We start from the raw sequence: 57,671 nt of genomic DNA on the forward strand, positions 1-57,671 counted from the left end.
CCTCGCAGATCGCCTCGGCATCGGCGAAGTCGTTTTTGTTGCTTTTGACGTATGGACGTACGAGATGAGGTGCGATGAGCTTGGGCGTATGCCCCAGCTTGGCGGCCTCCTGCGCCATGAAGTGGGCGCCTCCGCGGGCTTCCATCACGACGGTGCAAGATTCTAGGTTGGCCAGATACCGAATGAGCGACACCCGATTGAATTTTTTGCGGCAAAGCTCATGACCGCGATCATCTTGCGCATGCAGGTGAAAGGAGTGTTTTCCCAAGTCGATGGCGGCAATAGCTACTTTGTTCATGGCAACAGTCTCCGATGAGCCCCCGGTGAAAGCTTAGTGGGCGATCACAGGGGGCGGCGGGGGTAGCCATTTCATTAGGGTATGTGTCGGTGCTGCATTGCTTAACCGACCGGTATTCGGGATATATACCCGCCGGCCCGTACGAGTCGCTGCGCCATTGTGCGGATGGCAGAATTGTTGGACCTGAGTGTGTTGGAGGCTTTGTTGGCGACTTCGCTGATGGTTGGCTAGGATGGTTGGCGTTTCGAGGCATTGCCGGTCGGGCCAGAGGGAGATGTGATTAATGAGTTCATTTAGAGTTCGCGAGCTGAAAAGTACGGATACTGAAGCGTTGCTGGCATTCGAAATCCATAACCGTGAATGGTTCGAGTCGCATATTGATGCGCGCGACCCTTCCTTTTACTCATTGCAGGGTGTCGCCGAGCATATTGAAAGCTATTTAGCCGATTTCGCGACCGGCGCCTGGCACCCGTTTGTTATCGAAGACGCCAGTGAAAGAATAGTGGGGCGGGCAAATCTGAAAAACATAAACTCGCCGGAGCGGTTTGCGGAAGTGGGCTATCGGATTGATCAAGGCGTTTGCGGGCAGGGACTGGCGACGCTGGCGCTGAGGCATCTAATCCAGGAGGCACAGATACGCTGGGAACTTACGCTGCTAGTTGCTTATGTCTATAAGGAAAATGTGGGCTCTAGAAAAGTGCTTGATCGGTGCGGATTCTTGCTTGAACAACCCTCTTGCAACGACGAGACGGGGGGCGAAAGCCGATTTGTCCTTACGATCTAGATAAATGCTTTTCATCGATTCTGAGTACAATTGCGTCGCAACAATCAGGCGTCGCTCGCTCTGATGCCAAAGGTGTCGGGCATTCGTGGTGAAAAGGAACTGCAGTTGAACCAACACACATTGTCCATGCGCCTGGAGCGCGTGGCGGCGCATGTGCCCGCCGGTGCGCGCCTGGCCGATATCGGCTCGGATCACGGCTACCTGCCGGTGGCATTGATGCGACGTAACGCCATCGTCGCGGCGGTGGCTGGCGAGGTGGCATTGACGCCGTTCCGCTCGGCTGAACGCACTGTGCGCGAGAACGGTTTGGACGAGCGGATCACCGTGCGCCTGGCCAGTGGCCTGGCGGCGATTGAGCCGGGAGACGGGATCACGGCGATCAGCATCTGCGGCATGGGCGGCGAGACGATCCGCGACATCCTCGACAGCGGCAAGGCGCGTCTGAGCGGCCACGAGCGCCTGATCCTGCAGCCCAACGGCGGCGAGCAACCGCTGCGCCACTGGCTGATGGAAAATGGCTACCGCATCCTCTGCGAGGAATTGCTGCGGGAAAACCGTTTCGACTACGAAATTATTGTCGCCGAGCGCGCCGATCCGGTGATGTACACCGCCGAGGAACTGTACTTCGGCCCGCTGCAGATGCAGGCTCGCAGCCCGGCGTTCCTGGTCAAGTGGCAGCGCATACTGCGCGAGAAGCAGAAGACCCTGAGCAACTTCGCCCAGGCGCGGCAGGCCGTGCCCGAGGAGAAGGTGCAAGACGTCGCCCGGCAGGCACGGTGGATCACCGCGCTGCTGGCTTGAATTCAATCATGTCTTAACCTCGTGCCGAAAGCAGCCGGCTCAAAAACCGGCTGCTTTCGACGTATTACTCACATCCGCGCCAGCGCCTGGGCCAGGTCCGCGCGCAGGTCTTCGACATCCTCGACACCCACTGACAAACGCACCAGCGCGTCGCCGATGCCGAGTTGCGCGCGGGTTTCGGCGGGGATGGTGGCGTGGGTCATGATCGCCGGGTGCTCGATCAGGCTTTCCACCCCGCCCAGGCTCTCGGCCAGGGCGAAGATCTGCACACTCTCAAGGAAACGCTTGGCGCCGGCCAGGTCGCTGTTGAGGTCGAGGGAGATCATCCCGCCGAAACCGCGCATCTGCTGCCGCGCCAGTTCGTGCTGCGGGTGCGAGGGCAGGCCCGGATAATAGACGCGGGCCACCTGCGGTTGACGCTCCAGCCATTGCGCCAGTTCCAGTGCGTTGCTGCAGTGGCGTTCCATGCGCAGCGCCAGGGTTTTCACGCCACGCAGGGTGAGGAACGCGTCGAACGGCCCGGCGATAGCGCCCACTGCGTTTTGCAGGAAGCCCAGGCGTTCGGCCAGTTCGGCGTTCTGCCCGACCACCGCAATGCCGCCGATCACGTCCGAGTGACCATTCAGGTACTTGGTCGTCGAGTGCACCACGATATCGAAGCCCAGTTCCAGCGGACGCTGTATCCATGGGCTGGCAAAGGTATTGTCGGCCACGCAGATGATGCCGCGTGAACGACAAATGCGCGCAATGGCGGCCAGGTCAGTCAGGCGCAGCAACGGATTGCTCGGCGTCTCGACACAGACCATCCGCGTATCGTTCTGCAACGCGGCTTCGAAGGCTGTGAGGTCGGTCAGGTCGACGAAGCTGAAGCGATGCCCGGCGCTGCGCCGGCGCACCTTGTCGAACAGGCGGAAAGTACCGCCGTACAAATCGTTGCCGGAGACGATGTGCGAATCAGCGTCGAGCAGTTCCAGAATGGTCGAGATCGCCGCCAGCCCGGAGGCGAAAGCGAAGGCCTGGGTGCCGCTTTCGAGGTCGGCGACGCAGCGTTCCAGGGCAAAGCGCGTGGGGTTGTGCGAGCGCCCGTAGTCGAAGCCTTTGTGCACCCCGGGGCTCTGTTGCAAATAGGTGGAGTTGGCGTAAATCGGCGGCATCAGCGCCCCGGTGGTCGGGTCCGGCGCCTGTCCGGCGTGGATCACGCGAGTGGCGAAGGCGCGGGGTGCGCCCGTTTCATCGTGCTGACTCATGCAAGGGATCTCCGTAAGTGATTGAGCAGGTCGACGCGGGTAATCAGGCCGTGGAAGCCCGAGGCGTCGGCGATGATGGCCACCAGTCCGCGGTCGAGTTCCGTTTGCAGTTCAGCCAGACTGGCCCCCGGAGGCAGGGTTTGCAACTTGTCGGTCATGACGCTGGCCACGGTCATATGAAAGTGCGAAGCGTCCTGATGCACACCCAGCAGAATATCGGACTCATCGATCACGCCGACCAGCCGTTGCTTGTCTACCAACACCGGCAGTTGCGACACATCGGCCAGGCGCATGCGCTGGAACGCGGTGAGCAGCGTGTCGTCCGGGCCCACGCTGATGACTCGGCCATCTTCGAAACGCCGGGCGATCAGGTCGCGCAGATCGCCGTAGCGCTTGTACTGCAACAGGCCCTGATCGTTCATCCACTGGTCGTTGTAGACCTTCGACAGGTAACGGGTGCCGGTATCGCAGACGAAGCTGACCACCCGTTTCGGCTCGGTTTGCTCGCGGCAGTAACGCAGGGCCGCTGCCAGCAAGGTGCCAGTCGACGAACCGCCGAGAATGCCTTCGGCGCGCAGCAATTGACGGGCATGATCGAAGCTTTCCTCGTCACTGATCGAATAGGCGTGCTGCACGCTGGACAGGTCGGCAATCGACGGAATGAAGTCTTCGCCAATGCCTTCGACCGCCCAGGAACCGGGCTTGCCGAGGGTGCCGCTGCGGCTGTACTCGGCCATCACCGAGCCGACCGGATCGGCCAGCACCATGACCAGGTCAGGTTGCACGCGGCGAAAGAAGCGTGTCAGCCCGGTCAGCGTACCGGCCGAGCCGACACCGACGACGATGGCGTCCACATCATGCTGAGTTTGCGCCCAGATCTCCGGCGCGGTGCTGCATTCGTGGGCCAGCGGGTTGGCCGGGTTGTTGAACTGATCGGCGAAAAACGCGTCGGGAATCTCCTGCGCCAGCCGCGCCGCAACGTCCTGATAGTAATCGGGATGGCCCTTGCCGACGTCGGAGCGGGTAATGTGCACCTCGGCGCCCATTGCTTTGAGGTGCAGGACTTTCTCGGTGGACATCTTGTCTGGCACCACCAGCACCACCCGGTAACCCTTGGCACGACCGACCAGCGCCAGGCCAAGGCCGGTGTTGCCGGCGGTGGCCTCGACGCTGGTGCCGCCGGGTCGCAGGCGGCCATCGCGCTCGGCGGCGTCGATCATCGCCAGGCCGATGCGGTCCTTGATTGAACCGCCGGGGTTTTGCGATTCAAGCTTGAGAAACAGGGTGCACGGGCCGGTATCGAAACGGCTGACGCGCACCAGCGGCGTATTGCCAATCAGTTCGAGTACGGCGGGGCGGGAGTCGTTCGGCATGTCGTCACCTCGCTGGGGGAATCTGCACTGGATGGGCAGTAACCTGCGACCAGTCATCGCGTGCCAGTTGCAGGCAATGCTTCGCTTGGAACATAGGCTGCGATTGAGCAGCCCGCAACTTTCCACGGCCAGCCGGTAGCGTCACTGTCGAAACGACAACAGCTGTTTTCGAGTCGATTCTGCTAGTCTGCCGGGCCCGACAGTCAACCAAACCAGGCTCAATCTATGTTCGACATCCGTGTCATGACCATGGCCGATTACGATGCGGTCATCGACCTCATGAAGGGTACTCCAGGCGTCTCTTTGCGAGATGCAGACTCTCGTGAATCGACCTCGAAGTACTTGGAGCGAAACCCTGGATTGAGCTTCGTTGCTGAAGACGGAGGCGTTCTCTGCGGGTGCATCATGTCGGGGCACGACGGCCGCCGAGGCTATTTGCAGCACTTGGTCGTGCTGCCTCGATATCGGCGTCAGGGCATTGCGAATGCGCTGGTGGAGCGTTGTCTTTCGAGCCTTGAAAAACTCGGGATACTCAAATGCCATCTCGACGTTTTCAAGACCAATACGGCGGCGGCCAACTATTGGCACAGTCAGGGTTGGCAGCTCAGGACTGATATCGATCGGTACTCGTTTACCCGATCAAATAACGAAAACGCATAACTTGTAGCAGCTGGCGAAGCCTGCGTTCGGCTGCGCAGCAGTCGTAAAACCAGGCAACGCGGTGTATCAGGACAACCGCGTGTTCAGGGTTTACGACTGCTGCGCAGCCGAACGCAGGCTTCGCCAGCTGCTACATTGACGGGTGGTACGGGCGCTATTCGTTCCGTACACCAATCCCCTGTAGGAGCTGGCTTGCCAGCGAAAAACGTCAACGATGACGCGTTTTAACAGGATAACCACCGCGCATTCGAGACCTTCGCTGGCAAGCCAGCTCCTACATTGACGGGTGGTGCGGGCGCTATTCGTTCCGTACACCAATCCCCTGTAGGAGCTGGCTTGCCAGCGAAAAACGTCAACGATGACGCGTTTTAACAGGATAACCATCGCGCATTCGAGACCTTCGCTGGCAAGCCAGCTCCTACATTGACGGGTGGTGCGGGCGCTATTCGTTCCGTACACCAATCCCCTGTAGGAGCTGGCTTGCCAGCGAAAAACGTCAACGATGACGCGTTTTAACAGGATAACCATCGCGCATTCGAGACCTTCGCTGGCAAGCCAGCTCCTACAAGGATCGAGTAGCGGCTGACATTCTTGCTTAATAGACCTGAGGCACGATCAGCTCTGGTGGCGTCGGGCTGCGGGAATAGTCCTCCTGCCGCACGCGTTCCGGCAGTTCGATCACCGGCAGCTCCACCTCTTCATAAGGCATTTGCCCGAGCAAGTGGTTGATGCAATTGAGTCGGGCTTTTTTCTTGTCATCGGCTTGCACCACCCACCACGGTGCTTCGGCGATGTGGGTGCGTTCCAGCATGATTTCCTTGGCCTTGGTGTAGGCTTCCCAGCGCCGACGGGACTCCAGGTCCATGGGGCTGAGCTTCCATTGCTTGAGCGGGTCGTGGATGCGGCTGAGAAAGCGCAGGTTTTGTTCCTGGTCGGAAATCGAGAACCAGTATTTGATCAGCTGAATACCGGAACGGGCGAGCATCCGCTCAAACTCTGGCACCGTACGGAAAAATTCTTCGTACTGATCGTCATTGCAAAACCCCATGACCTTTTCGACCCCGGCACGGTTGTACCAGCTACGGTCGAACAACACGATTTCGCCCGCGGCCGGCAGGTGCGAAACATAGCGCTGGAAATACCATTGGGTACGTTCGCGGTCATTGGGGGCGGGCAGGGCGGCGACTCGGCAGACCCGAGGATTGAGCCGCTGGGTAATGCGCTTGATCACGCCACCTTTGCCGGCGGCATCGCGTCCTTCGAAAAGAATCACTACTTTGTGCCCGGTCTTGACCACCCAGCTTTGCAGCTTCACCAGTTCGCCTTGCAGGCGAAACAGTTCGCTGAAATAGCGTCTTCTTGCTTCCTTCTCACTGCCATCATCGACGTGCTCATCGAACAGCGCGTCAAGGTCGTGCCCGTCCTCCAGTAATTCCAGCTCCAGTTCTTCGTCACTGTGGTCGAGCAGCTCGCGATGGATGCGTTGTATCAGGGTGTCGTTGGTTAAAAGCATGGTCAGTACTCCCGACGAAGGTGGAAGTGCCCATGCTAGGCCGCAGGGTGTGACGAAGTGGTGACGACCAACAGTCGTGCAAATGTTCGGGGTGTCATCTTGGTGTCACCTAGGCATGGCAACATCCTTGCAAACCGTTTTGACCGCTCAGCGGAACTCCGTCCGCGGGCCGATACATCTGCAAGGAATCCCCCCATGAAAGGAGACACCTCCCTGTTTGCGGCCATTGACCTGGGGTCCAATGCGTTTCGCATGATGATCGGACAGTCGGTCAAACGAAACCGCCAGTTCGTGATTCAGGAAGTGAAAACCCTGCGTGAGCCCGTCCGTTTGGCCGAGGGATTCCAGGGTGGGGCGCTGGACGAAATGGCGCTGGATCGAGGCTGGCAAGCGCTGGCGCGATTTGGCAAGAAACTGCGTGGCTTTGAAGCGGGTCGAGTACGGGCGGTGGCGACCAGCGCAGTGCGCGAAGCTGACAATGCGCAACTGTTTCTGGCCAGTGCGGAGCAACACCTGGGTTTCCGCATTGATGTCATTACCGGGCATGAAGAAGCCCGTCTGGTGTACGCCGGTGTTGCCCATACGATACCTGGCCCAGAGAGCCTGCGACTGGTCGTGGATATCGGCGGCGGCTCCACCGAATTGATCCTCGGGCGGGGCGCCAAGCCGCTGGTCACCGAGAGCATTGCCATTGGCAGTGGCACCTTTGGCGCGCGTTACTTTCACGGGGGCAGTATCACCGCGCAGGCACTCCTGGAGGCTGAGCGTGTGGCCACTGTGCAGTTTGAAAAAGTGGCGCGTCGTTATCGGGCACTGGGTTGGCAGCAAACGATCGGCTCTTCAGGGACGGCACGGATGCTGGCTAAAGTGCTCCAGGCCAACGGGCTGAACGACTTTGGCCAAACCGGCATCACCTACAGTGGCCTGTTGCGCTTGTCGTTGCGTCTGCTGGAAGTGGGGCATGTCAAAAAACTTCGACTGACGGGCTTGCAAGCCCATCGCCTAAGCATCCTGCCGGGTGGTCTGGTGCTGATGCTGGCGGCGTTCAAGGTGTTTGGCATCTCGCAAATGACGCCGTCCGAACCGGGGCTGAGGTTCGGGGTTCTGCATGGCTTGATGTCTAATCACTGACGCAATGAGTGACAGGCGGATGCACGCTCTCATCCGCCTGTCATGCCATTACACGGCTCTGCGAATGGTCTCGATGATTCGCTTCGCGATGTAGTCCACATGGGTCTCCAGTGCGAAGTGTCCAGTGTCCAGCAACTCAACAACCGCATTCGGATTATCACGCTTGAACGCTTCTGCGCCGGGTGGAATGAAGAACGGGTCATTTCTGCCCCAGATCACCAGTGTAGGAAGGCTCGTCTCGCGCAAGAAACGCTGGAATTCCGGGTAGCGTTTGAGGTTGTTCGCATAGTCCAGGAACAGGTCGAGCTGGATCTCCTTGTTCCCCGGCCGCTCCATTAGCAGCGCATCGAGCGTGTATGACTCTGGCGCGATTTTGTCTGGCGTGCTGACACCGTGTTCGTACTGCCAGCGCGTACCTTCCAGATGCAGAACCGCATCAGCGATCGCCTGTCGGTTCGCTGCCGAAGGTTCTGCCCAATAGGCCCTGATGGGCGCCCAGGCGTCGCCGAGTCCTTCCAGATACGCATTGCCGTTTTGCGAAATCAGTGCGGTCATCCGTTCAGGATGCTTCACCGCCAGCCTCAAGCCAGTCGGCGCGCCGTAATCGAACACATACATCGCGTACTGCTTCAGTCCTAAAGCCTCGACGAAGTTGCCCAAGGTCTCAGCCAGCGCGTCGAACGTGTAAACGTATTCACGCTCGGCAGGCACCTCGGTGAATCCAAAGCCAGGCAGGTCCGGAGCGACGATATGGAAGTGTTCCGCGAGCAACGGAATGAGCTGCCGGAACTGATGTGATGAACTTGGAAAACCATGGAGCAACAGCAGGGTCGGGTTGCTTCGCTCCCCGGCCTCTCGGTAGAAGACACGAACGCCGTCGACCTCGGCAAACGTGTAGCTGATCGGTGCAGCGCTGTGAGTCGTGCTAGTCATGATGGAAGCCCTCGTAACCGCTTAAGTGCGTTTTAGCCGGTTGGCAAGACTGACTTTTGCACGAAAGAAGTAACCCGTCAAAATAATTTTAAGCGGTTACGGTTTTCGGCCCTTAGACGCCTCGCTTCAAGGTGCGAGGTTTTTTTGCCGCTCGCGATGGGCTGCCGCTTTCGCTCTGTTTCCGCAGACAGCCATGCTGCACCAGCGACGTTTCCTGCCCCGGGTGTGGTCGACAAACATCAGGGTGCAACTGGGTCCTTCACAGCACTTCACATTGGAAAAGTCTTCGTTGCTGACGAATTGCGCAAGCACTTCACCCAGCGGCAGCAGGAGAGAGTCCGGGCTGCGCCAGCGCCGTTGAAGTTGCGATGCCAGCGTCGGAGCATCGCCGTCTTGCAGGGTGATCTGCGTGTATTTCTCGTCTCGTTCGAGCAAGCGATTCAAGGCTTCCAGCTCTGTCAGCACCGAGGCTTGCAGTGGTTTGCCCTTGTACTTCAAGACAAAGCCACGAAACCATTCGCGCAATGACCGCGCCTGGGCCGCGACCATTTCCATCTCGCCAGGCATCGCCTGTGCCTGAAGCCGTTCCAATACCGCGTCATCAACCCAGCCTGCCTGTTTCAGCCATTCCAGCCAGCCAGCGCCATCGTCGATCCAGTCGACGGGCTCATCGATGGGCGTGGCTATCGAGTTTAAAAAATCGAGGGCTGCGGCATCGGCCACAAATATTGCCGGGCCACGGGGATTACTGGTCATGAGGATGCCCACTGAACGTTGACTGATGAATGGGAGCGTAACCACTCAAAATGAGTTTGACAAGTTACTGTCGTGGTCATAACCTTTAAATCGCCTTCAGTGTGGTTACGCAAGGCAGACGGGATAACACTCAACATCAACTGGCTAAGGGTGCGGCAGAGATCGCGTTGCGAGATCTCGACGCCCTGGGATAGACATCATGAAAGCGATTGTTCTTGAGAAATTCGGCGGACTCGACAGCCTTGTCTACACAAACCTCCCAGAACCCGAGGCGATGCCCGGTCATGTCGTCATAGAGGTCAAAGCCTTTGGAATCAACCATGCCGAGATGCACATGCGTCGTGGGGAGTGGGCAGAGGCTGCGCCGGTCTCGGGCATCGAGTGCGTGGGGCTGGTCAAGTCATGCCCAGGTGGTGAATTTCCGGTAGGTGCCAAAGTCGCGGCATTGATGGGGGGGGTGGGCAGGACCATCAACGGCAGCTACGCGCAGTACACCCGTGCACCGGTGTCGAATGTGGCGCTGATAGAGGCCGATCTGTCCTGGGCAGAACTTGCCGCGATACCAGAAACCTACGCAACAGCCTGGACCTGTCTGTTTCGTAATCTTCAGATTGCCCAGGGACAGAGGCTGCTGATCAGAGGGGCCACGTCCTCGTTTGGGCAGGCCGCCGTGAAGCTGGCGGTCAATGCGGGCGTGCGGGTCGTCGCGACAACCAGAAGCGCTCAGCGTTTTGAAAGGCTCGAAGCGTTGGGGGCTGAACGTGTCGAGCAAGAAGGCCCCGATCTGTCGGGTCGTATTGCCGAGGCGGGGCAGTTCGACGCCGTGTTGGATCTGGTGGGCAACAGTACGGTGCTGGATTCGCTGTCGATTGTTCGCCGGGGTGGCAAGGTGTGCCTGGCGGGTTGGTTGGGCGGACTGGACCCTATCGCCAACTTCAACCCATTACTGCAGATGGCGAGCGGGGTGTACCTCACCTTTTTTGGCAGTTTTGTTTTTGGAACGCCTGGGTTCCCGCTGTCGGACGTCCCGTTGCAGTCCATTGCCGAGGAAGCGTCGGCAGGGCGGTTGGATGTCAAACCGTCACGGGTTTTCAAATTTGCAGAGATTCACGAGGCGCATCGCGTCATGGAAGCAAACGAGGCGGGCGGAAAGATGGTCGTCGTACACGATTGATCGAGCGACCGTTGAGAGCGGTCGGTCTGCCAGTCGTTGGCGTCCGACCGCTCCTGATGTGTACCAGACGCCTAAGGCGCGCGATCAGCCAGCTCTTCCAGCAGGTCTGCTGAAGGAACAAAGAACAAGCCTCCAGTGACCGCGGTGCTGAAATCCAGCAAACGGTCGTAATTACCCGGTGGTCTGCCGACAAACATATTCTCGAGCATCTGTTCCAACGGTTCGGGCGAACGCGCATAGCCGATGAAGTAAGTGCCGAATTCACCGGCGCCTGGCCGGCCAAAGGGCATGTTGTCGCGCAAGATCTTCACTTCTTGCCCGTCCTTGGTGATCGTCGTCAGGGCACTGTGCGACGAGGTCGGTTTGACCGCGTCGTCGAGTTCGATATCGGCCAGTTTCGTTCGCCCGATCACCCGCTCCTGGGCCTCGACGGATAACGCGTTCCATGCCGTCATGTTGTGCAGGTACTTCTGCACCAGCACATAGCTGCCTGCGGTAAACGCCGGATCTTCATTGCCCACCAGCGTGAAGTCGGCAATCTTGCGCCCGACCGGATTTTCGGTGCCATCAACAAAGCCAATGATGCTGCGCATGTCGAAGTAGCGAAAACCCTGAACTTCATCGACGACCGAGATCGCCTCGCCCAGCGATGTCATTAATTGCGTGGCCAGCTCGAAACAGAGATCCATCTGATCCGCTCGAATGTGCAGCAAAATGTCGCCAGGCGTCGCAACAGCCCGACGTCCCTCTGCACCGAACTCGCGAAAGCCGTGAAGCGAGGCGGGGCGCGGGTTGCCAAACAAGGTGTCCCAAGCGGTGGAGCCAAAGCCGCAAATGCACGACAAATTCCCGGAGGGAACACGTTTGCCAACCGATCGCGTGAGGGCCGCGACGTCTGCGCACCAGCCCCGTACTTTGCTCGCGGCCTCACTGCCGGGAACCAAGGTTGCAACGATAAAAATCGCGCTGCTGGTGATGGGAGTACCGATGGATTGAGGCTCAGGGGATGAGTTATCCATGGGTATTGGCGTTGTCATAGCGGGTTCCATGAGCGGCAGGGCAAGAGTGCAAGACATTAGCAGAAAATGTCTTTGAGGCAGTGTCCCGAAAGTCGGCTCAAGCATTTGCAGTCGTGAGGGCGAGGGCCCGAGCAGCCATCACCCGCACGATGCTCGGTCAACCAGCCATTTCAGCGTTTGATCAAGGAAATCTTCGTTCCCTCAATGCTGACCCCGGCCATCAACCCTTGCTGGTCGAAGATGAACGCGTAGGCATCGTCCTTCAGCGTCGAGCTGGACAGATTCTTCGAGATCCCTTCATCAACCACAACAACGGTTGGGCCTACGCCGATCTCCCAGCCCTTGGTTTCACGAATATACTTCACGGCTTTATCGGTCATCAGGAACACCACGTAGCCATACGACTGAGCGCCTGCCTGTAGCCCCCATGACCCGGTGACGGAGTTGTAGTAACCGTCGACCGTCTTGCCTTTCAGCAATTCGCCTTCGCCATAGCTACCACCGAACACCAGGCCCGCCTTGATGATTTTCGGGAAGACCAGAATCGCCTTGGCATTGTGCGAAATGGTTTCGGCAAATGGATGGGCCTTGTAGAGCGTTTGCAGCGCTTGCCGAGAGTCGGTATTCAGATCCTCGGCGGTGGCCGCACCGGCATTGTTCAGAAAACTCGCCGATGCCAACGAGGCTGTCGCGAGGACCATCGATAGGAAGAACCGCATTGACTGAGTCATTTTCGTACTCCGATACGGGAGCATTGGATGTGAGCAGCAGTCAGCACCTGCCCCCGGCAGAATCCGAGCCTACTGAAATTATCCGGCGCGCCCTACAGTGTGTGAATTACCGGCTTCGCCTTTGAATGAAACAGATCATTGGCGATGCCGTCACCTGCTTTGACCTCGGCGTATCGGCCGGGTTCGTTGGCAGAAACTGCTCGTCGCAGTGGATCTAAATCCTGATCTTTCTTGTAGGACAACGAGACAACTGTCGCGCAGCTAGCAACGTTAGAAGAACTTAATCTCGTAGCCGAATCGTGACGCTGCGCTGACGATATGCTGGCCCATGATCTGCCGCGCCGCCGCCGCATTCCTGTCGATGAACGCCTGCACGAGTTCTTCGTGTTCCCCACGCGCCGCATGGGGAATATTGCTGAACACCGGGCCTCGCCGCGCAAAGGTCATGGTGATCAGGGCCCGCATCGGCTCAAGCACCGTGCGAATCATCGCCTCGAGATAGTCGTTGCCTGATGCCGCGGCCACGGCCCGATGAAAGTCGAGGTCGGCGTTGACCGTCTCCAGCGTCGGTTCGCCTTCGTATTGCATGCGCAGGACCGCCGCCTGAATCGTTTTCAGCTTGCTAGGCGTCATATGCGACGCCGTGAGCGCGGCGGCCTGGCTTTCCAATACGGCCCGCACTTCGAACATGTTGCGGATCGTGTTATCACCGTCCAGCACCGGCGCACGCTCACGCTCACGCGGTAATGGCTCCGATGATGGGGGCGCTGCCGAGACGAATACGCCCACGCCCTGGCGTGACTGGATCAGCCCCTGCGCTCGAAGCGTCGCGATGCCTTCGCGTACGACGTTCCTGCTGACGCCGAAGTTTTGCGAGAGAAACTGTTCGGTCGGCAAGCGGTCTCCCGGCCGTAGTCGCCCGGAGGCAATCTCGTCGCTCAGCGAACGGGCGATGTGCTCGGCAAGATGAGGTCGCCGCGCTACGGGTTGCACATTCATTTCACTCATGCTCGTTCATCCCTCTCACTTGTCTTCTTAATCTACATCAGAAGACTTGTTCCAGTCAGTAACAAGTGAAATTCATCAGCGACATCAATCATAAAAACGTTTAAAAACAATTAGATAAAACGATTTTGACAAAAGTCTGCGCGCAACCATCAGTTGTTCAGTTGAAGGACAACAGGACGTCATATACGTTGTCCTCAACCTGACGCAGCCGGAATTCGACAATCGCTGCGCCAGCTTTGCAACTTGCTTGAGGCGCAGTCCTATGAAAATTGCCAGCATTGAAACCATTCCGCTTCGTATTCCCTTCACCACGGGCGGTAAGTCGGCCGGTGGGGTCTGGGGGCCGAAAGACCTGCAGATGGTCGATTCCCTCGTGGTTAAAGTCACCACTGATGACGGTATCGTCGGCTGGGGCGAAACCTTCGGCTTCACCGCGATACCGGCGGTAAAAATCGTCATCGACACAATCCTTGCCCCCGAATTGATCGGCAAAGATGTAACGCAGCGCGAGAAACTGCAGGGCGATCTGCAGAAGAAGTTTCACGTCTTTGGTCGCAGCGGCGCATTCATCTATGGCCTGTCGGCGATTGATATTGCGCTGTGGGATATCGCCGGCAAAGCGGCCGCTCAACCGATCTACCAGCTGCTTGGCGGCAGCGAGGCCACGTCGCTTGCGGCGTATGCAAGCCTGATCCGCTATGCCGACCCCGAACTCATCCGCATTAATGTGCAGCGCGCGGTCAACGCCGGTTTCCGCCACCTCAAGCTGCATGAGGTCGATGTCGAGGTCATCCGCGCCGCGTGCGAGGCCGCTGGCCCCGGCGTCGAAATCACGCTCGACGTCAACGCGCCGTGGACGGTGCGCGAAGCGCTCGACATGACTGAGAAACTGCGCCCGTTAAATCTGCGCTGGATCGAAGAGCCGGTGTGGCCGCCGGAAAACTATTCGGGGCTGGCGAGGGTACGCAAGCAAGGCGGCATTCCGGTTGCGGCCGGCGAAAACGCGTCGACGCTGATGGACTTCCAGCATCTGCTTGAAGCCGGGGCGGTCGATTTCATTCAGCCCAGTCCGGCAAAAATGGGCGGCATCACCGAACTGCAAAAAGTCTACGCACTGGCCAACGCCCATGGCGTCACCGTGATGGTCCACGCCTTCTATGACGGCCCCGGCCTGCTGGCCGCCGTGCATGGAAGTGCGGCCCTTGGTGGGGCGAAGTCACTGGTCGAATGGCGTTATTTCGATCTCGAAGCGCAACTCTATGGCGACGCCATCATTCCGCGTAACGGACGCATCGACGTACCGCAAGGGCCGGGGCTTGGCATCGAGCCGGACCAGGACGTCATTCGCGACTACCGCTTCAAACCTTAGCCACCTAAGCCGCTTGGTCATTGCAACGTTGATCGAGGCCGAAGTGTCGGCCTCGATCAACCATGACGACATTCTTGATAAAAACAAATACGAGGATTGAGGACATGTTAGACAGAATCGTAGGGCCCATTTTGCCCGTCGCCTTTGTGATCGCGCTGGGCTATATCGCCGGTAAACGCGGACGGCTCACCCATTCGGACAGCCTGCTGATCAGCCGACTGGTGCTCGGCTGGATATTCCCTGCGTTGCTGTTCGTCGGGATGGCGAGCACGCCTCGTGAACAGCTCTTCGACTTCAAGTTCATTGCGGCCACGTTCATCGGCATCATGGGCATGTACACGATAGCGCTGGTGATCGGCTGGTTCAGCACTCGCGATCTCAAGGTTGCAACGCTCAAGGGTTTCGTCAACGGTTATCCCGACGCCGCCTTCATGGGTATTCCTATCCTGGGTGCGATGTTCGGAGCGGGCAGCATCTATTCGGTGCTCGTGCTGAACCTGGTCGCGAGCCTGGTGATGATCCCGCTGACCACCATGTTGCTGACCATCGCCGATGGCAAAGGCAGCGGCACCCAGGCGTTTGTGTCGAGCCTGTCGGGGGCGGTACGTCGTCCTCTGATGTGGGCGCCGGCCCTGGGCATTCTGCTCTCCCTGCTGCAGGTCAAACTGCCGCCCGTTGCTGCGGAGTCACTCACGCTTCTGGGCAAGGCGACACCTGGCGTATCCCTGCTGTGCCTGGGGCTGATCATGTCGTCGGAGAAGCTGAAAATGTCCGGTGAGGTGTGGTCCAACCTTGGGCTCAAGCTGTTCATTCACCCTGTGTTGATGTTCGCCGCCACTGTAGTGCTGGGCACTCATGGACTTTACGCACAACAGATGATCCTGCTTTGCGCGCTTCCATCGGCGACGATCCCTGCGATGTTCGCGAACCAGACCGGCGCCTATCAGAGCGAAGCCGCAACCTCCATCCTGGTCAGTACCGTGTTGTCGATCGTGACGTTCTCTTTTGCGATCTACCTGATTGATGGAGGACTTGCAGCAGCCTGAAATCGCCGACCTTTTCCTCACGACGCGATACTCAAAACCCACCCTGCGACCCCGCTGCCGATAACAACCAGCCACGGCGGGAGTTTCCAGAACATCAGCGAAACAAGAGCCAGTACCGCCAAACCGAAGTCTTGCGGCTTGAAAATGGCACTGGTCCATACCGGCTGATAAAGCGCCGCCAACAGCAGGCCGACCACTGCGGCATTCACCCCGCCCAGTGCGGCCCGCGTGCGCACACTGCGGCGCAAGCGTTCCCAAAACGGCAAGGCGCCCAGGATCAACAGAAAGGACGGCGCGAAGATCGCCAGCAAGCAAATCAGGCCGCCGATCCAGCCGGTCGGGGCGAGGTTCATCGACGCACCGAGGAACGCCGCGAACGTGAACAACGGGCCAGGCACCGCCTGCGTTGCGCCATACCCGGCAAGGAAGGCTTCATTGCTGACCCAGCCGGAGGGCACCACCTCGGTTTGCAGCAGCGGCAGCACGACGTGACCGCCGCCGAACACCAGTGATCCGGCCCGGTAGAAGGCATCCACCATTGCCACGGTTTGATTCGCCAGCAGCTGGTTCAACAGCGGCAGGCCAATCAGCAAGGCGAAGAACAGCGACAACCAGATCGCCCCGGCCCGCTGGCTGAGGGTGATCGGCAGGGGGTCGTGCCCGGCACTCTGCTCCGGTTTGAACAGCAGGAGGCCAACACCGCCAGCGGCGACAATAACGCTGACCTGTCCCCATGCGGACGGTTCGAGCAGGGCGACGCATGCGGCAATCAACATGATGCTGACGCGCAGCACGTCGGTGCACAGATGTCGCGCCATGCCCCATACCGCTTGCGCAACCACCGCGACGGCCACCACTTTGAGGCCATGCAATGCGCCGGGCGCAATCGCGCTGCCGTAGTGGGCAATGCCCAGTGCAAACAGAATCAGGGCAATCGCCGACGGCAGCGTAAAACCAGCCCAGGCCGCCAGCGCGCCGCCGTATCCCGCCCGAGACATGCCCATCGCGATACCCACCTGACTGCTGGCGGGGCCGGGCAGGAATTGGCAGAGCGCCACCAGATCCGCATAGCTGTGCTCGGTCAACCAGCGCCGTCTTGTGACGAACTCATCGCGGAAATAACCCAGGTGCGCGATAGGGCCGCCGAAAGAGGTCAGCCCGAGGCGCAGGAAAATGAGAAACACCGACCATGCGCTGCTGCGGTCATTGGCAAAGCTGGGCATAGGGTCGCCTTGTTGATTCGAATCGGGCTGGTTGAACAATCGAATGACGATAGCGAGTTTCGAGTGTTTCAAAAAGGCACGTGCGGCGAGATAGCGAAAGAAACGCAGGAGCCTAAGCTAATTCTAAAAAGATATTTGTTTGTGCTTTTTAAGATCGTTTAGCTTTATGTCTCCAGAGAGTGCTGCGCTTCAAGCGTGGTGCTTTTTTTGCGTCAGGCCAACCGTTTTTGGGCATGGCCTGAGGCTCAGCCAATTTTTCCTGCCCTGGGGCGAGCGCCGTGCCCGCATCCAGGGCTGCTTGCCGGGAGCTCCTGTGACAATCATTCAAACCTCTTTGGCGACTGCCCGGATCGAGTCTTCTCAAAGGCTTGCGCAACCGTCCGACGATCCCGCAAATGAGGGTAATGTGGTGCTTGAGCTGCGAGACGTCACCAAGGCTTATTTGCGAAAAGGTTCGCGGGTGTTGCCGGCCGTCAGCAACGTCAGCTTGAAGGTGCGTCGCGGTGAGGTTCTGTGCCTGATGGGAACTTCCGGCAGCGGCAAGTCGACGTTGCTGCGGCATATCAACCGCTTGATCGAGCCCACGAGTGGCGAGGTCTTGATCGAAGGACAGGCCATCAGCGGTTTGAGCAACAAGGCCTTGCGTGCGCTGAGATCGCGGCGCATCGGCATGGTGTTTCAACATTTTGGCCTGTTGCCTCATCGTACGGTTCTGGACAACGTCGCGTTGCCTCTGGAGTTGCGCGGCGAACCCGAGTCCGTTCGTCATGCGGCGGCATCCAGACAGTTGCAGGCGGTAGGGCTGGAGGGGTGGGGAGAGCATTATCCCCACGAACTTTCCGGCGGTATGCAGCAACGTGTCGGGTTGGCCCGAGCCCTTGTGACGGAGCCCGATATCCTGCTGATGGACGAGCCTTTCAGCGCTCTGGATCCGACCATCCGGCGGGATCTGCAAAGTCATTTCCTGGCCTTGGCCCGCGAGCGCGGGATCAGTACCTTGCTGGTCACGCACGATCCGGCGGAAGCCATCCGTCTTGCCGACCGTATCGCGGTGTTGCGCCAGGGGCATCTGGTGCAGCTAGGCACACCCGAACAGTTGCTTGAGCATCCGGCAGACGCGGAAGTCGCGGACTTTTTCCGCGACTGCACACCCACACCATCCTCGCCGCGCAGCTTAAACAGCGTTCGCCCGCAGACTGCCGAAAGCCAACCTCGCGAGCAGCGCTCCAGCCCCGGCTTGCGTGGCTGGCAAGCGCTTTTGCTGGGGCCGGCGGCTCTGGCGGCCCGGGGCAAGGGAGGTTTGTTCTGGCTCACGTTCGCCAGCGAACTCGCCGCATTGGCTGTCGTGAGCCAGGGCCTTGCCGACGCGTCGTGGCTGGCGGTGCTGGCGGCACTGGCGGTGTTCGCTGCCAGCCGTTTCACTGCGCTCACTTTGAGACGCCAGCCCGTGCGCCGCAATGCATCGGGTTGGGCGCTGCCGTTGGCGGTGCTGCTGGTCAGTCAGGCCCTGGTGATCTGGCGAGTCATGACCCCAGACACCAGCAACGCCTTGCTGCAGTTCCCGGCCAACCGCCAGGCGCTGCTGGTGGCAGCAGAGAGCATCGATCAGTTCATCGGCTGGTCGCAGGTGACGTTCGAAGGCGCATTTGTCGGCGTGATTGTCGCGGTACGCACGGTCATCGAAGGGATCGAAAACCTGCTGGGCTGGTTGCCGTGGCCGGTGTCGGCGCTGGCGCTGGTGTTTCTGGCCTGGCGTTCGGCCGGGCTGGCGCTAGCCCTGACCAGCAGCATGGCATTGTTGTACATCGGCCTGTTCGGTTTCTGGGAGCGGACCATTGCCACCCTGGCACTGGTCGGTTCGTCGGTGCTGATCGCTCTGGTTATCGGCGTGCCCACCGGCATTTTGCTGGCGAAGAGACCGCTGGTACGCCGCGTGATCACGCCCTTGCTGGATGTCATGCAGACCTTGCCCACGTTTGTTTACCTGATTCCTGCCGTGGCGTTCTTCTCTGTCGGCAAGACGCCGGCCGTGATCGCGACGGTGATTTTCGCCCTGGCGCCGATGATCCGCCTGACCTCGCTGGGCATCCAGGAAGTGCCGAAGGATGCCGTCGAGGCGGCGGTCGCGCACGGTGCCAGCCCTTGGCAAACCCTGATCAAGGTGCAGTTGCCGCTGGCTCGTCGCTCGCTGTTGCTGGGGATCAACCAGACCATCGTCATGAGTCTGTCGATGGGCGTCGTGGCTGCGCTGATCGGCGCCGGTGGCCTGGGTTATGACGTGATGACGGCGCTGCGCAACATCAAGGGCGGCGAGGGCATGCTGGCCGGCGCGGCGATCGTCCTGTGTGCGCTCATTCCGGATCGAATCATTCAATCGAGCTTGCGCAAGCAAGATCATCCGCACAACTAAACAGAGAGACTTATCGTGAAGACACACTTGTCGCGCACCCTGGGCGCAGCCGCGCTGCTGGCCTCGTTGATTCTTCCTGCCGCGGTCATGGCCAAGGACAAAATCGTCATTGGCGAGCAGAACTGGACGGGGGCTATTGCCATTCAGCACATCCTCGGCGAAGTGATCAAAAGCCGACTGGATGGCGATGTGTCGTATCTGGCAGGCGATGTCCCGGTGCTGTTCAGTGCCGCGGCGAAAGGCGACGGTTCGGTCGATGTGCTGACCGATATCTGGCTGCCGAATCAGTCGGCTGCCTGGGCCAAGTACGTCACGGGCGGCACCCGCTCGCTGGTCCCGAACACTCACCCCTATGCGGGGGAGCAAGGGTTTTATATTCCGGGGTATTTGCAGGACAAGTACGGGGTCAAATCCATCTACGACCTGAAAAAGCCGGAAGTGGCCAAGCTCTTTGAACCGCTGGGCGGCGGCAAGGCTCAGTTGCTGGTCGGGCCGGCAGGCTGGGAGTCGACGTACATTGGCCAGATCAAGGCCAAGGATTATGGGTTCGCCGATAAATTCGAGGCGGTTTCAACGGAAGCTTCCGTCACGTACGCCAAACTGGCCGCGGCCTACAAGGCTCAGCGCGGCGTGGTGTTCTATGCGTACACCCCGGACTGGATCTTCTCGGCGTTTGACTTGCGTCGTCTGGAAGAGCCCGCATTCGACGGTTATGCCCAGGACAACAAGAAAGACGACCCGCTTTACAAAGCTGATGGCTGCTGGAAATTCATCAGCCCGACGGTCGACCCGGATTGGTTGAACAAGAGCCAGATTACCTGCGCCTTCCCGGACGCCAAGGTGCATGTTTTGGCCTCTGCTGCCTTGCAGAAACGCGCGCCGAAAATTGCCGAGTTCCTGCGCAATGTCGCCATCGAACCGGCGCAGCTCAACGAACTGATCCTGAAGATCGAAAAGGAAAAACTGCCGGCTGACGTCGCGGCCAAGGCGTGGGTCCAGGCGAACAGCGCCACCGTTGATCAATGGCTTGCCGCCTCGGCGCCGAAAGTGAGTTCGAGCCAATGAGTCAAGCTTCCTTGCGTTTGCTCGATGGTGGGATGGGGCGTGAGTTGCAGCGAATCGGTGCGCCTTTTCGTCAGCCGGAATGGTCCGCGCTGGCGCTGATCGAGGCGCCGCAGTTTGTGCTTCAGGCGCATCAGGCATTCATTGAGGCCGGCGCCCGAATCATCACCACTAACAGCTATGCGGTGGTGCCGTTTCATCTCGGTGACGAGCGCTTTGCCGAACAGGGACGCACGCTGGCCGAACGGGCTGGACGCCTGGCGCGTCAAGCTGCGTCTGACAGCACTGAGCCGGTCACGGTGGCCGGTTCGCTGCCGCCGGCATTGGGCTCCTATCGTCCGGACCTGTTCGATCACCAGCGCTCGGTCGACATCCATCGCACGCTGATTGCCGGCTTGCAGGAGCATGTCGACCTCTGGTTGGCGGAAACCCAGAGCTCCACCGCTGAAGTCCGGGCGGTGGTCGAGGCCCTGGGGGAAGATTCCCGGCCGCTGTGGGTCTCCTTTACGCTGCTTGATGAAGTCGGTGAGCCACCGCGCCTGCGATCGTCCGAGCCGGTCGCCGACGCGGTACGCGTGGCGGTCGAACTGGGGGCGAGGGCGGTGCTCTTCAATTGCAGTCAGCCGGAAGTGATGGCGGCTGCACTGACCGAGGCCCGAGCTGTCATTCAGAACCTCCATCAACCCCTTGAGCTGGGCGTGTACGCCAACGCGTTTCCTCCCGTCAGCACCGAGGCCAAGGCGAACAGCACGTTGCTGGAGATTCGTCGTGATCTGGGCCCCGAGTCTTATTTGCACTGGTCCCGATCCTGGGTCGCGGCAGGGGCTAGTATTGTCGGCGGATGCTGCGGCATCGGGCCAGAACACATCGAACAATTACACCGGCATCTAGTGCCGCACAGAGAGGTTGCCGGGACATGAGTGATCTTCAACAACACGTATTGGTTGAGCAGGCGACTTTTGGCGCCGGCTGTTTTTGGGGGGCTGAAGCGTCTTTCAGGGCGTTGCCGGGCGTGCTCGACAGTCGGGTCGGTTTTGCACGGTCGGCCAAAGGTGAGTCGGCATTGATCGAAGTGGTGCAGGTCGACTTCGATGCCAAAGTGATTTCCTACAGCCGTCTCATCGAGCACTTCTGGACGTTGCATGACCCGACATCATTCGATCGCCAGGGCGCGGATGTCGGGGTGAAATACCGTTCTGCGCTATTTTTCAAATCTGCTCAGCAGGCCCAGTTGGCGCTGGTCGCCAAGCAACGGCTGGATGCGTCGGGGCAGTTGGGCAAGCCGGTCGCCACCGTGATCGTGCCGCTGGGGGAATTTCAACTGGCGGAGGAGGAACATCAGCGTTATCTGGAAAAACACGGGGCAAGTAGCTGCTCACTCTGAATGCTCACCACGACGCATACGTGTAGCAGCTGGCAAGTCAGCTCCGACAGGCACCACGCTGTTGTAGGAGCAAGCTTGCTCGCGAAGCAGGCAATGCGGTCTACCTGCCGGACGCCTTCGCTGGCAAGCCAGCTCCTACAGGCACCGCGCTGTTGTAGGAGCAAGCTTGCTCACGAAGCAGGCGATGCGGTCTACCTGTTGGACGTCTTCTCTGGCAAGCCAGCTCCTACAGGCACCGCGCTGTTGTAGGAGCAAGCTTGCTCGCGAAGCAGGCGATGCGGTCTACCTGCCGGACGCCTTCGCTGGCAAGCCAACTCCTACAGGCACCGCGCTGTTGTAGGAGCAAGCTTGCTCGCGAAACAGGCAATGCGGTCTACCTGCCGGACGCCTTCGCTGGCAAGCCAGCTCCGACAGGCACCACGCTGTTGTAGGAGCAAGCTTGCTCGCGAAACAGGCAATGCGGTCTACCTGCCGGACGCCTTCGCTGGCAAGCCAGCTCCTACAGGCACCGCGCTGTTGTAGGAGCAAGCTTGCTCGCGAAACAGGCAATGCGGTCTACCTGCCGGACGCCTTCGCTGGCAAGCCAGCTCCTACAGGCACCGTGCTGTTGTAGGAGCAAGCTTGCTCGCGAAACAGGCAATGCGGTCTACCTGCCGGACGCCTTCGCTGGCAAGCCAGCTCCTACAGGCACCGCGCTGTTGTAGGAGCAAGCTTGCTCGCGAAACAGGCGATGCGGTCCACCTGCCGGACGCCGTCGCTGGCAAGCCAGCTCCTACAGGCACCGCGCTGTTGTAGGAGCAAGCTTGCTCACGAAGCAGGCAATGCGGTCTACCTGTTGGACGCCTTCGCTGGCAAGCCAGCTCCTACGGGGTTCGTTGGCCAATTTTTTTGGTCGGTCGCCTTTTCGTCATTCGGGTTTGGGCACAAGTGTTCGTGGGGCGACAGAGATTAAGCAAGCTGTGCTCGACTGGAACATGGACTGCCAAACGTTTTAGTCGCAACGCATTGATAGATAAGAATTTGTGTGGTGGCACGGAGACTGCACTGTCTGTTTTCAAACAGCACTCCGAAGGATAGCCACATGATCCAGACACTGCCCCAGGCCTTGTTGCGGCAAGCCGACACCCGAGGTTCGGCCATCGCCCTGCGTTACAAGCGCCTGGGTATCTGGCACGCCCGCAGCTGGAGCGAACTGGCTCAGGATGTCAGCCGTCTCGCTGCGGCATTGCATCAGCTGGGACTCAGCCGTGGTGCGGACTTGTTGATCATCAGCCAGGCACGTTCCGAAGCCCTGTTGCTGGCATTGGCCGCACAGTGGCTGGGTGGCAGCGTCACGTTGCTCGACCCCGAGCTCGATAACCGCCAGCTGTTGGCGAGGTTGCGACCGACCTTTGTCTTGGCTGAAGCGCTGGATGCGGTGCAGCAGGTACGCAGTATCGACAGCCAGCCACGCGTGGTGCTGTACCTGGACGGGCGAGGTGTGAACGCCAGCGAAAATCCTGGGTTGAGCGCGTTTGCCGAATTATCCGTGGGGGTAACGGCTGCCCCTCCAGCGCCTGTCACTGAAACAACGGCCACTGCTTTTGTTTTTCACCCCACGACGGACGCTCCGGCCCAGCGTTTGAGCCACGGACAGTTGCTGGAAGGCGCACGCAAACTGGTGACGCGAGAAGCGCTGAGCGCCAACGAGGAGGCGTTGGCCGCACGGGTGTTTGCCGCCAGCGGCCAGGCGCGCTATCTGCTGGCGCCGTGGCTCAGCGCCGGCTTCTGCCTGAACTTCCCCGAGGCCTTGGCCACACGCGACACCGATCGCCGCGAGCTCGGGCCAACGCTCGTGCTGGGGACCCGCGAATCTTATGCCCGCCTTGAACACTGGGCCCGCGAACGCTTGCCGTTGCCCGGCACGCTCAGTCATCGGTTGTACCGCTGGGCGATGGTGCCGCAGGTGCACGTCTTTCGACGCTGGCTCGGCTACTGGTTGATCCGCCGGCCTTTGCTCGACGTGCTGGGCCTGAGTCGCCTGCGCGTGCCGCTGCTGGTGGGACCGGGACTGACCGAGGAAAGCGCCGAGTTCTTTGCGGCCTTGGGTATTTGCCCCGGCAACTGGCAGGAGCCATCCACCCCGCGGGTCTTGGTCGATGCGCCAAGCCACCTGATTTCTCAATCCGTCTGACGAGCCCCCATGAGTGCAACCACTGAATCCGAATTACTGCGGCTCGATGACATCTCCCTGTCGTTCAAGGGCGTCAAGGCCATTACCTCCATCAGCTTTGCCGTGAAGGCCGGGGAAATCTGCGCGCTGATCGGCCCCAACGGCGCGGGTAAAAGTTCGCTGCTCAACGTGATCAATGGCGTCTACCAGGCCCAGAGCGGCAGTGTCAGCTACGCCGGGCAGACGCGTCGGCGCATGCGTGCGCACCAGGCTGCGCAGCGAGGCATTGCCCGGACTTTTCAAAACATCGCGCTGTTCAAGGGCATGAGCGTGCTCGACAACGTGCTCACCGGCCGCAACCTCAAGCGTCGCAGCAGCTGGCTCGAACAGATGTTGCGCGTGGGCCGTGCGCCTCGCGAGGACGACGAGCAGCGTCGCCACGCCGAAAAAGTCATTGAGTTCCTGCGCATCCATCCCTGGCGTCATGTGCTGGTGGGCAAGCTGCCTTATGGCTTGCAAAAGCGTGTCGAGCTGGCCCGAGCCTTGGCCGCCGAACCGACGTTGCTGTTGCTGGATGAACCCATGGCCGGAATGAATGCAGAGGAGAAGGCTGAGATGAGCCAGTTCATCCGTGACATCAACCGTGAGTTCGGCACCACCGTGGTGCTGATCGAGCACGACATCGGTGTGGTCATGGGCCTGTGTGATCACGTGGTGGTGCTCGATTACGGCCGCAAAATCGGCGATGGCACACCTGAGCAGGTGCGCGCGAACCCCGATGTGATCGCGGCCTATCTGGGCACACGGCGATCTCGCACGGAGCGCCACTGAGCATGGAATTTTTCTTTGAAGTGCTGATTGGCGGGTTGCTCGCCGGCGTCATGTATTCCTTGGTGGCCATCGGTTTCGTACTGATCTACAAGGCCTCCGGCGTCTTCAATTTCGCCCAGGGCGCGATGGTGCTGTTCGCCGCACTGACCTTTGTCAGCCTGCTCGAACGCGGCTTTCCCTTCGTTTGGGCGTTCATCGCGACGCTGGCGAGCATGGTGGTGCTGGCGTTGCTGGTGGAGAAAATGGTCCTGCGGCCCTTGGTCAATCGCCCGCCGATCATCCTGTTCATGGCCACGCTCGGGCTGTCTTACATGATCGAAGGCCTGGCGCAGTTCCTCTGGGGCGCGCAGGTCCACGGCCTGGAATTGGGCATCGCTGATGAACCGCTGGAAATCCGCGGAATGCTGCTCTCGCAGTTCGACCTGTTCGCCGCTGGCACGGCCGCCACGTTGGTGATCGCTTTGTCGCTGCTGTTCAACAAGACCCGGGTCGGCTTGTCCTTGCGCGCCGTTGCCGATGATCCGCTGGCGTCGCTGGCCGTGGGCATTCGCTTGCCACGGATCTGGGCGCTGGTGTGGGCGGTGGCCGGTTTTGTCGGGCTGGTCGCGGGGTTGCTCTGGGGGGCTCGCCTGGGGGTGCAGTTCTCCTTGTCGCTGGTGGTGCTCAAGGCGCTGCCCGTGCTGATCATCGGTGGGTTCTCGTCGATTGGCGGCGCGATTGTGGGTGGGTTGATCATCGGCGCGGCGGAAAAAATTGCCGAGATCTACCTCGGCCCGATCATCGGCAGCGGCATCGAAAACTGGGTGCCTTACGTCCTCGCCTTGCTGTTCCTTTTGGTGCGGCCTGCGGGGTTGTTTGGCGAGCGCGCGATCGAGCGGGTCTGATTTTCTTTCAAGGAGTGCCTCCATGCTCTATCAAGAAGCCGGTCAACTGAGCACCACCTACGCGGCGGAGCGACGCACGTTTCGCTTGCGCCAGGACCGTCTGGGGCTGTGGCTGCTATTGGGCTTTGCCTTCATCGCGGTGCCTTGGCTCGGCAATGACTATTGGTTCAGCGCGATTCTGGTTCCGCTGCTGGTGCTGTCTCTGGCGGGTCTCGGCCTGAACCTGCTGACGGGCTACGCCGGGCAACTCTCGCTGGGTTCGGCGGCGTTCATGGCGGGGGGGGGTTTTTCGGCCTACAACCTGCAATTGCGCGTGCCCGGTTTGCCGTTGCTGCTGAGCTTTGCGCTGGGCGGGGTGATCGCCGCGCTGGTGGCGGTGCTGTTCGGGTTGCCGAGCCTGCGGATCAAGGGTTTTTATCTGCTGGTGGCGACGTTGGCCGCACAGTTCGTCGTGGAATGGGTGTTGACCCGGTTCAGCTGGTTTACCAATGACAACGCGTCCGGCGTCATCACTTCGCCACCGCTGCTGATCGCCGGGCTGGATTTCAGTTCGCCCCGAGGCCGTTACCTGTTGACCTTGGCCGTGGTGGTGGCGCTGTTCTGGCTGGGCAAGAACCTGGTGCGCAGCGAGTTGGGGCGCAACTGGATGGCGGTGCGCGACATGGACACCGCCGCAGCAGTCATCGGCATTCGCCTGTTCAAGGCCAAGTTGCTGGCGTTTGCCATCAGCGGCTTCTACCTCGGCATCGCCGGTTCGCTGTGGGCGTTCGCTTATCTGGGCACGGTGGAACCCCACGGTTTCGATCTCAGCCGCTCATTCCAGGTCTTGTTCATCATCATTATCGGCGGCCTGGGCAGTGTGCTCGGCAACTTTCTTGGCGCGGCGTTCATCGTGCTGTTTCCGATTCTGCTGGCCAATGTCTGCGGGCTGTTGCCCACGGGGCTGATCGATTCCGGGCAGTTGGAAAACATCCAGAAAATGCTGTTCGGCGCACTGATCATCGCCTTCCTGATCAAGGAACCCGAGGGCCTGGCCCGGCTGTGGCAGCGCTTTCGCCAACGGGCACGGGTCTGGCCGTTGCGCTACTGATTGCTTTCATCCCTGACAAAAAAACACATCGATCGACCACGAGGAACCGCCTTTATGACTCACCGCAAACCGCTGCGCCGCCTGGCGTTGTGCCTGGCTTTGCTGACCGCCGGGCTCAGTGCCTGCGCCCAGGCTGCCAACGAACAGTACTTTCCCTTGCAGAGCTATCGGGTCGGGCCTTACGCCGCGGGTGGCACCGGCTTCTTCGGCGGGTTTATCGATTACCTGCAATACATCAACGCCAAGGGCGGGGTAAACGGGGTCAAGCTGACCTGGAGCGAGTGTGAAACCGAGTACGTCGTGGAGAAGGGCGTCGAATGCTACGAGCGTCTCAAAGGGGGGCTCAATGGCGCGCCAGCCGCCGCGACCAATCCGCTGTCGGTGGGCATTGCCTACGCGACACTGGATCGTTCGACGGCCGACAAACTGCCGCTGATCACCATCAACCATGGCCGCACCGATTCCACCGATGGCAGCGTCTTCCCTTATGTGTTTCCGTTGCAGCTCAACCCGTATTCGGAAGTCTCGGCGATCATCAATTACATCGGCCAGCGCGAAGGCGGGGCTGACAAGCTCAAAGGCAAGAAAATCGCCGTGCTCTACCACGGCTCGCCGTATGGCAAGGAAACCAACGGCGTGCTGGAAACCCTGGCAAAAAATGCCGGTTTCGAGCTGACCCTTCTCGAAGTGCCGCACCCCGGCAACGAACAACAATCGCAGTGGCTGAACATTCGTCGGCTCAAGCCTGACTGGGTGATCCTGCGCGGTTGGGGGGTGATGAATCCGGTGGCGCTGAAGTCGGCGCAAAAAGTCGGTTACCCGGCGGATCACATCATCGGCAACATCTGGAGCAACTCGGAAGAAGACGTGGTCCCGGCAGGCGCTGCGGCCAAAGGATTCATCTCGATCACCACCCACCCATCAGGGACCGATTTCCCGGTGCTGCAAGGCATCAAGCAAAACGTGGTGGACGCGGGCAAGGGCAACCTGGCCGACCCGAAACGCTTCGGCACCGTGTACTACAACCTCGGTGTGGTGAACGGCATTCTCAACGTCGAAGCCCTGCGCCTGGCTCAGGAAAAGTACGGCAACAAGCCGCTGACCGGTGAGCAGGTGCGCTGGGGCTTCGAGCACCTGAACCTCGACGATGCACGCTTGCAGGCCTTGGGCGCCAAGGGCCTGGTGCAGCCGTTGAAACTGTCTTGCGCCGACCATGAAGGCGGCGGTGCCGTGCGCTTCCAACAATGGGACGGTCAACGCTGGAACCTGATCAGCGACTGGGTCCAGGCTGATCGCGCGTTGCTGCGGCCAATCATCGAAGCCTCCGCCGCCCAATACGCCAAGGAAAAGGGCATCACCGCGCGCAACTGCAGCCAGGAGCAATAACGTCCGATGAGCCAGAGCCTACACGCCGACCCGCCATTGCTGAGCATGGAGCAGGTCGAAGTTTTCTACGAGCAGTCGATTCTCGCCTTGCGCGGCGTCACGCTGCAGGTCGGCAAGGGGCAGATGGTGGCGTTGCTGGGGGCCAACGGCGCTGGCAAAAGCACCACGCTGAAGGCGATTTCCAGCCTGGTGCGGGCCGAGCGCGGTGAAGTGACCAAGGGCCGAATCCTCTATCAAGGACAGGTGATCACCGATGCCGACCCCGCCAGCCTGGTGCTGGCGGGGCTGGCCCAGGTGCTTGAAGGCCGGCATTGCTTCACCCACCTGACGGTCGAACAGAACCTGCTGATCGGCGGGTTTGTCGGGCGGCCGTCACGCCAGGTGCTGAATCAGCGACTGGAACGCATCTACGGCTACTTCCCCAGGTTGCGCCTGCTACGCAAACGCCTGACCGGCTACACCTCGGGCGGCGAGCAGCAAATGGTCGCCATCGGTCGCGCCCTGATGTCCAAGCCGCGTCTGTTACTGCTGGATGAACCGTCCATGGGCCTGGCGCCGCAAGTGGTCGAAGAAATTTTCGAGATCCTCGCCCGGCTCAATCGCGATGAAGGGTTGAGCCTGCTGGTGGCCGAGCAAAACATCAACCTCGCCCTCGATTATGCGCAGTACGCGTTTGTACTGGAGAACGGTCGAGTGGTGGATGAGGGTTCGGCGGCCGAGTTGGCCGGGCGCGAGGATATTCAGAATTATTATCTCGGGGCGGTCTCTGCCGGGGCGGGTTCCAGCGGATAAAGCCGGTCATCGAACTGACTCAAGCGCGGGAAGCACAGCGGTTGATCCTCGCCGACAGTCTCCAGTCGCTGGCGATAGCGGGTCAGGAAATCCTGACGCGCTTGCGCACTGATGTACGGAACATGCCAACCGACAAAAGGCTGGAGGACGTCCAACCCGACATAGGCCAAAGTCCCGCGCAGGAGCGGGCGCAGCATATCCTCCAACGGACCATGGATGGCGCCCTCGCCGAACATGTGTTCACGCCCGCCCAGCGTCACCGTCACCAGGGCTTTCTTGCCGCTGAGGCCGCCTTGATCGTAGAAGCGTTTGCCGCCATAGCAGATGCCGGACACCAGTACACGATCAATCCAGCCCTTGAGAATGGCCGGGGTCGAGAACCAGTAAATCGGGAAGTTGAGGATCAGCAGGTCCGCCCACAACAGCTTGTCCAGCTCCTGCTGGATATCGCTGGCCAGTGTCTGTTCTTTGCTGCTGCGGCGTTGCTCAAGCGCATAGACCAGGTACTCGGGGTTTTCCCTGGCGCTGAAATCCTCGGCGCTGGCCACCGGGTTCCAGTTCATCTCGTATAAGTCGGAGACCCGGACCTGATGCCCCTGGGATTGCAAGGTCTCGACTGCCTGATCGCGCAGCGCCGCGGTGAAGGATTTTGGTTCGGGGTGGGCATGCACGATTAACACGTTCATGGTGATTCCTTGATCAATGGTTGGCTGGCGGCCGGTTAAAAGTAGGTCGGCCACGTGCGCATTTCATGGCGTCCGACACCGTTATTGATGCCGCGCCATTGAGCCGCCAGGGCGTCGGCCAGAAAGCGCCGGGTTTCCCCCGGTGCGATCACCTCGTGGGTGCCCATCGCGCCGGCCAGGGCAAAGGCCGAGGGGTCTTTTGAATAGTCAGCGCGCAGTTGCTCGTAGCGCTCGGGGTCGGACTCACGTGGCACGTCATGCACCACGCTGACCGCCACAGCTGGGTCGACAAAACTGACATCAGCCGAACACCAGGCGGCCGACTGGTCGCTGTTGCGGCCGCCACCGAAATTCAAGTAGGCCTGACCGAAACTCTTGCGCACGATCACTGAAATCTTCGGCACCGAGCACAGTTGCACCGCATGAATCATGTTCATGATATGGGCCGGCGCGGCGCGTTTCTCGCCTTCGATGCCCACGAGGAAGCCGGGCGTATCGACCAGAAAGACCAGCGGGATGTTGAACGAGTCACACAGTGCGATAAAGCCGCTGGCCTTGCGGCAGGCGTCGGCGTCCAGCGCCCCGCCTTTGAATTGCGGGTTGGAGGCGACGATGCCAACGCTGGCGCCTTCAAGGCGGGCGAGGGCGGTGACCACCGAGCGACCGAAGCGATCCTTGAGGGGGAACAGACTGTCGCGATCGACCAGGGTGGCCAGCAGCTTGCGCATGTCGTAGGTTTTGGTGCGCTCAAGCGGGACGACGGTTTGCGGTCCCGACGCGTCCGGTCGGTCCTCGGGCTCGACGGGCAGAACGGCCGGAGTCTCGTTCGAGTGAGAGGGCAAGTAGCTGAGAAAACGCCGAATGGCGGTCAGCGCTTCCTGGTCATTGTTGACCACCATGTCGGCCAGCCCGGTGATTTCAGAGTGCATGCGCCAGCCACCGAGTTCTTCGGTATCTGACGACTCGCCGATCGCCACTGAAGTGACCTTGGGGCTGGAAACGGCAAGCAGTGCGCCCTTGCGCATCACCGTGAAGTCCGCCAGGCACGAGTACCAACTCGCCGAGCCAAAGCATGGCCCGAGCACCGCACTGACCCACGGAGTCTCGCGGCGCCGGCAATATTGCTGGGCATCCTGTCCGCCACTGGCCATGCTCGCCGCGCCCATGGCGTCCTGCATGCGCTGGCCCGACGATTCGCCGAGGAAGATCAGCGGCATGCCGTTGCGCGTGGCGCATTCCTTCATGTAAGCAATCTTGCGTGCATTGATCCATGAGGACGAGGCGCCTTTCACGGTCATGTCGTTGGACACGACGGCTACCCGGCGCGAATCAATACGGCCAAACCCGGTGATCTTGCCGTCAGCGGGTGTGCTGTCGCGATCCTCGGGGCGGGAGGAGTGAGCGAGCATGCCGATTTCGCTGAACGAATGCGGGTCGAGCAAACCCTCCAGGCGTTCTCGTGCGTTGAGCATGCCGGCGTCACGACGTCTTTGCAGCTTGGCTTCGCCGCCCATTTGCAGGGCGCTCAGGCGGCGTGAATGCAGTTCCTGTTCGGGTGTGTGCTCATCGTTCATCAGTCAGTCTCGTTGGAAAACAGTGTGCGCAGGACGTGCGTGACTTCATCCATCGTCACTCGCCCGCGCCTGTCGCCAGCACCATGGTCATGAAGGCCGACATCAGCAGCCCGCTGGCCTGGACCAGGCAACTGCTGGCGTTGGCGACCTGGCGCTCGCCACATTCACCACGCAACTGGCGCACCGATTCGATCATCAACTGCATGCCGAACTGACCGGAATGGTTGAAGGCCAGTCCACCGCCGGAGGTATTCACCGGCAGTGCGCCACCGGGCGCTGCGATGCCGCTACGCAGGAACGAACCGGCTTGGCCCGGCGCGCAGAAGCCCATGGCTTCGAGCGCGACCAGCACATTGATGGTGAAGGCGTCATAGATCTGCAGCATGCTCAATTCGCTGCGATCGATACCCGACATGCCCAGGGCACGCTTGGCGCAACCGGCGATTGCGCCGTGGTCGAGCCAGTCGGTCGGGCCCAGCGGCGTCACGTGATGCAGATAAGTATCAGCGAAGCCGCGAATGAACACGGGGGGCTTCGCCAGCGTGCGGGCGGGTTCGGCTGTGGTCAGGATCAATGCACCGGCACCGTCACTGACCAGGCAGATATCGGCCTTGCGCAAGGGGTCCGAGATCAGCGGTGAAGCCAGGTACTCCTCCATCGTCAGCGGTTTGCGCAGCGTCGCCTGCGGGTTCAATTGCGCCCAGCGCCGCGCATTGATTGCCACTTCGCCAAGGTCCTCGGCGCTCGCCTGATAGCGATGCACATACTGCTGCGCGAGCATCGCGTACCAACTGATCGGGCTGAGTACACCGTAAGGCGCGACGAACTGGCCGGATGGCGAACGCGGGTCGCTGATCCCCCCGCCACGGTGGCGGCTGTGATCCAGTCGCTGGGTGCTGCCGTAGGTGACCAGCGCCACCGAGCACAAGCCGGCATCGATCGCCGCCATGGCATGGATCAAGTGAGTGAGCGGCGAGCCACCGCCCACCACCGTGCTGTCGACGTAACGTGGCGTGATGCCCAGGTACTCGCTCACCAGCAGCGCATTGGCGCGGTCGTCCCAGTGGGCAAATACCCCATCGACATCGGCCAGCGTCAGCCCGGCATCCAGCAGCGCGTCACGGGCGGATCGGCATTGCAGCGACAGCGCAGTGTCACCCGGCTGCGCCTTGCCAAGCCCGGCCTCGCCGACGCCGACAATGGCGTAGCGGCCCGCCAGGCGCGAAGGATCGTGGGTCATGCTTGCGGCTCCTGCGCGATGAGCTGCGCACGCACGTCTTTCTTCAACACCTTGCCCACAGGGCTGCGCGGCAGGCTTTCCCAGAACAGCACCTGTTTCGGTGTTTTCAGGCTGCCGAGTTTGTCGCGGCAGGTGGCGATGAATTCCTCGGCAGTCGCGCGGGTGCCAGCCTTGAGCTCGATGACGGCGATGACTTTCTCGCCCCAGTCGGCATCAGGCAACCCGACCACCGCGCAATCCATTACCGCTGGATGCGCCCAGATCACCTGCTCGATTTCGCTCGGGTAGATGTTGAAACCGCCGGAGATGATCATGTCCTTGGTGCGATCGACGATGTACAGGTAACCCGCTTCGTCGAACACACCGATGTCACCGGTGTGGTGCCAGCCGAAACGGCGTGCTTCGGCGTTGGCTTGCGGATTGTCGTAGTAACCCGGCGCGACCAGCTCGCCACGGGCGACGATTTCTCCGCGTTCGCCGGACTCGACGAATCGACCTTCTTCATCCATCAATGCCACTTCGCAGGCCCCGGTGGGGCGACCGGCGGAACCCAGGTGCTTGCCGTCACGCATGTGATCTTCGCGGGTCAGCACGGTAATGACCCCCGGCACTTCGGATTGGCCGTAGGCCTGCATGAACACCGGTCCCCACAACGCGATGCCTTCGCGCAGTTTGTCCACCGACATCGGCGCGGCGCCATAGATCACGTATTCCAGCGACGAGCAGTCGCGTGTCCTGGCATCCGGGTGCGACAGCAGTCGGTAGATCAGGGTCGGGGGCAGAAACAGGTGGGTGATGCGTTCCCGCTCGATGGTTTCCAGCACCACGCCCGGATCGGCGGATGGCGCGATCACGTTACGCGTGCCGAAACTCGACAGCGCCATGGCGGTTGCGCCTGCGGCGTGGGTCAACGGTGCGACGACCAGATGCGCCGGGCTTTTGGCCGGTGGCATGAACTGGTTGCTGATGCGGTAGCAGGCGAGCAGCGCACGATGGCTTTGCATGATCGCTTTCGGCCGGCCAGTGGTGCCCCCTGAGGATTTGATCAGGGCGGTGTCGTCGAGCGAGTTGCGCACGGTGCAGCGCTGGCCGGCGTGTTCGCGGCACCAATTGGCAATGCTCAGGCCGGCGATGGGCTCATCCAGGCCTATCACGGTTGTCAGCGTCGGCACGCCCGCGCGGATGCGCTCGGCATGCTCGGCGTACTGGGAATGCAGGACCAGCACGGACAGTTGGGTGAATTTCATGAACCAGATCAGGCTGTCGATCGAGTCACGGGCGTTGAGGGGCACGAACGTAGCCCCTGCGCGCAAGGCGCCCAGCATGGCGACGAAGCTCAACGGATGATTGGGCGCCAACACGCCCACATGGGGCGATCGAAAGCGCAGCAAGGTCAAGGCGTGACCGATAGCGTGGGAATCGGCCTGCACTTGGGCATAAGAGAGGCTGAAACCTGCACCTTGCAGGCAGGCGTTATCCGGGTGGCGATCCGCGCCGGCATCGAAGTGGTCGGTAATCATTTCCATGGTGGCGGCTAATCCAAAAGAGTGAACTGGGGCAGCGTGCAAGACTCGCTGACGGACTCGAAACAGACGCTGACGCGGGCGCCGATGGCGACGCTCTCAAGGTCGACATCCAGAATGTTGGCTACCAGACGCACACCTTCATCGAGGTCGATCAGCGCGACGACATAAGGCAGCCGCGACTCGAAGGCCGGGGAGGGCGCGATCCGGCAGACCGTGTAGGTGTAGATGCGCCCATGACCGCTGGCATTGACCCATTCAATGCTGTCGGACAGGCAGCCAATGCAAAACGCCCGTGGGTAAAACTGGCAGTGACCGCAGCTGCTGCAGCGCTGGATCACCAGTCGTTGCTGCTGGGCGGCCGCCCAATAGGCGGCCGTTTCAGCAGTGGGTTGCGGCAGTGGCCGTGCAAAGAGGGGAGTCGACATGGCAGCCTCAGCGAGTACGCAATTCAAAACCGGCCGTGGCGATATGCACATGGCGTTGTTCCGGGAGCCTGGCCAGGCCGGCGATGAGTTCACTCAGCGGACGACGCACACTGAACGTATCGTCGACCACCGTCGGAACCAGCCCGGTGATTTTTTCATCGCCGTACATCGCGCGCAGCAGCAGTTCATCATCCGACAGGCCGGGATAGCGGCGACGCAACTCAGGCACTCTTGGCGCCAGCACCGGTGGTTCAATCGCGATCTCACGCGACCCGTTGGCCAGTACGCGATCCTTGACGTCGGGATCGACCGGCAGCGGCAGGGCGCCGAAATAGCCGCACACGTACTTTTTCACCTCATCCGGCACCACCTTGTAACGCTCGCCGCTGAGTACGTTCATCACCGCTTGCGCAGCGATCATCGCGGGGAACGGCGTGGCCATCACGGGCGAGCCCAGTTCCACGCGGATGCGGCCGATCTCCTCGAGCACCACCGGCAGCTTGTCGGCGATGCCCGCCAGCTGTAGCTGCGATTGCAGATTGGACATGGCGCCGCCGGCGTATTGGGTGACGAAGTGAGCCGGGTCGTATTCCGCCGGGACACCCACGGGGAAGCCGTTCTCTTCGGCGATTCCGGCGAGGTAATCGCCGACCTCATCAGCCGCGCGGTCATCGAAACTGACCTCGAAACCGATCTCGCGCAGGTTGCGCGCCAGCATCTGTGCCGACGGCCCGGCATTGCCGTTGGCCAGCGGATCGATTGAACACAGCAAACGGTCGGCACCGTGCACGGCTGCTTCCAGCGCCACCAGTGAACCGGTTGCGTTCAGGCAGTGAGTGAGCACTTCGAGCGGTCGATCACCGATCACCGCCTTGATCGCCGGCACAATGCTGCGTACCTGCTCCACGGTAAGGCTGCCGCCGGCGTCGCCGAAGGTAAAGGCGTCAATGTCGAAGCGTTCGATGGCCTCGCGCGCCTTGGCGGCGTAGAACGGCGCGTCGTAGCCTGGGGCCAGGTTGTAAATCATCGCGAGGTTGGTGGTGGCGCCGAGGCGCTTGGCCGTAGTGATTGCCGGCACCAGGTTATCCCAGCAATGCAGGGAGTCGAGGAAGCCGATATCCCGCGCACCATTGGCGACCAGACGTTCGACGTACAACTCGCTGAGGTCGTCCGGCTCGGGGTAGAAGCTGCGCAGCATGTTACTGCGCACGATGCCACGCAGCGGCGTGCGACGGATGCGCTCGGACAGCAGGCGCAACCGCTCCAGCGGGCTCTGATTGAGGAACAGCACACTGGCGTCGAACTGCACCAGCGCAATGGCTTCTATCGCATCAAATCCCAAGGCATCCAGGCGTTCGGCCATCGGCAGCATGTGCTCGGTGCGCATGCGGGTTGCCCACAGGCACTGGTGCGCATCGCGCAGGGTGGCATCGACCAGCTGGATACGGCGACGTTTGCCGGTGCGGGCGAACTCCGCGTTCACTTTTTCACGTAGTTGATTCAGCACATGTCACCCCTTGCAGTGTTCGAGATGGATGGACAGGCCGGGGCCTGTGACACTCAATACGGTGTAGTCGGGCCAGCGTTGCAGCAGCCCGTGGGTCAGGGCCTGCTCGGGGGTGCGAACCTCATAATGAAGTTTTTGCAACGGCGGCAGCGCAGGGCAGCCGCAGACCAACGCCGCCAGCGCGTTTTCGGCGGCGGGCAAGCTGGCCGGACGACCAGGGTTCGCGACAGCGCCGATGCGGTATTGCACGCTGGTCAGCGACGTATCGATCGGGCCATAGCAGCCTTGCAACCAGCGCCGCAGTGCGGGCTGCAACGTCGCAAAACGTGCGCCGCCATCGAGATGTTCAAGTGCCTGTCGCGCAATCGCCTGGGCGAAAGGTGGCAGCATCGGCGGGCGGCCGCGGTCCCGGCGGATGCGCGGGGACTCGCGGGCAAACTCGAACAGGTCGGCCAGGCGCCCGCGTTCGCGCAACGCGTGCATGGCTTCAGTGGCGATTTCCCCAGGCAACTGATGTTCGTACGGGGCCAGGTCGAATGCCCAAGGCTGGCTCTCGGCAAACCCTTCCTGATCCGCGATGGCAGCGAGCTGCGCCTGGGCTTCCTTGATACGGTCCTGATCCGCTGATTGCAGCGGCAGGTCGAGCAACGCCGCCGAGCGAATCAACAGGGCCAGCGAAGGCGTCGATGCGCCGTTGGCCACACCGGGCAGCGCGGCATCGAGACGGTCGATGCCGAGTCGAATCGCCTCCAGCGCCACTTGCGGGCCGAGTCCGGTGTGGCAGCGTGTGTGCAGGTCCAGCGGTTTACCATCCACGCCACTGCGCAGGGCCGAAAGCAAGCCGGGCAGGCGGTCGACATGCAGAAGGCCGGCTTCATCGCGCAGCATGATGCGCTGTGCGCCGGTCAGGACCAGCCGTGCGGCACACGCCGAATAATACGCGTCGCAATGCTCGGGATCGTCCACGTAGGGCAGGGCGGCGATGACCGTCAAGCCGTTGGCTTGCGCTTTCTGCACGGCGTTGCCCAGGCGCGAAAGATCCAGCAGCGGATCAATCAGAACGACCTCGCTGATGCCGGCCTTCGCCAGCAGTCGCAACCAGGTGTCCAGCGCTTCGCCGGCGAGCACGTCGAGATGGCCATGGGCGGGCAGCAGGTTGACGGTGGCGCGCAGCGGCGTGCCGTTGGCGCGCTCGCGCAACGCGGCGATCCGTTGCAGCGGGTTTTCGTCCCGGCTGATGCATTGCGCGATCACGGCGGGGCTCAAGACTTCGATGGCCCCAAGCCGAGCGTGCCCAAGCGCGTTCATCGTCCCCAGCAGCATCGCGGTACTGGCGGCACCGCCCCACACGGCGGTCTGACCGTCGCTCAGGCTGACATCGACCACTGTTGTCATGCTCATGCGCGCTCCTTGGCTTGTTTCAAAGCCTGTTTGCGAGCCGGTACGAAGACGTCTTCAACCCAGCGTGTGGTGACGAGGCCAGCGACGAAATCCGGGTGATCGAGCACGGCATGGTGGAAGCAGGCCGTGGTCGACAGGCCCACGACTTTCATGTCCTCCAGCGCCTTGCGCATCAGTACGATTGCCTCGCTGCGCGTCGGTGCGTGCACGATCAATTTGGCAAGCAGGGAATCATAAAAAGGCGGCACGGTGGCGCCGCTGTAGCAGTGGGTATCGACGCGGATGCCTTTGCCTTTGGGGGGCAGCCATTCGCTGACCAATCCCGGACTTGGCAGGAAGTTGCGATCCGGGTCTTCAGCGTTGATCCGGCATTCGATGGCATGGCCGCGAAGTTTGACGTCGGCCTGACTGAACGACAGTGGCAGGCCGGCAGCAATGCGAATCTGCTCGGCGACCAGGTCGAAACCGGTGATCATTTCCGTCACCGGGTGCTCGACCTGGATTCGCGTGTTCATTTCCAGAAAATAGAATTTGCCGTCGCGATCATCGACCACGAACTCGATCGTACCCGCGCCAAAGTAGCCGACATTTTTCGCCAGACGTACGGCGCATTCGCCCATTTGTTCACGGGTTTGTGCTGCGAGGCTGGGAGAGGGCGCTTCTTCGATCAGCTTCTGGTGACGGCGTTGCGTCGAACACTCGCGCTCGCCCAGGTGCACCACGTTGCCGTGACGGTCGCCCATGATCTGGATTTCGATGTGGCGTGCCAGTTCGATGAACTTCTCGACGTACAAGGTCGGATCACCAAAGGCCGCTTGCGCTTCCGACGAAGCGGAGCGGAAAGCCGCCTCGGCTTCTTCATCGCTGCGCACGATGCGCATGCCGCGCCCGCCGCCACCGGCCGTCGCCTTGAACAGCACCGGGTAGCCGATTTCGCTGGCGATGGTGCGCGCGGTGTCGGCATCGGCCACGGCATCCGAGCCTGGGACACGCGGTACTTCGGCTTTTTCGGCCAGACCGACGGCGGTGATTTTATCGCCCATCGAATCAATGATGTCAGCCGAGGGGCCGATGAACACGATGCCGGCGTCTTCACAGGCTTGAGCAAAATGCGAGCGCTCGGAAAGGAAGCCATAACCCGGATGGATGGCGTCGCAACGGTGTTCCAGGGCTGTTTTCACGAGCAGATCGGCGCACAGATAACTTTGCGCCGCTGGCGCTGGGCCGATGATCACGTACTGGTCGGCGAGGCGTGCGGCGAGGCTGTCGATGTCGGCTTCTGAGACGGCAGCCACCGATTCAATGCCCAGGGTTTTGCAGGCGCGCACGATGCGCACGGCGATTTCGCCACGGTTGGCGATCAGCACCCGGCGAATGTCACGGGTTGCCACGGGAATGCTGCTCATCAGCGTGCCTCCGGTTCAATAATCATCAAAATCTGGTCGCGCTGCACCATCTGCAGGTCCTGGGCGACGATCCGTACCACACGACCTTTCACCGGGGAGGCGAGGGTGTTGAAGAGTTTCATGGCCTCGACCAGGCACAGCGGTGCACCGGCTTCCACCAGGGTGTTTTCTTCGACAAAGGACGGTTGGTCCGGGCTGGGTTTGCGATAGAAGGTGCCCATCATGGTCGCTCGCACAGCGACCTGACCTTCGGCGATTTCAGGTTCGCGGGTCGCTGTCACTGCGGGTTGTGATGGCGCGGCTGTTGCGGGTGCGGCGCGCCCTTGAGCAGGCTCCGACCGTTGAATCGAGCCTGACTTACTGGCCGTCAGCGTAGTGTCACCGACGCGTACTTCAAGGAAGTCCAGGTGCGTCGTGTGATCCAGTATCTCCAGGATTCTTCGTGCTTCTTTGTGTGTGAGCGACATGCCTCGGCCTCTTGTTGTTCGAATTGCCTGGACGGATAAAAACATCGAAACGTAGGATTGTCAACAATCGTACAATCGAGTAATGTGCTGACCATCACCCAGGGCGATTGCGCGGTACTTGATAGAAAAAGCGTAGTCCGCAGCGGCCAAAGGCCCGGCGATTTAAGAAAACAGTTGTGTTTTGGAGGGGGCGAGAATGAGTACAATCGCGGTTAAATCGGATGTCGCCGGCACGGTATGGCAGATCCATGTGCGTGAAGGCGATGTCGTTGAAGAAGATCAGACGTTGATCATCATGGAGTCCATGAAAATGGAAATCCCGTTGATGGCACTGGAATCGGGTCGAATAGTGAGCGTCCTCATTGCCGAGGGCGACGTGGTCAAAGATGGCCAGGATGTTTTGCTGATGGAGTGCGATTGAAGTCTATGTCAATGAATGCAGGTTCGGCGTCGGCCGCCAAGGGCGGTAGTGCAATAGGTGTGATGCGGGCCGGTCGCCAGCGCGTGCTGACGATGCCGGAGCAAATCGCCGAGAGCATTACGCTGGCGATTCTGCGCGGTGAATACGGGCCGGGTGATTCCGTGCGTGAGCAGGAACTGGCCGACCACTTCCAGGTCAGCCGTGGTCCGATCCGTGAAGCCCTGCGCATTCTCGAGAAGGTCGGCGTCGTGACCATCGTGCCGCAACGTGGCGCGCATGTGACTTCATTGAGCAAGCAGGAAATCGACAACCTGTTCGAGATCCGCGCGGTGCTGGCCGGTTTGCTGGCCAAGTACCTGGTTGATCTCGATGCGTCTGTCGTCAATCAAATGGATGCCATCGTTACCCGGCTTGAGCTGATCGCAGCGCAAGCGGATGCACTGGATGAATATGCCCAGGGCAGTTATCGCTTGAGCACGTTGTTGTTCCAGTCCTGCGGTAACAAGCAGCTGGCAGAACTCATGGGCGCGCTGGGTATCCAGACCGCACGCTACACCCGGTTGGGTTTGCGTTCGCCAGAGCGCCGCCAGGCGTCCGCCGTCTATTGGCGCGAGCTGGTCGAAGCACTCCGGCAGAACAGCAGCACGGTCGCCGGAAACCTGATGGTTGAGCTGATCAACGCTTCCCATCAAGCCGCATTGAATCACCTGGAATAATCCACACGGGGGCACAACACTCCCGAGTGCTGTGTCAAATTGTCGACAATAAGACAAAATATCATGACAAAAAAACGCACCGCAGGACTCATGCTCAGTTGGGCAGCCCGGCAACACCGTGGCCGCACCGCCCTGATCTTCGGCGACAACGGCCTGACGTATGACGAGGTTGAGGCCGGCAGTAATCGCCTGGCCCACGCTCTGATTTACCTTGGGATGCAGGTCGGGGAGCGCATCGCCGTGCTGCTCAACAATTCACCGGAAGCAATCGAGAGCGTTTTCGCTGCCGAAAAGGCCGGTCTGGTGTACGTCGCCCTGAACGCCCGGCACACCTTGGCCGAGCAGATAGCGATCCTCGACGACTCGGGTGCGAGCCTGCTGGTGGTGGGGCCGGAATTCCGTGAAATCGGCTTGGGTGTGCTTGATCGAGTCCCGAGTCTGCGCTATGTCCTGGCGCTGGATTGGCAGGCCCCGCAGGTGCTGGATTACCGTCAACTGCTCGGCTCGATGCCGGCCACTGCGCCCAATGTCCAGGTGTCGCCGGAGGCGTTGTTGCGTATCGCCTATACCTCGGGCACGACCGGCAAACCCAAGGGTGTCACCTATACCGTCAAGCGCTGGTACGAACGCCTGACCAACCATTTCTACGCCATGGAATACAGCCTTGGCGTGACGGACGCGATGCTGCACGTCGGCCCCTTGACCCATGCCGCCGGCGTGCACCTGTTGCCGTGCTACCTGCGCGGTGCGCGCAACGTGATCCTGGAGAAGTTCGAGCCTGTCGAGACGCTGCAGCACATCGAGCGCCAGCGCATCACGCAAATGATGTGCGTGCCGACCATGCTCACGCGTTTGCTCGACACCCTCGACAGCGGCGTCAAAGCCGATCTGTCGTCGCTCAAGTGCATCCATTACGGGACCGCGCCGACCTCGGTTGACCTGATCCGCCGAGCCATCGCGCGCTTCGGTCCGGTGCTGCGCCAGCAGTACGGAATGACCGAGGCCGTGCAGCCGCTGGCGGTGCTCTATCCGCACGAACACGCAGAGGACGGCGTGCTGCGTTCCTGCGGCAAGCCGACCGCCAACGTGGTGATCAGCGTGCGCAATATCGATGGCGAGGCGCTGCCCGCCGGGGAAATCGGCGAAATCGCCATCGAGAGTGTCGGGATCGGCGAAGTGTCTTTCTGGCGCCGTCCCGATCTCGAAGCCGAGGTGATTCGTGAAGGCTGGTACTACTCCGGGGATCTTGGCTACATCGACGAGCAGGGCTTCCTTTATATCGTCGGGCGCAACAAGGACATGATCATTTCCGGCGGCTTCAACGTCTACGCACGGGAAGTCGAGGATGCACTGGAAAGCCATCCGCACGTGCTCGAAGTCGCGGTGCTGGGTTTGCCCGATGCGGAGTGGGGTGAGCGGATCGCCGCGTTTGTAGTCCGGCGTGAAGGCGCCACGCTCGACACCGAAGCACTCGGTACGCATTGCGCGGCATTGATCGCCGGCTACAAGAAGCCGCGCCTGATTGAGTTCGTCGACGCCCTGCCGCGCAACAACGCCGGCAAGGTGGTGAAAAACATTCTGCGCGATGACTATCTCGCGCGCCTGGAGAGGACATCATCATGAGCACGCCTGTCGCCCCTGAATGGTCGCTGGAACTCGCCGATATCCGCGCTCGCCGCGAAGTTGCCTATGCATTGGGTGGCCCGGAAGCGGTGGAAAAGCATCATGCCCAGGGCAAGCTCACGGCGCGTGAACGCATCGGTCACCTGCTCGATGGCGAAAGCTTCGAGGAGTTCGGCGTGCTGGCCGGTGCCGTGAAATACACGGTCGAGGGCAAGATCGCTTCAGCCACGCCAAGTACGGCGGTGGTTGGCGTGGGCCAGATCGAGCAGCGACGCACCGTGGTCGCGGCGGATGATTTCACCATTCGCGGTGGTTCGTCGGAGGCGGCGGTCGCGGAAAAGTGGATCTACGCCGATCGCTATGCCTGGGAATACAAGCTGCCGATCATCCGCATGATCGACAGCGCGGGCGGCAGTGTGAAGCTGCTCGACAAGCTCGGTCACACCAAGATTCCGGGTTATGCGCTGCTGCCGATTACCAACCTGTTGGGTGCCGTGCCGGTTGTCGGCATCGCACACGGTGCCTGTGCGGGGCTGGGTGCGTTGCGCGTCGCCGCCTCGCATCTGTCGATCATGGTGCGTGGCCAAAGCCAGGTATTTGCCGCCGGCCCTCCGGTGGTCAAGCAGGCGTTCGGCATCGATATCGACAAGAACGATCTGGGCGGTTACGACCAGGTTCATCGTCACAGCGGCATGATCAACCTTGCCGCCAACAGCGACGCCGAGGCGCTGGAGCTGGCCAAGCGCTTCTTGTCGTATCTGCCGGGCAATGTCTGGGAGCAGCCACCGCGTGTGACGCCGACCGACACGCCCGGTCGCCGCGACGCCTGGCTCAACGATGCGATTCCGCATGACCGACGGAAGATTTTCAACCCGCACAAGATCATCAAGTCGCTGGTCGACAACGACAGTCTGTTCGAGATGTCCCCGGATTTTGGTGCGTCGACCATCACCGCGTTTGCACGTCTCAATGGCTACTCGGTGGGCATTATTTGCAACAACCCCCGCGTCGGCGGCGGCGCGCTGACCCGCGCGGCGGCGCTCAAGCAAACCCGCTTCATCGACCTGTGCGACACCTTTCACTTGCCGATTATCTACCTCGTCGATCAGCCCGGCGTGATGACCGGCCAGGAAGCCGAGATGCAAGGCACGCTGGTCGCGGCCATGCAGGCGGTGCACGCCATCGAGCAAGCGAGCGTGCCGGTGATCACCATCGTGCTGCGCCGCTGTGTTGGTCTCGCCGGTGCGATGGTCAGCCCTTGGCATGGCCCGACGGGCACCGCTTTGCCGCACCGGTTTGCCTGGCCTTCGGCGCAATGGGGCTCGATCCCGATCGAGGGCGGTGTCGCGGCCGCCTACAAGCAGGAAATCGCCGCAGCGGACGATCCGCTGGCGCGACGCAAGGAGATCGAGGCGCATTACCAGGCCCTGGCTTCACCGCTGCGGACGGCCGAGCGCTTTGGCGTGATCGACGTGATCGAGCCGGACAGTACCCGTCCGCTGCTGTGCAACTGGGTGGGTGACGCGTATCGCCTCACCGCACTTTCCCTTGGGCCGAAGCGGCGGACCATGCGCTAGTCCTGGCAGGACGAGCGGCATCCGGCCTTACCTTCATAACAACAACTCAAAGGTACAGACGATGTTCTGGAAAAAGAGTCCTTGCGCCGTGTTGGCAACGTTGATGGTGATTCGCCTGTTGGCCCAGGTGGACCGCAATATTCTGCTGGGTTTCGCGCCGCAAATCACCGGCGGACTGGCGATCAATAACGCGCAGTACGGCTTTTTGGTCGGCGCGGTCTGGGTGCTGAGCTACGGCGTGATGGCGGTGTTTCTTGGCGCGCTGGCCGATCGTCACAGCCGGCCACGGGTGATCGGCGCCGGCATGCTGATCTGGGGCGTTTGCACGATTGCCTCCGGCTATGTGCAGAGCTTCGAACAAATGGTCGCGGCGCGTTTTCTGGTGGCCACCGGTGAAGCGGCGTTGGTGCCTGCCGCGACGGCATTGTTGATGGAACTGTTCTCGGAAAAACGCCGGGGCACGGCAATGGGGCTGTTCTACCTGAGCATTCCGTTGGGCATTGGTTGCAGCTTTTTGTTGGCCGGCACGCTTGGGGCTGCCCACGGCTGGCGCACCACGTTCCATGTGCTGGGGATTGCCGGGATTGTCATCGGCCTGCCGTTGCTGTTTATGAGCGACAAACGCAGCAACCACGCGGCGCAGGAGCGCGCAACCCCGCTCAAGCAGCAGATGGCGGCAGTGTTCGCTGAACTGCGCAGCAACCGTGTCGTGCGCTACACCGTCGCCGGTTTTGTGCTGGCGCATCTGGTCTATCCGGGCATTTCGTTCGCGCAACTGTGGATTGCCCGCGAGCGGGGCATGGACCCGGCGACGATCGCCACGACCATGGGCGTCATGCAGATTGTTTTCGGCTCGTTGGGTGCACTGGCCGGCGGTGTTTTGAGCGATCGCCTGGCCCCGCGTTTCAAGGGCGGCCATGCCAGCGTGCTGGTGTTGCTGATGCTGGTGTGCGCGCCGTTCATGGTTGCTTATCGCCTGGTGCCGACGGACTCGCCGCTGTTCTACGTCGGCATGGCGGTCGGCATTTTCATGTTGATGTCGCTTTACGGTTCTGCGACCACCGCGATTCAGGGTGCCGTCCCGGTGCGCATGCGTTCGACGGTGATGGGCTGCTCGATGCTCCTGCTGAACCTGTTTTCGGTGGCGCTCGGTACGTTTGTCGTGGGATCGATCAGTGATGCGTTGACGGCTACCGGTGTGGCCTCGCCGCTGACCCATGTGTTGCTGGTCAGCGACATCCTTGCGCTGGTGCTCGGTGGATTTTTCTTTTATGTAGCGGCGCGTCTCAAGCGTGAAAGCACGCGTGCGATGCCGGCCATGGGAATCAAGGTTTAGCGTATGTCCAGGTCCGCCGTCATTCAGTTTCAGTCGGTTGTCAGCCAGCACCTGCCGGGCGTCCTCGCTAGCATCGTCGTCGCCATTGCGGCGCGGTTCCTGGCCGATCAGTACCAGGCGCCGGTGATGCTGTTGGCACTCTTGCTCGGCATGGCCATGAATTTTCTGGCGGCGGGACCGAGCAAGTCGGGCATCGATTTCAGCGCTCGCGAAGTGTTGCGTGTCGGCGTTGCATTGCTGGGTTTGCGCATTTCCCTGGAGCAGATCGCGGCGCTCGGCTGGCACCCGGTGTTGATTGTTGTGGTGTCGGTGGTGGTCACCATCGTGGTGTCGATGTTGGCGGCGCGGGCCATGGGCTTCAATGCGCTGTTCGGTCTGTTGTCCGGTGGTGCCACGGCGATTTGCGGCGCGTCTGCGGCCCTGGCGTTGGCGGCGGCGCTGCCGGCTCATCATGCCAAGGAGCGCGCGACGCTGTTCACGGTGATTGGCGTGTCCGCTTTGTCGACCCTGGCGATGATTGTTTATCCGGTGATTGCCCGGGCCCTCGGTCTGGATCCGTTGCAAGCCGGGGTGTTTCTCGGCGCCACCATCCATGACGTCGCTCAGGTGGTCGGTGCCGGTTACAGCATGTCGCATGACATTGGCGACACCGCCACGGTGGTGAAACTGATGCGGATTGCCATGCTGCTGCCGGTGATCGTCAGTGCGGTGTTGATCACCCGCTCCCAGGGCGGGCAGGGCACCGGTGAGCGACCACCGTTGTTGCCGTGGTTTGCGGTGGCGTTCATTGCGCTCGCCACGGTCAGCAGTTTTGGCTGGGTGCCTTCGGCGGTGCAAAGCCTCGGCAACCAATTGTCGAGCTGGTGCCTGGTCGTCGCGATCAGTGCGCTGGGAATGAAAATCCAGTTGAAGGAACTGGCGACGGTGGGGCTTAAACCCATTCTGTTGATGGTCGGTGAAACCGTGTTCTTGCTGGGGCTGGTGTTGCTGTTGATACGACTCGGTAGTTGAGTCAGGTCGTTCAATACCGACTTCGGCGGTATTGATCGGGTCACGTTGAATGAATCGAACGCTCCCCTGATGGGGATAAGAGTGGTGAGCACTGTCGCGCCCGGATCGGGTGGCCAGCTGTCTTTTTTATAAACACTAAAACAACAACAAAAAAAACCGGAGCCAATGTATGCGACTAAACAAACAATCGGGTGTGAGTGTATGGGAGCCGGCGCTGTTGGCCTCGGCACTGTTCGTCGCTGCGCTGCCAGCGGCGCATGCCTTTGAAATCAACACCGGAAATGAAGACTGGGCGGTGCGTTTCGACAACACCTTCAAGTTCAACTATGCCCAGCGGGTTGAAAGCCCTAACAGCAAGTTGGCCAATGCCTGGAACAACAACGACGGTAACCGCAACTTCTCTTCGGGCAGTGCGGTGTCCCAGCGTCTGGATGTGCTGTCCGAGCTGGATGTGAACTACCAGAAGAAGGCCGGTTTTCGTGTCAGCGCCAACAGCTGGTACGACCATGCCTATGACAATGTCGGCAGCGATAATTCGGCGACCAACCAGCTCAATCACGGGGTGCCCGACTCACGCCATATCAGCGGTTATGCCGATCGCTACTACAACGGCCCGTCGGCGGAAATCCTCGACGCCTTTGTCTTCGGCAGCACCGAAGTCGGCGAAGAGTCGATCCTCAGCGCCAAGCTCGGCAAGCACACCCAGTATTGGGGCGAGAGTGTCCTGGCCTTTGCCCACGGCAACAGCTACGGCCAGTCCGGCCTGGACATTTCCAAGGCGCTGGCGGTGCCGGGCACCGAAGCCAAGGAATTGTTCATCCCGCGCAACCAACTGTCGGTGAGCTTCACGGTCAACCCGGAACTGACCCTCGGCGCGCAATACTTCCTCGATTGGGACGCCTCGCGCCTGCCGGAATCCGGCACCTATCTGGGCTTCAACGACGGCATCCAGAATGGCGGGCATAACTTGTCGCTGATTGGCGGCGTCAATCCGTTCTTCGGTGCGCCTGGCGCAATCGGTGCCAATCAGTTTTTGCGCTTGAGCAATGGCCACACCTTCACCCCGGACAAGCACGGTGACTTCGGTTTGATGGCCAAGTGGAGCCCGGAATGGCTGGACGGCACCCTCGGCGTCTACTACCGCAAGACCTCCGACATCCTGCCCAACCTGGTACTGCAGCCGACCGCCGTTGGCCCGGCGCAGCTGGTCTCCGGCAACATCGGCAGCTACAACCAGTTCTACGTCGATGACATCGATATCTACGGCATCAGCCTGTCGAAAAGCGTCGGCGATGTCAGCGTCGGGTTCGACCTCAACTACCGCGAAAACATGCCGCTGGCCAGTGTTGCAGGCACCATCAGCCCGGCTGCTGCAGCCGCTGGCGTGCCAGGTTTCATCGGCAGCTTCAATGGCGAAGACGGCGTGGCCCGCGGCAACACCGTGCATGCGGTGCTCAACGGCCTGACCACCTTTGGCGACACGCCGTTCTGGGACAGTTCCTCGTTGCTGGTCGAACTCGGCTACAGCCGCTGGCTCAAGGTGACCGACAACAAGCAGCTGTTCAAGGGCGAGGACTGGTATCACGGGACCGACAAGGTCACCAAGGACAACTACATCATCGGCGTCAACTTCAACCCGACCTGGTATCAGGTGTTCCCCGGCGTCGATATGTACCTGCCGATGACCTACAACGTCGGCCTCAATGGCAACTCCGCCGTGCAGTTGGGCGGTAACGAAGACTCCGGCAGCTACTCGGTCGGCGTCGGCTTCGACATACGCAACCAATACCGCTTCGACCTCAAGTACGTGGACAACTTCGGTCCATTCGATACCTGCAATTCGCCAGGCAGTGCTGGCAATCCCGGAGATGGCACCGCACCGGGCGCCAACGGGCAATACAACTGCACCCCAGGACAAACCACCGCTTTCGGCGGTACTCCGGCCCAGCTCAAGGATCGCGGCATGGTGACGGCCACTTTCAAGACAACTTTCTGATTCGCGATTGCTTAAAAACAATCAGGAGAACGACAAAATGAAATGCATGCACAATTTGTTGACTGCGTCCGTTGCGCTGGCCTTCGCCGGCCTGGTCCAGGCTGCTGTACCAGCCGCAGACGCCACTAAACTGGGCAGTAACCTCACCGCCGTCGGCGCCGAAAAAGCCGGCAATGCCGATGGCTCGATTCCGGCCTACACCGGTGGGCTGACCAGCCTGCCGGCGGGCTTCAAGGCCGGTGACACCTTTCGCCCGGACCCTTACGCCAGCGAGAAACCGCTGCTGGTGATCGATGCCAAGAACGTTGCCCAGTACAAGGACCAACTGACCGCCGTCACCGTCGAACTGGCCAAGCGTTTTCCGACTTTTCGCGTTGAGGTCTACCCGACGCACCGCAGTGTGGCACTGCCGCAAAGCGTGCTGGATAACACCTTGAAAAACGCCACCGGCGCCAAGTCGCTGGAAGGTGGCAACGCCATCGACAACGTTCTGCCGGGTGTGCCGTTCCCGATCCCGCAATCGGGTGCCGAAGCCATGTGGAACCACCTGCTGCGCTATCAGGGCGTCGCTTACTCGACCAAGTATGACTCGTGGAACGTCGACGCCTCGGGCGCGCAAAACCTGGCCACCAGTGGCGAGATCGTCAACTCGTTTCCGATCTTCGAAGACCCGACCAAGGTCATCGATGGCAAGGACACCTACTTCCAGACTCGCTTGTTCTACACCGGACCCGCGCGCCGTGCGGGCGAGGCGATCATGCTCAAGGATGCGGCCAACCCGCTGGTGCAAGCGCGCCGTGCCTGGCAGTACTTGCCGGGGCAGCGCCGGGTGAAACTGGCACCGACCCTGGCCTACGACACGCCAAACCCGGGCACCGCCGGTTCCGGCACCTATGACGACGTCTATGTGTTCAACGGTGCGCTGGATCGCTACGACTGGAAACTGGTCGGCAAGCAGGAAATGATCGTGCCGTACAATACCTACGCGCTGAGTTACATCAAGGACCCGAAAGCCTTGACCACACCGAACCACCTTGCGCCGCAATTCGTGCGCTGGGAAAAACATCGGGTGTGGGTGGTGGAAGGCACGCTCAAGGCTGGCGCCCGTCACGTCTACGCCAAGCGCCGCTTCTATCTGGATGAGGACAGCTGGGTCGCTCTGGCATCCGACCAGTACGATGCACGCGGCCAGCTGTATCGCGGTTCGTTCAGCTTCCTCTCGCAAAGCTACGACGTGACGACCCCCAACACCACGCCGCACGTGATCTATGACCTGGTGGGCGGGACGTACAACATCAACGGTTTGTCCGGCGCTTACGGCGGCATCAAATACATCGCGCCGCTTTCCAAGGCGCAGTGGTCGCCGGACGCGCTGGCCGGTAACGGCGTTCGCTAAGCCAACCGCAAGCAAACGCTCGCACGATCCACTGTAGGAGCGAGCTTGCTCGCGATGGACCAGAGGGCGACGCGGGCATCCAGACAGCACGCGTAATCATTCACGACCATCGCGAGCAAGCTCGCTCCTACAGCGGCATGACCTGCACGTCAGGCACACGCAAGTGTGCCTCGACGCGGCTTTCCGAAGAGGACGCAGTATGTGTTCGTATAAAAATAATATTCTGCAGCTGGCGTTTGGCGTTGTGCTCGGCCTGTCGCAGGGCATCACCCAGGCGTCCGATTACGTCGATGTGCTGGACCTGCCCGCCAAGCCCAGTGCCTTGGCCGTACGCAGTCCTTTGCTCGACGTCGCGAATGCCGGGCAGCGCCTGGTTGCCGTCGGGCAGCGCGGCCACATTCTTTATTCCGATGATGCCGGCCAGCAATGGCAACAGGCGAGCGTTCCGGTCAGCAGCGACCTGAGTGCGGTGTACTTTTCTTCTCGCGAGCAAGGCTGGGCAGTCGGCAACGACGGTGTGGTGCTGCACAGCAGCGACGCCGGCGTGAGCTGGAAAAAGCAACTGGACGGACGCGAGATCGGCGACTTGCTGGTCAAGCATTACTCGGCGCTGGCCACTGCCGAACCGGGCAACGAACATTGGCCGTTGCGGGTCGCCGAAGGTCAGCGGCTGGTCGAGGAGGGCGCCGACAAACCCTTGCTCGACGTCTGGTTCGCCGACGACAAACTCGGTTACGTGGTCGGCGTGTTCAACCTGATCCTGCGCACCGAGGACGGTGGCCAGAGCTGGACGCCGTTCCAGGACCGTACCGACAACCCGCAGAACTTTCACTTGAACGCCATCGCCTCGATCGGCGATGCGCTGTACATCGTCGGCGAACAAGGCCTGGTGCTGAAATGGGACGACGCGCATCAGCGATTCGCCGCGCTGACTACGCCGTATCAGGGCAGTTTTTTCGGTGTCGTTGGCAAGCCGGGCGAAGTCGTCGTTTACGGCCTGCGTGGCAACGTGCTGCGCAGCACCGATGGCGGATCGAGCTGGCAGCCGTTCGATAGCGGCCTGCAAGTCAGTGTCACCGCCGCCGCGATTGATGCCCAAGGTCACTATCGGTTGTTCACCCAGGCGGGGCACATGCTGGTCGATCAGAGCAACAACGCTCGATTGCAACTGATGCCGCAACAAAACCCGTCACCGGTAGCCGGTGCCGCCCTGGCCAGCGAGGGTTCGCTGATCCTGGTGGGTAGTCGCGGTGCACGTGCGCTTCGCAAAGAATAAGCGCCAGAACAATAAGAGCGAGTAATCAGACATGGCCAATACCAAGCAAGACAACATGCCGGTGATCCGCGATCTGCGCGACTTTGATCGGCGCTCCGGCAACCGGCTGGAGCGGCTGGTGTTCAACTACCGTCCGCTGTTCATCGTGCTCATGACACTGGCCACGCTGGTGCTCGGCTTTATGGCGGCAACCCGTCTGGAGTTGCGCCCCAGCTTCGAAAAAATGATCCCGCAGAGCCAGCCGTACATTCAGAACTTTCTTGAGAACCGCGCGTCGCTGCGCGGCCTGGGCAACTCGGTGCGGGTGGTGGTGGAAAACACTCAGGGCGACATCTTCGACCCCGAGTACCTGAACGTACTCAAGCAGGTCAACGACGAACTGTTCCTCACTGAAGGCGTTGATCGCGCCTGGATGAAGTCGCTGTGGACGCCCGCCGTACGCTGGACCGAAGTCACCGAAGAAGGCTTTCAGGGTGGCCCGGTGATGCCCGACAGTTATCAGGGTTCGCCATCGGACATCGAACAACTGCGGCAGAACATCACCCGTGCCGGTATCGTTGGCAGCCTGGTCGCCAGTGATTTCAAGTCGAGCATGCTGATCGTGCCGCTGCTGGACAAAGCCTCGGCCACGGGCCAGAGCATCAATTACCATCAGTTTTCGCGGATGCTCGAAGAGCAGTTGCGCAACAAGATCGAATACGCAGGTAGCAGCGCAGCGCGCAAGGCCGGTGAAGAGGGCAAGGGCCACTACAAGGTGCGGGTGATCGGTTTTGCCAAGCTGATCGGCGACCTGATCGACGGCTTGATTCAGGTGATGATGTTCTTCGGCCTGGCCGTGGTCACTTCGCTGGTCATCATCTACCTCTACACCCGTTGTGTGCGCAGCACCCTGTTGGTGGTCGGCTGTTCGCTGATCGCGGTGGTCTGGCAACTGGGGATCGTTGCGTGGCTGGGCTATGCCATCGATCCGTACTCGGTATTGGTGCCGTTCCTGATCTTCGCCATCGGCGTGTCCCATGCGGCGCAGAAGATGAACGGGATCATGCAGGACATTGCCCGTGGCACCCACAAACAGGTGGCGGCGCGCTACACCTTTCGCCGTTTGTTTATCGCTGGCGTCACCGCGCTGCTGGCCGATGCGGTGGGTTTCGCCGTGCTGATGCTGATCGACATCCCGGTGATTCAGGACCTGGCGATCACCGCCAGCATCGGCGTCGCGGTGCTGATTTTCACCTCGTTGTTGCTGATGCCGGTGGCGCTGTCCTTTGTCGGTGTCGGCGCCAAAGCCGCCGAGCGCGCACTGAAAATCGATACGCGGACGGCTGCGTATAAAGGCTTCGGCAAACTGTGGGACTGGCTCGATCGCTTCACTACAGCGAAGTGGGCCACCGCCGCCGTCCTGGTCGCAGCCTTGCTCGGCGTCGGCGGCTTTATGGTCAGCCTGCACCTGAAAATCGGCGACCTCGACAGCGGTGCCCCGGAGTTGCGTGCGGACTCGCGCTACAACCGTGACAACGCCTTCATCACCCAGCATTACGCGCTGTCCAGCGACCTGTTCGCGGTGATGATCAAGACCCCGGCGGAGGGCTGTCTGAATTACCAGACGTTGATCCTCGCCGATCGCCTGGCCTGGGAGCTGCAACAATATCCCGGGGTGCAGGCCACCGCGTCGCTGGTCAATGCGGTGCGGCAGATTACTGCTGGAACCTACGAAGGTAATCCCAAGCTCAACAGCATCCAGCGCAACCAGAACGTGCTGAACTATGCCGCGCAGCAAGCCTCGGTCAACTCCCCGGAGCTGTTCAATACCGATTGTTCGGTGATGCCGGTGATCGCTTTCCTCAAGGACCACAAGGCCGAAACCCTGGATGCGGTGGTGGCCATCGCCGACAAGTTCGCCCAGGAAAACAGCACCGATGATCGCCGGTTTCTGCTGGCCGCCGGTTCCGCCGGGATCGAGGCGGCGACCAACATCGTAGTGCGCGAGGCCAATCGGACCATGCTGCTGTACGTCTACGCGGCGGTCACGCTGTTTTGCCTGATCACCTTCCGCAGCTGGCGTGCGGCGTTGGTGGCCTTGCTGCCTCTGGTGCTGACCTCGATCCTCTGTGAAGCGTTGATGGTGGCCATGGGGATTGGGGTGAAAGTCGCGACCCTGCCGGTGATCGCCTTGGGGGTGGGGATTGGCGTGGATTACGCGCTGTACTTGCTCAGCGTGCAGCTTCAATACCAGCGTCAGGGTTTGTCGTTGACGCAGGCGTACCGCAACGCCGTGTCGTTCACCGGTCGGGTGGTGGGCCTGGTGGGGATTACGCTGGCGGCGGGTGTGGTGTGCTGGGTCTGGTCGCCGATCAAGTTCCAGGCGGACATGGGCATCCTGCTGACCTTCATGTTCCTGTGGAACATGCTCGGGGCGCTGATCCTGATCCCGGCGTTGTCGCATTTCCTGCTGCGCACCCATCACGTCGTGGGCAAGAAAAAAGCGGCGATGACCTTGATGCCTGGCAGTTAAGCCGCCGTAACACTTACGCGGTTTCTCCGACAAACCGCATCGTCTGAACTCACGACTGCTGCGTCCGATCGCGGCCCGAGCCGAACGCAGGCCGCGCCAGCTGCTACACGGATCTGCGTTATGGCATAGCTTGCCGGTTCAACGCCTACCCCGTAGCAGCTGGCGAAGCCTGCGTTCGGCTGCGCAGCAGTCGTGAAATCAGGTTGTGCGGTTTGTCAGGCACACCGCGTGCACAGGGTTTACGACTGCTGCGCAGCCGAACGCAGGCTTCGCCAGCTGCTACAGGGATTGCGTTATGGCTTAGCGCTCAAGGAATGAAGCGGTAACCAACGCGGACATGGTCATCCTGCTGCGCGCACATCACGTCTTGGGCAAGAAAACAGAGGCGATGGCCTTAATGCCAGTCAGTTAATCCGCCGCAACACCCACTTTGTAGCAGCTGGCGAAGCCTGCGTTCGGCTGCGTAGCAGTCGTGAAATCAGGCTGTGCGGTTTTTCAGGCACACCGCGTGCGCAGGGTTTACGACTGCTGCGTCCGATCGCGGCCCGAGCCGAACGCAGGCTTCGCCAGCTGCTACATTGGATTGCGTTATGGCTTAGCGCTCAAGGAATAAAGCGGTAACCCACCCCCGTTTCGGTCACCAGATGCCGTGGCTGGGAAGGGTCGACTTCGACTTTTTTGCGCAAGCCGCCCATGAAGACACGCAGGTACGGGGTATCGGTGGTGTGCGAAGGACCCCACACCGCCTTGAGCAGTTGCAAGTGCGTCAGGACCCGGTTGGGGTGCGAGCACAGATGAACCAGCAAGCGGTATTCCAGTGGCGTCAGATGCAAGGGCAGGCCGGAGCGTTCCACAACACGGCGTTCTATATCGATTCGAACGTCGCCAAAGCTCAGCACGGCAGTGTTCTCGGCGTCTTTGGCCTGCCGGCGTAGCAGCGCGCGCACTCGGGCGAGCAGTTCCCCGGTGCCGAAGGGTTTCACCAGATAGTCGTCTGCGCCGGTGTCCAGTGCGAGGATTTTGTCGGACTCGGCACCTCGGGCAGACAACACAATAATCGGCACCGGTGACCAACTCCGTACGTCGCGGATCAGGTCGATGCCGTCGCCGTCGGGCAGTCCCAGATCAAGCACGATCAGGTCGGGCCGGCGCGTGCCTGCGTCGATGAGGCCCCGGTGAAAGGTCTCGGCTTCGTGCACTTCCAGGCCTTCCGCTTGCAGGGCCATGCGCACGAAGCGGCGTATTTCCTTCTCGTCTTCAATGATCAGAACATGCGGCACTGATTCGGTCATGGCTGCTCCTCGTCAGTCTGTTGCACAAAGGGGTGGATGATCGGCGGGACTTCACGGGGCAGGCGTAACGTGAAGCATGCGCCGCCCTCGGGTCGTGTGACCCCTTGAACCGTCCCGCCATGCGCCTGGGCAATGGCCCGGCAGATGGCCAGGCCCAGCCCGACGCCGGGAATCGAGCTTTCCTTCTTGCCGCGCATGAATTTACTGAAGATTGCCTCTTCGTGACCCTGCGGCAACCCCGGTCCTTCGTCGCTGACCCACAATTCGATAGCCTCGGTTGTGGCACGGGCACCCAGGCCGATGGTGGTGCCTGGCGGCGTGTACTTGACGGCATTCTCGATCAGGTTGATGAGGACCCGTTCGATCAGCACCGCGTCGATGTGTACGGGGGGCAAATCATCGTCCAGAGCGACCTGTACCGAGCGCGCGCCGAGAATCGGCTGGATGGCGCGCAGGGCGCTGCCCACCACGTCTTCGATCGGCTGCCACTGCCGGTTCAACACCACTTTGCCGGATTCGAGGCGCGCCATGTCCAGCAGGTTGTTGACCAGCGTGTTCATGCGCAGGGCGGATTCACCCACCGCCGTGGCGATCTCGGCCGCTTCGCCGGTCAGCGCTGGCCGGGTCAGTTTCAGCGCTTCGGCGAGCCCGACCATCACCGACAGCGGGGTGCGCAGGTCATGGGAGATGGCCGACAGCAACGAGTTACGCAAGCGCTCGGACTCCATCTGCAGCGTGGTGTCTTGGGCCACGTTGATGTAGTGAATCCGCTCCAGCGAGATGGCCAGCAATGACGCGCAGGTGTCGAGCAGGCGTCGCTGTTCCGGGACCACCAACCGGGTGGTGTCTCGCGGCTGCACGGCCAAAACCCCGCGCACGCGCATGGGCGCCGACAAGGGCAGGTACAGCGTTGAACTGGAGGGCAGGGTGTCGGTGCCGTAGCCGGCCGGTTCGGGTTTGTCGAACGACCACTGGGCGATGGCAAGGTCCACTTGCGGCTCATCCCCGGTGACCATGGGACTCAGCAGTTTGTTGTTGTCATCGGCCACCAGCAAGGCAGAGCGTGCACCAAACTCGGCGGACAGAAAGCGTGCGCTGATATCGGCGACCTGTTCGGTCAGCAGCGCGGCAGACAGCAGGCGCGACATGTCGTACAGCGCGCGCATGCGATCTTCACGCCGCTGCGCCACCCGCGCCTGGTAAGTCAGGCCGGCCGTCATCTGGCCGATGACCAGAGCAACCACGAGCATCACGCTGAAGGTCACCAGGTATTGCACATCGGCGAAGGCGAACGAAAAACGCGGCGATACGAAGAAGAAGTCGAAGGCCGCCACTGACACAAACGCCGCCAGGACCGCCGGGCCGCGACCAAAGCGCACCGCCACGGCGACGACGACCAGCAGGAACATCATGACGATGTTGGCCTGTTCGAGCACGTGCGCCAGCGGCATGACCGCCAGTGTCGTGACTGCACAGAGCGCCACACTCCAGATGTAGGATCGCCACTCCACCGGGTTCTCGCCCATTGCTGGCGCCGTCTCGGTTTGCGGGCGTCGGTTGGCCGGCAGCGAGACTTGAATCACGTCAAGGTCGGCGCCCAGCGCACCAATTCGCTCGGCCAGTTCCCGGCGCCAGAATCGCCGCCGTGGTTGTTCGTCACGGCCCAGCACGACTTTTGAAAGGTTGTACTGCCGCGCGTATTTGACCAGTGCTTCGGCGATGTCCTGACCGGCCAGGGTCGAAATCTGCGCGCCCATGTCCTGGGCCAGTTTCAGGGTGACCAGAACACGACGGCGCTTGGCTTCGGGCAGGCGCTGCAACGCCGGGGTTTCGACATACACCGCGTGCCAGGGCACATTGAGTTGAGCGGCCAGACGGGCCGTTGAGCGGATGGTTTTTTCCGCCTGCTCATGCGGTCCGATGCAGGCGAGCAGGGAGTCGCGAGTCCCCCATACCGGTTTCACCGCGCTGCTTTGGCGGTACTGCAACATGTCGCTGTCGACCCGGTCGGCGGTCCGGCGCAGTGCCAGTTCGCGCAGGGCAATCAGGTTGCCTTTGCGAAAGAAATTCTGCACAGCGCGCTCGGCCTGTTGCGCCAGATAGACCTTGCCTTCCTTCAAGCGCTGCAGCAGGTCATCGGGCGGCAAGTCGACGATGACCACTTCATCGGCGGTGTCGAAAACATGGTCGGGCACGGTCTCCCAGACGCGAATACCGGTGATACCGCCGACTATGTCGTTGAGGCTTTCCAGGTGCTGGACGTTCATGGTTGACCAGACATCGATCCCGGCGCTGAGCAGTTCCTCCACGTCCTGCCAGCGCTTTGGATGCCGTGAACCGACAGCGTTGGTGTGCGCCAGTTCGTCAATCAGAATCAAGCCCGGATTGCGCGCGAGTGCGGCGTCCAGGTCGAACTCGGTCACTGTGCGGTGCTTGTCGATGACCTGCTTGAGCGGCAGCCGTTCGAGACCCTCGGTCAGCGCCTGGGTTTCGGCGCGGCCGTGGGTCTCGATCACGCCGATCAGCACGTTGATGTCCTGCAGTTTCGCGGTATGGGCGGCTGCGAGCATGGCGTAGGTCTTGCCGACCCCGGCGCTGGCGCCGAAAAAAATCTTCAGCCGACCGCGTTTGGCTTGCGCTTCTTCTTCGCGAATCTGGGCCAGTAGCTGGTCCGGGTCAGGACGTTGTTCGGCCATCAGGCTCACCGTGTGTGAGTTAGCACTCAATGCGCGGCGTCGAGTGCCAGGTTCAGTGCCAGTACGTTGACCCGGGGTTCGCCGAGGAACCCGAGCAGCATGCCTTCGCCATGCGCGTCGATCAGCTGGCGAACCTGCTCGATAGGCAAGTGACGCACCCGCGACACCCGACCGGCCTGGTACAACGCGGCCGCCACGCTGATATGCGGATCAAGACCACTGGCGGAACTGTAGACCAGGTCAGCGGGCACCGTGGCCGTGTTGCCCGGATCGGCCGCGTGCAAGGCCTCGATCCGCCCCTTGATCGCCTCCGCCAGCGCCGGGTTCAACGGGCCCAGATTCGATCCCGCCGAGGCCTGCGCGTTGTAGGGCATGGGGCTGGTGGCGGAAGGGCGGCTCCAGAAATACTTCGGATCACTGAAGCCTTGACCGATCAACAGCGAGCCGACGGTTTTGCCGTCTCGTTCGATCAGGCTGCCAGCGGCCTGTTGCGGAAAGGCCAGCCTGGCGATCCCGGTGGTCAGCAGCGG

General features: G+C 61.1%; 49 protein-coding genes (1 of these 49 running past the window's edge). 27 read left to right on the plus strand and 22 right to left on the minus strand.

Annotated features, from left to right (window positions below; all coding sequences use genetic code 11):
* Positions 1-298, minus strand: a 298-nt coding sequence (locus AEQ67_RS08920) for an IS110 family transposase (RefSeq protein WP_161807462.1), incomplete at its 3' end; no start/stop codon positions are given.
* A 283-nt stretch (positions 299-581) separates the two neighbouring features.
* On the opposite strand from AEQ67_RS08920, the gene AEQ67_RS08925 reads away from it, so the two are divergent.
* Positions 582-1,082 (plus strand): GNAT family N-acetyltransferase, encoded by a 501-nt coding sequence (locus tag AEQ67_RS08925; RefSeq protein ID WP_059403519.1) that lies wholly within the window; start codon positions 582-584, stop codon positions 1,080-1,082.
* Positions 1,083-1,187: 105 nt separating this feature from the next.
* A complete protein-coding gene (locus tag AEQ67_RS08930) occupies positions 1,188-1,883 on the plus strand; it encodes a tRNA (adenine(22)-N(1))-methyltransferase (protein WP_330219459.1) in 696 nt (231 codons plus the stop codon).
* Positions 1,884-1,951: 68 nt separating this feature from the next.
* Here AEQ67_RS08930 and AEQ67_RS08935 read toward each other — a convergent pair whose 3' ends face one another.
* Positions 1,952-3,130 carry a trans-sulfuration enzyme family protein gene (locus AEQ67_RS08935; RefSeq protein WP_059403520.1) on the minus strand — a complete coding sequence of 393 codons (1,179 nt, stop codon included), beginning with the start codon at positions 3,128-3,130 and terminating at the stop codon, positions 1,952-1,954.
* Positions 3,127-4,503 carry a pyridoxal-phosphate dependent enzyme gene (locus tag AEQ67_RS08940; RefSeq protein WP_059403521.1) on the minus strand — a complete coding sequence of 459 codons (1,377 nt, stop codon included), beginning with the start codon at positions 4,501-4,503 and terminating at the stop codon, positions 3,127-3,129. Before AEQ67_RS08940 ends, AEQ67_RS08935 begins: the two co-directional genes overlap by 4 nt.
* 225 nt (positions 4,504-4,728) lie before the next feature.
* Between AEQ67_RS08940 and AEQ67_RS08945 the strand changes: the two genes are divergently transcribed.
* Positions 4,729-5,163, plus strand: a complete 435-nt coding sequence (locus tag AEQ67_RS08945) for a GNAT family N-acetyltransferase (RefSeq protein ID WP_059403522.1) — start codon at positions 4,729-4,731, stop codon at positions 5,161-5,163.
* A 595-nt stretch (positions 5,164-5,758) separates the two neighbouring features.
* Here the strand turns inward: AEQ67_RS08945 and ppk2 are convergent.
* Entirely contained in the window at positions 5,759-6,676 is a 918-nt protein-coding gene (gene ppk2, locus AEQ67_RS08955) for a polyphosphate kinase 2 (RefSeq protein ID WP_059403524.1), read from the minus strand.
* A gap of 195 nt (positions 6,677-6,871) precedes the next feature.
* On the opposite strand from ppk2, the gene AEQ67_RS08960 reads away from it, so the two are divergent.
* Entirely contained in the window at positions 6,872-7,807 is a 936-nt protein-coding gene (locus tag AEQ67_RS08960) for a Ppx/GppA family phosphatase (protein ID WP_059403525.1), read from the plus strand.
* Between the two features lie 48 nt (positions 7,808-7,855).
* Here the strand turns inward: AEQ67_RS08960 and AEQ67_RS08965 are convergent, their stop codons facing one another.
* Positions 7,856-8,740: an alpha/beta fold hydrolase gene (locus tag AEQ67_RS08965; RefSeq protein ID WP_059403526.1), complete on the minus strand. Its 885-nt coding sequence runs from the start codon at positions 8,738-8,740 to the stop codon at positions 7,856-7,858.
* A gap of 126 nt (positions 8,741-8,866) precedes the next feature.
* Positions 8,867-9,496 (minus strand): CGNR zinc finger domain-containing protein, encoded by a 630-nt coding sequence (locus tag AEQ67_RS08970; protein WP_059403615.1) that lies wholly within the window; start codon positions 9,494-9,496, stop codon positions 8,867-8,869.
* A gap of 199 nt (positions 9,497-9,695) precedes the next feature.
* Between AEQ67_RS08970 and AEQ67_RS08975 the strand changes: the two genes are divergently transcribed.
* On the plus strand, positions 9,696-10,670 hold the full coding sequence (locus AEQ67_RS08975; RefSeq protein WP_059403527.1) for a zinc-binding alcohol dehydrogenase family protein: 975 nt from the start codon (positions 9,696-9,698) through the stop codon (positions 10,668-10,670).
* 71 nt (positions 10,671-10,741) lie between these two features.
* Here AEQ67_RS08975 and AEQ67_RS08980 read toward each other — a convergent pair whose 3' ends face one another.
* The 3 genes from AEQ67_RS08980 to AEQ67_RS08990 form a co-directional block, all read right to left on the minus strand.
* Entirely contained in the window at positions 10,742-11,689 is a 948-nt protein-coding gene (locus AEQ67_RS08980; protein WP_059403528.1) for a Dyp-type peroxidase, read from the minus strand.
* Positions 11,690-11,859: 170 nt separating this feature from the next.
* A complete protein-coding gene (locus tag AEQ67_RS08985) occupies positions 11,860-12,420 on the minus strand; it encodes a YSC84-related protein (protein WP_059403529.1) in 561 nt (186 codons plus the stop codon).
* 270 nt (positions 12,421-12,690) lie between these two features.
* Complete coding sequence (locus AEQ67_RS08990) at positions 12,691-13,428, minus strand: FadR/GntR family transcriptional regulator (RefSeq protein ID WP_059403530.1); 738 nt, start codon at positions 13,426-13,428, stop codon at positions 12,691-12,693.
* A gap of 262 nt (positions 13,429-13,690) precedes the next feature.
* Between AEQ67_RS08990 and AEQ67_RS08995 the strand changes: the two genes are divergently transcribed.
* The gene (locus AEQ67_RS08995) at positions 13,691-14,797 is read left to right on the plus strand and encodes a mandelate racemase/muconate lactonizing enzyme family protein (protein WP_059403531.1); all 1,107 of its coding nucleotides are present in this window, start codon (positions 13,691-13,693) and stop codon (positions 14,795-14,797) included.
* Positions 14,798-14,859: 62 nt separating this feature from the next.
* Positions 14,860-15,843 carry an AEC family transporter gene (locus AEQ67_RS09000; RefSeq protein WP_236710291.1) on the plus strand — a complete coding sequence of 328 codons (984 nt, stop codon included), beginning with the start codon at positions 14,860-14,862 and terminating at the stop codon, positions 15,841-15,843.
* A 17-nt stretch (positions 15,844-15,860) separates the two neighbouring features.
* On the opposite strand, the gene chrA is transcribed toward AEQ67_RS09000, so the two are convergent.
* Positions 15,861-17,066: a chromate efflux transporter gene (chrA, locus tag AEQ67_RS09005; RefSeq protein WP_059403533.1), complete on the minus strand. Its 1,206-nt coding sequence runs from the start codon at positions 17,064-17,066 to the stop codon at positions 15,861-15,863.
* A 406-nt stretch (positions 17,067-17,472) separates the two neighbouring features.
* Between chrA and AEQ67_RS09010 the strand changes: the two genes are divergently transcribed.
* From AEQ67_RS09010 to AEQ67_RS09055, 10 genes are all read left to right on the plus strand, one after another.
* Positions 17,473-19,476, plus strand: coding sequence for an ATP-binding cassette domain-containing protein (locus AEQ67_RS09010; protein WP_236710294.1), 2,004 nt, complete (start codon positions 17,473-17,475; stop codon positions 19,474-19,476).
* An 87-nt stretch (positions 19,477-19,563) separates the two neighbouring features.
* On the plus strand, positions 19,564-20,541 hold the full coding sequence (locus AEQ67_RS09015) for an ABC transporter substrate-binding protein (protein WP_236710300.1): 978 nt from the start codon (positions 19,564-19,566) through the stop codon (positions 20,539-20,541).
* Positions 20,538-21,458, plus strand: coding sequence for a homocysteine S-methyltransferase family protein (locus tag AEQ67_RS09020; RefSeq protein WP_059403535.1), 921 nt, complete (start codon positions 20,538-20,540; stop codon positions 21,456-21,458). Before AEQ67_RS09015 ends, AEQ67_RS09020 begins: the two co-directional genes overlap by 4 nt.
* Positions 21,455-21,922, plus strand: a complete 468-nt coding sequence (gene msrA, locus AEQ67_RS09025; RefSeq protein ID WP_059403536.1) for a peptide-methionine (S)-S-oxide reductase MsrA — start codon at positions 21,455-21,457, stop codon at positions 21,920-21,922. The genes AEQ67_RS09020 and msrA overlap by 4 nt, the downstream gene beginning before the upstream one ends.
* Before the next feature lie 1,081 nt (positions 21,923-23,003).
* Positions 23,004-24,095 carry an AMP-binding protein gene (locus AEQ67_RS09030; protein ID WP_059403537.1) on the plus strand — a complete coding sequence of 364 codons (1,092 nt, stop codon included), beginning with the start codon at positions 23,004-23,006 and terminating at the stop codon, positions 24,093-24,095.
* A gap of 9 nt (positions 24,096-24,104) precedes the next feature.
* Entirely contained in the window at positions 24,105-24,905 is an 801-nt protein-coding gene (locus tag AEQ67_RS09035) for an ABC transporter ATP-binding protein (RefSeq protein ID WP_059403538.1), read from the plus strand.
* A gap of 2 nt (positions 24,906-24,907) precedes the next feature.
* On the plus strand, positions 24,908-25,789 hold the full coding sequence (locus AEQ67_RS09040) for a branched-chain amino acid ABC transporter permease (protein ID WP_059403539.1): 882 nt from the start codon (positions 24,908-24,910) through the stop codon (positions 25,787-25,789).
* A gap of 22 nt (positions 25,790-25,811) precedes the next feature.
* Positions 25,812-26,879: a branched-chain amino acid ABC transporter permease gene (locus AEQ67_RS09045; RefSeq protein WP_059403540.1), complete on the plus strand. Its 1,068-nt coding sequence runs from the start codon at positions 25,812-25,814 to the stop codon at positions 26,877-26,879.
* Between the two features lie 54 nt (positions 26,880-26,933).
* Complete coding sequence (locus AEQ67_RS09050) at positions 26,934-28,265, plus strand: ABC transporter substrate-binding protein (RefSeq protein ID WP_059403541.1); 1,332 nt, start codon at positions 26,934-26,936, stop codon at positions 28,263-28,265.
* Between the two features lie 6 nt (positions 28,266-28,271).
* Positions 28,272-29,057, plus strand: coding sequence for an ABC transporter ATP-binding protein (locus AEQ67_RS09055; protein WP_059403542.1), 786 nt, complete (start codon positions 28,272-28,274; stop codon positions 29,055-29,057).
* Here AEQ67_RS09055 and AEQ67_RS09060 read toward each other — a convergent pair.
* From AEQ67_RS09060 to AEQ67_RS33640, 9 genes are read right to left on the minus strand one after another with little or no spacing between them, the layout of a single operon-like run.
* Complete coding sequence (locus tag AEQ67_RS09060; protein WP_059403543.1) at positions 29,015-29,743, minus strand: NAD(P)H-dependent oxidoreductase; 729 nt, start codon at positions 29,741-29,743, stop codon at positions 29,015-29,017. The genes AEQ67_RS09055 and AEQ67_RS09060 overlap by 43 nt on opposite strands.
* A gap of 35 nt (positions 29,744-29,778) precedes the next feature.
* Positions 29,779-31,317, minus strand: a complete 1,539-nt coding sequence (locus AEQ67_RS09065) for an acyl-CoA carboxylase subunit beta (RefSeq protein WP_059403544.1) — start codon at positions 31,315-31,317, stop codon at positions 29,779-29,781.
* A 55-nt stretch (positions 31,318-31,372) separates the two neighbouring features.
* Entirely contained in the window at positions 31,373-32,557 is a 1,185-nt protein-coding gene (locus AEQ67_RS09070; RefSeq protein WP_059403545.1) for a thiolase C-terminal domain-containing protein, read from the minus strand.
* Entirely contained in the window at positions 32,554-34,083 is a 1,530-nt protein-coding gene (locus AEQ67_RS09075) for an AMP-binding protein (protein WP_059403546.1), read from the minus strand. The genes AEQ67_RS09070 and AEQ67_RS09075 overlap by 4 nt, the downstream gene beginning before the upstream one ends.
* 8 nt (positions 34,084-34,091) lie before the next feature.
* Positions 34,092-34,508: a Zn-ribbon domain-containing OB-fold protein gene (locus AEQ67_RS09080; protein ID WP_059403547.1), complete on the minus strand. Its 417-nt coding sequence runs from the start codon at positions 34,506-34,508 to the stop codon at positions 34,092-34,094.
* 7 nt (positions 34,509-34,515) lie between these two features.
* Positions 34,516-36,015: a hypothetical protein gene (locus tag AEQ67_RS09085; RefSeq protein WP_059403548.1), complete on the minus strand. Its 1,500-nt coding sequence runs from the start codon at positions 36,013-36,015 to the stop codon at positions 34,516-34,518.
* Positions 36,016-36,018: 3 nt separating this feature from the next.
* Entirely contained in the window at positions 36,019-37,416 is a 1,398-nt protein-coding gene (locus AEQ67_RS09090) for a hypothetical protein (protein ID WP_059403549.1), read from the minus strand.
* Complete coding sequence (gene accC, locus AEQ67_RS09095) at positions 37,413-38,822, minus strand: acetyl-CoA carboxylase biotin carboxylase subunit (protein ID WP_059403550.1); 1,410 nt, start codon at positions 38,820-38,822, stop codon at positions 37,413-37,415. Before accC ends, AEQ67_RS09090 begins: the two co-directional genes overlap by 4 nt.
* Entirely contained in the window at positions 38,822-39,289 is a 468-nt protein-coding gene (locus AEQ67_RS33640) for an acetyl-CoA carboxylase biotin carboxyl carrier protein (protein WP_161807463.1), read from the minus strand. The genes accC and AEQ67_RS33640 overlap by 1 nt, the downstream gene beginning before the upstream one ends.
* A 196-nt stretch (positions 39,290-39,485) precedes the next feature.
* Between AEQ67_RS33640 and AEQ67_RS09105 the strand changes: the two genes are divergently transcribed.
* From AEQ67_RS09105 to AEQ67_RS09150, 10 genes are all read left to right on the plus strand, one after another.
* Entirely contained in the window at positions 39,486-39,710 is a 225-nt protein-coding gene (locus tag AEQ67_RS09105; protein ID WP_059403552.1) for an acetyl-CoA carboxylase biotin carboxyl carrier protein subunit, read from the plus strand.
* Positions 39,711-39,715: 5 nt separating this feature from the next.
* The gene (locus tag AEQ67_RS09110; protein ID WP_082377799.1) at positions 39,716-40,426 is read left to right on the plus strand and encodes a GntR family transcriptional regulator; all 711 of its coding nucleotides are present in this window, start codon (positions 39,716-39,718) and stop codon (positions 40,424-40,426) included.
* Positions 40,427-40,489: 63 nt separating this feature from the next.
* Positions 40,490-42,049 (plus strand): class I adenylate-forming enzyme family protein, encoded by a 1,560-nt coding sequence (locus AEQ67_RS09115; protein WP_082377800.1) that lies wholly within the window; start codon positions 40,490-40,492, stop codon positions 42,047-42,049.
* Positions 42,046-43,626, plus strand: a complete 1,581-nt coding sequence (locus AEQ67_RS09120) for an acyl-CoA carboxylase subunit beta (RefSeq protein ID WP_063854424.1) — start codon at positions 42,046-42,048, stop codon at positions 43,624-43,626. The genes AEQ67_RS09115 and AEQ67_RS09120 overlap by 4 nt, the downstream gene beginning before the upstream one ends.
* Before the next feature lie 61 nt (positions 43,627-43,687).
* Entirely contained in the window at positions 43,688-44,962 is a 1,275-nt protein-coding gene (locus tag AEQ67_RS09125; protein ID WP_059403555.1) for a spinster family MFS transporter, read from the plus strand.
* 3 nt (positions 44,963-44,965) lie between these two features.
* Positions 44,966-45,973, plus strand: coding sequence for a YeiH family protein (locus AEQ67_RS09130; RefSeq protein ID WP_059403556.1), 1,008 nt, complete (start codon positions 44,966-44,968; stop codon positions 45,971-45,973).
* A gap of 169 nt (positions 45,974-46,142) precedes the next feature.
* Positions 46,143-47,969: a DUF1302 domain-containing protein gene (locus tag AEQ67_RS09135; protein WP_059403557.1), complete on the plus strand. Its 1,827-nt coding sequence runs from the start codon at positions 46,143-46,145 to the stop codon at positions 47,967-47,969.
* 37 nt (positions 47,970-48,006) lie between these two features.
* Entirely contained in the window at positions 48,007-49,365 is a 1,359-nt protein-coding gene (locus tag AEQ67_RS09140; protein WP_059403558.1) for a DUF1329 domain-containing protein, read from the plus strand.
* Between the two features lie 199 nt (positions 49,366-49,564).
* Positions 49,565-50,641 (plus strand): WD40/YVTN/BNR-like repeat-containing protein, encoded by a 1,077-nt coding sequence (locus tag AEQ67_RS09145; protein WP_059403559.1) that lies wholly within the window; start codon positions 49,565-49,567, stop codon positions 50,639-50,641.
* A gap of 31 nt (positions 50,642-50,672) precedes the next feature.
* On the plus strand, positions 50,673-53,153 hold the full coding sequence (locus AEQ67_RS09150) for an efflux RND transporter permease subunit (protein ID WP_059403560.1): 2,481 nt from the start codon (positions 50,673-50,675) through the stop codon (positions 53,151-53,153).
* 602 nt (positions 53,154-53,755) lie between these two features.
* Here the strand turns inward: AEQ67_RS09150 and AEQ67_RS09155 are convergent.
* The 3 genes in view from AEQ67_RS09155 to kdpC are tightly spaced (at most 26 nt apart) and all read right to left on the minus strand, a layout consistent with a single transcriptional unit that may run on beyond the window.
* Positions 53,756-54,445: a response regulator gene (locus AEQ67_RS09155; protein WP_059403561.1), complete on the minus strand. Its 690-nt coding sequence runs from the start codon at positions 54,443-54,445 to the stop codon at positions 53,756-53,758.
* The gene (kdpD, locus tag AEQ67_RS09160) at positions 54,442-57,141 is read right to left on the minus strand and encodes a two-component system sensor histidine kinase KdpD (protein WP_059403562.1); all 2,700 of its coding nucleotides are present in this window, start codon (positions 57,139-57,141) and stop codon (positions 54,442-54,444) included. The genes AEQ67_RS09155 and kdpD overlap by 4 nt, the downstream gene beginning before the upstream one ends.
* 26 nt (positions 57,142-57,167) lie before the next feature.
* On the minus strand, positions 57,168-57,671 hold the 3' portion of the coding sequence (gene kdpC / locus AEQ67_RS09165; RefSeq protein WP_059403563.1) for a potassium-transporting ATPase subunit KdpC. The gene runs 69 nt beyond the window's last position; only the last 504 of its 573 coding nucleotides appear in the window; the start codon falls outside the window, past its right edge; it ends in the stop codon at positions 57,168-57,170.

Source organism: Pseudomonas sp. RIT-PI-q (genome assembly GCF_001297125.1).
Taxonomy (GTDB): domain Bacteria; phylum Pseudomonadota; class Gammaproteobacteria; order Pseudomonadales; family Pseudomonadaceae; genus Aquipseudomonas.

Excerpts from the sequence above, each read along its gene's own strand:
- AEQ67_RS09110 (WP_082377799.1), top strand. The coding sequence starts at position 39,716 with ATGTCAATGAATGCAGGTTCGGCGTCGGCCGCCAAGGGCGGTAGTGCA.
- AEQ67_RS09050 (WP_059403541.1), top strand. The coding sequence starts at position 26,934 with ATGACTCACCGCAAACCGCTGCGCCGCCTGGCGTTGTGCCTGGCTTTG.
- AEQ67_RS08960 (WP_059403525.1), top strand. The coding sequence starts at position 6,872 with ATGAAAGGAGACACCTCCCTGTTTGCGGCCATTGACCTGGGGTCCAAT.
- AEQ67_RS09020 (WP_059403535.1), top strand. The coding sequence starts at position 20,538 with ATGAGTCAAGCTTCCTTGCGTTTGCTCGATGGTGGGATGGGGCGTGAG.
- accC (WP_059403550.1), bottom strand. The coding sequence starts at position 38,822 with ATGAGCAGCATTCCCGTGGCAACCCGTGACATTCGCCGGGTGCTGATC.
- AEQ67_RS08975 (WP_059403527.1), top strand. The coding sequence starts at position 9,696 with ATGAAAGCGATTGTTCTTGAGAAATTCGGCGGACTCGACAGCCTTGTC.
- AEQ67_RS09150 (WP_059403560.1), top strand. The coding sequence starts at position 50,673 with ATGGCCAATACCAAGCAAGACAACATGCCGGTGATCCGCGATCTGCGC.
- AEQ67_RS09040 (WP_059403539.1), top strand. The coding sequence starts at position 24,908 with ATGGAATTTTTCTTTGAAGTGCTGATTGGCGGGTTGCTCGCCGGCGTC.
- AEQ67_RS09130 (WP_059403556.1), top strand. The coding sequence starts at position 44,966 with ATGTCCAGGTCCGCCGTCATTCAGTTTCAGTCGGTTGTCAGCCAGCAC.
- AEQ67_RS08990 (WP_059403530.1), bottom strand. The coding sequence starts at position 13,428 with ATGAGTGAAATGAATGTGCAACCCGTAGCGCGGCGACCTCATCTTGCC.
- AEQ67_RS09140 (WP_059403558.1), top strand. The coding sequence starts at position 48,007 with ATGAAATGCATGCACAATTTGTTGACTGCGTCCGTTGCGCTGGCCTTC.
- chrA (WP_059403533.1), bottom strand. The coding sequence starts at position 17,066 with ATGCCCAGCTTTGCCAATGACCGCAGCAGCGCATGGTCGGTGTTTCTC.
- AEQ67_RS09030 (WP_059403537.1), top strand. The coding sequence starts at position 23,004 with ATGATCCAGACACTGCCCCAGGCCTTGTTGCGGCAAGCCGACACCCGA.
- AEQ67_RS09015 (WP_236710300.1), top strand. The coding sequence starts at position 19,564 with ATGGCCAAGGACAAAATCGTCATTGGCGAGCAGAACTGGACGGGGGCT.
- AEQ67_RS09075 (WP_059403546.1), bottom strand. The coding sequence starts at position 34,083 with ATGGAAATGATTACCGACCACTTCGATGCCGGCGCGGATCGCCACCCG.
- kdpD (WP_059403562.1), bottom strand. The coding sequence starts at position 57,141 with ATGGCCGAACAACGTCCTGACCCGGACCAGCTACTGGCCCAGATTCGC.
- AEQ67_RS09155 (WP_059403561.1), bottom strand. The coding sequence starts at position 54,445 with ATGACCGAATCAGTGCCGCATGTTCTGATCATTGAAGACGAGAAGGAA.
- AEQ67_RS08945 (WP_059403522.1), top strand. The coding sequence starts at position 4,729 with ATGTTCGACATCCGTGTCATGACCATGGCCGATTACGATGCGGTCATC.
- msrA (WP_059403536.1), top strand. The coding sequence starts at position 21,455 with ATGAGTGATCTTCAACAACACGTATTGGTTGAGCAGGCGACTTTTGGC.
- AEQ67_RS09035 (WP_059403538.1), top strand. The coding sequence starts at position 24,105 with ATGAGTGCAACCACTGAATCCGAATTACTGCGGCTCGATGACATCTCC.
- AEQ67_RS09045 (WP_059403540.1), top strand. The coding sequence starts at position 25,812 with ATGCTCTATCAAGAAGCCGGTCAACTGAGCACCACCTACGCGGCGGAG.
- AEQ67_RS08940 (WP_059403521.1), bottom strand. The coding sequence starts at position 4,503 with ATGCCGAACGACTCCCGCCCCGCCGTACTCGAACTGATTGGCAATACG.
- AEQ67_RS08925 (WP_059403519.1), top strand. The coding sequence starts at position 582 with ATGAGTTCATTTAGAGTTCGCGAGCTGAAAAGTACGGATACTGAAGCG.
- AEQ67_RS09135 (WP_059403557.1), top strand. The coding sequence starts at position 46,143 with ATGCGACTAAACAAACAATCGGGTGTGAGTGTATGGGAGCCGGCGCTG.
- AEQ67_RS08995 (WP_059403531.1), top strand. The coding sequence starts at position 13,691 with ATGAAAATTGCCAGCATTGAAACCATTCCGCTTCGTATTCCCTTCACC.
- AEQ67_RS08935 (WP_059403520.1), bottom strand. The coding sequence starts at position 3,130 with ATGAGTCAGCACGATGAAACGGGCGCACCCCGCGCCTTCGCCACTCGC.
- AEQ67_RS09065 (WP_059403544.1), bottom strand. The coding sequence starts at position 31,317 with ATGAACGATGAGCACACACCCGAACAGGAACTGCATTCACGCCGCCTG.
- AEQ67_RS08985 (WP_059403529.1), bottom strand. The coding sequence starts at position 12,420 with ATGACTCAGTCAATGCGGTTCTTCCTATCGATGGTCCTCGCGACAGCC.
- ppk2 (WP_059403524.1), bottom strand. The coding sequence starts at position 6,676 with ATGCTTTTAACCAACGACACCCTGATACAACGCATCCATCGCGAGCTG.
- AEQ67_RS08970 (WP_059403615.1), bottom strand. The coding sequence starts at position 9,496 with ATGACCAGTAATCCCCGTGGCCCGGCAATATTTGTGGCCGATGCCGCA.
- AEQ67_RS09145 (WP_059403559.1), top strand. The coding sequence starts at position 49,565 with ATGTGTTCGTATAAAAATAATATTCTGCAGCTGGCGTTTGGCGTTGTG.
- AEQ67_RS08965 (WP_059403526.1), bottom strand. The coding sequence starts at position 8,740 with ATGACTAGCACGACTCACAGCGCTGCACCGATCAGCTACACGTTTGCC.
- AEQ67_RS09125 (WP_059403555.1), top strand. The coding sequence starts at position 43,688 with ATGTTCTGGAAAAAGAGTCCTTGCGCCGTGTTGGCAACGTTGATGGTG.
- AEQ67_RS09120 (WP_063854424.1), top strand. The coding sequence starts at position 42,046 with ATGAGCACGCCTGTCGCCCCTGAATGGTCGCTGGAACTCGCCGATATC.
- AEQ67_RS09090 (WP_059403549.1), bottom strand. The coding sequence starts at position 37,416 with ATGAGCATGACAACAGTGGTCGATGTCAGCCTGAGCGACGGTCAGACC.
- AEQ67_RS09060 (WP_059403543.1), bottom strand. The coding sequence starts at position 29,743 with ATGAACGTGTTAATCGTGCATGCCCACCCCGAACCAAAATCCTTCACC.
- AEQ67_RS09055 (WP_059403542.1), top strand. The coding sequence starts at position 28,272 with ATGAGCCAGAGCCTACACGCCGACCCGCCATTGCTGAGCATGGAGCAG.
- AEQ67_RS09070 (WP_059403545.1), bottom strand. The coding sequence starts at position 32,557 with ATGACCCACGATCCTTCGCGCCTGGCGGGCCGCTACGCCATTGTCGGC.
- AEQ67_RS09080 (WP_059403547.1), bottom strand. The coding sequence starts at position 34,508 with ATGTCGACTCCCCTCTTTGCACGGCCACTGCCGCAACCCACTGCTGAA.
- AEQ67_RS09000 (WP_236710291.1), top strand. The coding sequence starts at position 14,860 with ATGACGACATTCTTGATAAAAACAAATACGAGGATTGAGGACATGTTA.
- AEQ67_RS09105 (WP_059403552.1), top strand. The coding sequence starts at position 39,486 with ATGAGTACAATCGCGGTTAAATCGGATGTCGCCGGCACGGTATGGCAG.
- AEQ67_RS09115 (WP_082377800.1), top strand. The coding sequence starts at position 40,490 with ATGACAAAAAAACGCACCGCAGGACTCATGCTCAGTTGGGCAGCCCGG.
- AEQ67_RS33640 (WP_161807463.1), bottom strand. The coding sequence starts at position 39,289 with ATGTCGCTCACACACAAAGAAGCACGAAGAATCCTGGAGATACTGGAT.
- AEQ67_RS08980 (WP_059403528.1), bottom strand. The coding sequence starts at position 11,689 with ATGGATAACTCATCCCCTGAGCCTCAATCCATCGGTACTCCCATCACC.